This is a genomic window from Vibrio sp. (assembly GCF_984391705.1).
In genome coordinates, this window is the sequence record NZ_CFHWOM010000035.1 from 1 (window position 1) to 45,057 (window position 45,057).

46 protein-coding genes are annotated in these 45,057 nt (G+C 44.8%); 21 read left to right on the top strand and 25 right to left on the bottom strand.

Annotated elements, in window-relative coordinates; all coding sequences use genetic code 11:
- The first annotated feature begins 158 nt into the window (after positions 1-158).
- From AC4MRV_RS15465 to AC4MRV_RS15510, 10 genes are all read left to right on the top strand, one after another.
- Positions 159-1,043: a D-hexose-6-phosphate mutarotase gene (locus AC4MRV_RS15465; RefSeq protein WP_491188224.1), complete on the top strand. Its 885-nt coding sequence runs from the start codon at positions 159-161 to the stop codon at positions 1,041-1,043.
- A 189-nt stretch (positions 1,044-1,232) separates the two neighbouring features.
- Positions 1,233-3,269, top strand: coding sequence for a methyl-accepting chemotaxis protein (locus AC4MRV_RS15470; RefSeq protein ID WP_491188225.1), 2,037 nt, complete (start codon positions 1,233-1,235; stop codon positions 3,267-3,269).
- A 96-nt stretch (positions 3,270-3,365) separates the two neighbouring features.
- Positions 3,366-4,196, top strand: a complete 831-nt coding sequence (gene rlmA / locus AC4MRV_RS15475; RefSeq protein WP_491188226.1) for a 23S rRNA (guanine(745)-N(1))-methyltransferase — start codon at positions 3,366-3,368, stop codon at positions 4,194-4,196.
- A 76-nt stretch (positions 4,197-4,272) separates the two neighbouring features.
- A complete protein-coding gene (locus AC4MRV_RS15480; protein ID WP_491188227.1) occupies positions 4,273-5,202 on the top strand; it encodes a ChaN family lipoprotein in 930 nt (309 codons plus the stop codon).
- Between the two features lie 184 nt (positions 5,203-5,386).
- Entirely contained in the window at positions 5,387-5,740 is a 354-nt protein-coding gene (locus AC4MRV_RS15485) for a hypothetical protein (protein ID WP_491188228.1), read from the top strand.
- 119 nt (positions 5,741-5,859) lie between these two features.
- Entirely contained in the window at positions 5,860-7,749 is a 1,890-nt protein-coding gene (locus tag AC4MRV_RS15490) for a BCCT family transporter (protein WP_491188229.1), read from the top strand.
- 184 nt (positions 7,750-7,933) lie between these two features.
- Complete coding sequence (locus tag AC4MRV_RS15495; RefSeq protein ID WP_491188230.1) at positions 7,934-9,511, top strand: alkaline phosphatase; 1,578 nt, start codon at positions 7,934-7,936, stop codon at positions 9,509-9,511.
- 126 nt (positions 9,512-9,637) lie between these two features.
- Entirely contained in the window at positions 9,638-9,943 is a 306-nt protein-coding gene (locus AC4MRV_RS15500; protein ID WP_491188231.1) for a ribbon-helix-helix domain-containing protein, read from the top strand.
- A gap of 81 nt (positions 9,944-10,024) precedes the next feature.
- Positions 10,025-10,420 (top strand): VOC family protein, encoded by a 396-nt coding sequence (locus tag AC4MRV_RS15505; RefSeq protein ID WP_491188232.1) that lies wholly within the window; start codon positions 10,025-10,027, stop codon positions 10,418-10,420.
- Between the two features lie 11 nt (positions 10,421-10,431).
- Positions 10,432-10,719: a putative quinol monooxygenase gene (locus AC4MRV_RS15510; protein WP_491188233.1), complete on the top strand. Its 288-nt coding sequence runs from the start codon at positions 10,432-10,434 to the stop codon at positions 10,717-10,719.
- Between the two features lie 28 nt (positions 10,720-10,747).
- Here AC4MRV_RS15510 and AC4MRV_RS15515 read toward each other — a convergent pair whose 3' ends face one another.
- On the bottom strand, positions 10,748-12,427 hold the full coding sequence (locus AC4MRV_RS15515) for a mechanosensitive ion channel domain-containing protein (protein WP_491188234.1): 1,680 nt from the start codon (positions 12,425-12,427) through the stop codon (positions 10,748-10,750).
- Between the two features lie 140 nt (positions 12,428-12,567).
- Positions 12,568-13,005 (bottom strand): YcgN family cysteine cluster protein, encoded by a 438-nt coding sequence (locus tag AC4MRV_RS15520; RefSeq protein ID WP_491188235.1) that lies wholly within the window; start codon positions 13,003-13,005, stop codon positions 12,568-12,570.
- 134 nt (positions 13,006-13,139) lie between these two features.
- Between AC4MRV_RS15520 and AC4MRV_RS15525 the strand changes: the two genes are divergently transcribed.
- From AC4MRV_RS15525 to AC4MRV_RS15550, 6 genes are all read left to right on the top strand, one after another.
- Entirely contained in the window at positions 13,140-13,388 is a 249-nt protein-coding gene (locus AC4MRV_RS15525) for a YkgJ family cysteine cluster protein (RefSeq protein WP_491188236.1), read from the top strand.
- A 133-nt stretch (positions 13,389-13,521) separates the two neighbouring features.
- Positions 13,522-14,220, top strand: coding sequence for an aquaporin Z (gene aqpZ, locus AC4MRV_RS15530; protein WP_491188237.1), 699 nt, complete (start codon positions 13,522-13,524; stop codon positions 14,218-14,220).
- A 165-nt stretch (positions 14,221-14,385) separates the two neighbouring features.
- Positions 14,386-15,096, top strand: a complete 711-nt coding sequence (locus AC4MRV_RS15535) for a winged helix-turn-helix domain-containing protein (protein ID WP_491188238.1) — start codon at positions 14,386-14,388, stop codon at positions 15,094-15,096.
- Position 15,097: 1 nt separating this feature from the next.
- Positions 15,098-16,696, top strand: a complete 1,599-nt coding sequence (locus AC4MRV_RS15540) for an ATP-binding protein (RefSeq protein WP_491188239.1) — start codon at positions 15,098-15,100, stop codon at positions 16,694-16,696.
- 116 nt (positions 16,697-16,812) lie between these two features.
- Complete coding sequence (locus AC4MRV_RS15545; RefSeq protein ID WP_491188240.1) at positions 16,813-17,814, top strand: DUF2860 family protein; 1,002 nt, start codon at positions 16,813-16,815, stop codon at positions 17,812-17,814.
- Between the two features lie 15 nt (positions 17,815-17,829).
- The gene (locus AC4MRV_RS15550; RefSeq protein WP_491188241.1) at positions 17,830-18,876 is read left to right on the top strand and encodes a PKD domain-containing protein; all 1,047 of its coding nucleotides are present in this window, start codon (positions 17,830-17,832) and stop codon (positions 18,874-18,876) included.
- A gap of 32 nt (positions 18,877-18,908) precedes the next feature.
- Here AC4MRV_RS15550 and recR read toward each other — a convergent pair whose 3' ends face one another.
- The 7 genes from recR to AC4MRV_RS15585 all read right to left on the bottom strand — a co-directional run bounded on the left by recR (position 18,909) and on the right by AC4MRV_RS15585 (position 24,643).
- Positions 18,909-19,511, bottom strand: coding sequence for a recombination mediator RecR (recR, locus tag AC4MRV_RS15555; RefSeq protein WP_491188242.1), 603 nt, complete (start codon positions 19,509-19,511; stop codon positions 18,909-18,911).
- 16 nt (positions 19,512-19,527) lie between these two features.
- Positions 19,528-19,857, bottom strand: coding sequence for a YbaB/EbfC family nucleoid-associated protein (locus AC4MRV_RS15560; RefSeq protein ID WP_006959389.1), 330 nt, complete (start codon positions 19,855-19,857; stop codon positions 19,528-19,530).
- Between the two features lie 73 nt (positions 19,858-19,930).
- Positions 19,931-22,084 carry a DNA polymerase III subunit gamma/tau gene (dnaX, locus tag AC4MRV_RS15565; RefSeq protein ID WP_491188243.1) on the bottom strand — a complete coding sequence of 718 codons (2,154 nt, stop codon included), beginning with the start codon at positions 22,082-22,084 and terminating at the stop codon, positions 19,931-19,933.
- A 29-nt stretch (positions 22,085-22,113) separates the two neighbouring features.
- Positions 22,114-22,659 (bottom strand): adenine phosphoribosyltransferase, encoded by a 546-nt coding sequence (gene apt, locus AC4MRV_RS15570; protein ID WP_491188244.1) that lies wholly within the window; start codon positions 22,657-22,659, stop codon positions 22,114-22,116.
- A gap of 172 nt (positions 22,660-22,831) precedes the next feature.
- Complete coding sequence (locus AC4MRV_RS15575; RefSeq protein ID WP_491188266.1) at positions 22,832-23,197, bottom strand: YbaN family protein; 366 nt, start codon at positions 23,195-23,197, stop codon at positions 22,832-22,834.
- A 46-nt stretch (positions 23,198-23,243) separates the two neighbouring features.
- A complete protein-coding gene (locus tag AC4MRV_RS15580) occupies positions 23,244-23,375 on the bottom strand; it encodes a hypothetical protein (RefSeq protein ID WP_005452089.1) in 132 nt (43 codons plus the stop codon).
- A 167-nt stretch (positions 23,376-23,542) separates the two neighbouring features.
- Positions 23,543-24,643, bottom strand: a complete 1,101-nt coding sequence (locus AC4MRV_RS15585) for a response regulator (protein WP_491188245.1) — start codon at positions 24,641-24,643, stop codon at positions 23,543-23,545.
- A gap of 240 nt (positions 24,644-24,883) precedes the next feature.
- On the opposite strand from AC4MRV_RS15585, the gene AC4MRV_RS15590 reads away from it, so the two are divergent.
- Complete coding sequence (locus tag AC4MRV_RS15590; protein ID WP_491188246.1) at positions 24,884-25,759, top strand: LysR family transcriptional regulator; 876 nt, start codon at positions 24,884-24,886, stop codon at positions 25,757-25,759.
- 52 nt (positions 25,760-25,811) lie between these two features.
- Here the strand turns inward: AC4MRV_RS15590 and AC4MRV_RS15595 are convergent, their stop codons facing one another.
- From AC4MRV_RS15595 to fadI, 3 genes are all read right to left on the bottom strand, one after another.
- Positions 25,812-26,360 carry an NAD(P)H nitroreductase gene (locus tag AC4MRV_RS15595; RefSeq protein ID WP_491188247.1) on the bottom strand — a complete coding sequence of 183 codons (549 nt, stop codon included), beginning with the start codon at positions 26,358-26,360 and terminating at the stop codon, positions 25,812-25,814.
- Positions 26,361-26,456: 96 nt separating this feature from the next.
- Positions 26,457-28,580 (bottom strand): fatty acid oxidation complex subunit alpha FadJ, encoded by a 2,124-nt coding sequence (gene fadJ, locus AC4MRV_RS15600; protein WP_491188248.1) that lies wholly within the window; start codon positions 28,578-28,580, stop codon positions 26,457-26,459.
- Entirely contained in the window at positions 28,580-29,887 is a 1,308-nt protein-coding gene (gene fadI / locus AC4MRV_RS15605) for an acetyl-CoA C-acyltransferase FadI (RefSeq protein ID WP_491188249.1), read from the bottom strand. Before fadI ends, fadJ begins: the two co-directional genes overlap by 1 nt.
- A gap of 629 nt (positions 29,888-30,516) precedes the next feature.
- Between fadI and AC4MRV_RS15610 the strand changes: the two genes are divergently transcribed.
- The 4 genes from AC4MRV_RS15610 (at position 30,517) to AC4MRV_RS15625 (ending at position 35,023) form a co-directional block, all read left to right on the top strand.
- Positions 30,517-31,080, top strand: coding sequence for a sigma-70 family RNA polymerase sigma factor (locus tag AC4MRV_RS15610; RefSeq protein ID WP_491188250.1), 564 nt, complete (start codon positions 30,517-30,519; stop codon positions 31,078-31,080).
- Entirely contained in the window at positions 31,073-31,804 is a 732-nt protein-coding gene (locus AC4MRV_RS15615) for a DUF3379 domain-containing protein (protein ID WP_491188251.1), read from the top strand. Before AC4MRV_RS15610 ends, AC4MRV_RS15615 begins: the two co-directional genes overlap by 8 nt.
- Before the next feature lie 266 nt (positions 31,805-32,070).
- Positions 32,071-33,381 carry an outer membrane protein transport protein gene (locus AC4MRV_RS15620; RefSeq protein WP_491188252.1) on the top strand — a complete coding sequence of 437 codons (1,311 nt, stop codon included), beginning with the start codon at positions 32,071-32,073 and terminating at the stop codon, positions 33,379-33,381.
- A 325-nt stretch (positions 33,382-33,706) separates the two neighbouring features.
- Positions 33,707-35,023 (top strand): outer membrane protein transport protein, encoded by a 1,317-nt coding sequence (locus AC4MRV_RS15625; RefSeq protein ID WP_491188253.1) that lies wholly within the window; start codon positions 33,707-33,709, stop codon positions 35,021-35,023.
- A gap of 72 nt (positions 35,024-35,095) precedes the next feature.
- Here AC4MRV_RS15625 and AC4MRV_RS15630 read toward each other — a convergent pair whose 3' ends face one another.
- From AC4MRV_RS15630 to AC4MRV_RS15690, 13 genes are all read right to left on the bottom strand, one after another.
- Entirely contained in the window at positions 35,096-35,866 is a 771-nt protein-coding gene (locus AC4MRV_RS15630) for an MlaA family lipoprotein (protein ID WP_491188254.1), read from the bottom strand.
- 64 nt (positions 35,867-35,930) lie between these two features.
- On the bottom strand, positions 35,931-37,148 hold the full coding sequence (gene ccmI, locus AC4MRV_RS15635) for a c-type cytochrome biogenesis protein CcmI (protein ID WP_491188255.1): 1,218 nt from the start codon (positions 37,146-37,148) through the stop codon (positions 35,931-35,933).
- The gene (locus AC4MRV_RS15640) at positions 37,148-37,627 is read right to left on the bottom strand and encodes a cytochrome c-type biogenesis protein (protein WP_491188256.1); all 480 of its coding nucleotides are present in this window, start codon (positions 37,625-37,627) and stop codon (positions 37,148-37,150) included. The genes ccmI and AC4MRV_RS15640 overlap by 1 nt, the downstream gene beginning before the upstream one ends.
- Positions 37,624-38,178 carry a DsbE family thiol:disulfide interchange protein gene (locus AC4MRV_RS15645; protein ID WP_491188257.1) on the bottom strand — a complete coding sequence of 185 codons (555 nt, stop codon included), beginning with the start codon at positions 38,176-38,178 and terminating at the stop codon, positions 37,624-37,626. Before AC4MRV_RS15645 ends, AC4MRV_RS15640 begins: the two co-directional genes overlap by 4 nt.
- Entirely contained in the window at positions 38,178-40,136 is a 1,959-nt protein-coding gene (locus AC4MRV_RS15650) for a heme lyase CcmF/NrfE family subunit (RefSeq protein ID WP_491188258.1), read from the bottom strand. The genes AC4MRV_RS15645 and AC4MRV_RS15650 overlap by 1 nt, the downstream gene beginning before the upstream one ends.
- Positions 40,133-40,618, bottom strand: coding sequence for a cytochrome c maturation protein CcmE (gene ccmE, locus AC4MRV_RS15655; RefSeq protein ID WP_491188259.1), 486 nt, complete (start codon positions 40,616-40,618; stop codon positions 40,133-40,135). The genes AC4MRV_RS15650 and ccmE overlap by 4 nt, the downstream gene beginning before the upstream one ends.
- Entirely contained in the window at positions 40,615-40,821 is a 207-nt protein-coding gene (gene ccmD / locus AC4MRV_RS15660) for a heme exporter protein CcmD (RefSeq protein WP_491188260.1), read from the bottom strand. The genes ccmE and ccmD overlap by 4 nt, the downstream gene beginning before the upstream one ends.
- A 2-nt stretch (positions 40,822-40,823) precedes the next feature.
- Positions 40,824-41,576, bottom strand: coding sequence for a heme ABC transporter permease (locus AC4MRV_RS15665; protein ID WP_491188261.1), 753 nt, complete (start codon positions 41,574-41,576; stop codon positions 40,824-40,826).
- A 110-nt stretch (positions 41,577-41,686) separates the two neighbouring features.
- Positions 41,687-42,355, bottom strand: coding sequence for a heme exporter protein CcmB (gene ccmB, locus AC4MRV_RS15670; protein WP_491188262.1), 669 nt, complete (start codon positions 42,353-42,355; stop codon positions 41,687-41,689).
- Position 42,356: 1 nt separating this feature from the next.
- Positions 42,357-42,977, bottom strand: coding sequence for a cytochrome c biogenesis heme-transporting ATPase CcmA (gene ccmA, locus AC4MRV_RS15675; RefSeq protein ID WP_491188263.1), 621 nt, complete (start codon positions 42,975-42,977; stop codon positions 42,357-42,359).
- Positions 42,978-43,167: 190 nt separating this feature from the next.
- The gene (locus AC4MRV_RS15680) at positions 43,168-43,662 is read right to left on the bottom strand and encodes a DUF2802 domain-containing protein (protein WP_491188264.1); all 495 of its coding nucleotides are present in this window, start codon (positions 43,660-43,662) and stop codon (positions 43,168-43,170) included.
- Positions 43,662-44,156, bottom strand: a complete 495-nt coding sequence (locus AC4MRV_RS15685; RefSeq protein WP_005471655.1) for a chemotaxis protein CheW — start codon at positions 44,154-44,156, stop codon at positions 43,662-43,664. The genes AC4MRV_RS15680 and AC4MRV_RS15685 overlap by 1 nt, the downstream gene beginning before the upstream one ends.
- 37 nt (positions 44,157-44,193) lie before the next feature.
- On the bottom strand, positions 44,194-45,057 hold an 864-nt coding region (locus tag AC4MRV_RS15690; RefSeq protein ID WP_491188265.1), incomplete at its 5' end, for a chemotaxis protein CheW.

Consider the following 45,057-nt stretch of genomic DNA (forward strand, 5'->3'; position numbering starts at 1 on the left):
AATCGGTTACTCAAACAAAGTTCTAGACCTAATCGCACACATCTCTAAGTAATTATTACTTTAAGATAAGCGTTTAGCGCAGAATCTTGTAAAAGGCGGCTCTCGAGTCGCCTTTTTTGTATCTTAATTTTGAGTGAGTCTACGTCTAGGAACTTTATATGGATTTGAAAACCCTCCCTACCCTCACCGCACTTTCAGACAATGTGACCATTGTTGAAATTGACCAAGTTAAAGTGGTTCGTGTCATTCACGAAAAAGCGACAGCTGGTATTGCTCTACATGGTGGACACGTCATTTCATTCAAGCCTGAAGGCCAAGAAGATCTGATTTGGATGAGCAAACAAGCGGTGTTTGATGGTAAAGCTGCCCTTCGTGGTGGTATCCCTATCTGTTGGCCATGGTTTGGTCGTATTGCAGCGCCAGCGCACGGTTTTGCACGCAACAGTGAATGGACATTGCTGGAACACCGTGAAAATGAAAACGGTGTCATTGTCGAACTTGGATTGGTTTCATCCGACTCAACACTTGCGGTTTGGCCTTATCAATTTCAAGCTCACCTGCTGATTGAAATAGGTGATGAGCTAAAAGTAACGCTAGGGGTAACAAACACAGATACTCAAGCTTGGACCTTCTCTGGCGCACTGCACACTTACTTAACTGTTGGTGATATTGAGCAGGCGACAACGACTGGTATGGGACCTGAATACATCGATAGCCTTAAAGACGGAGCAATCTGCCAAGGTAGTAACGAACTAAAACTTACTGACACGATCGACCGTGTTTACACCAAGCCAGCAGATCAAATTACCGTGTCTGACCCAATATTTAATCGTTCAGTCGTTGTTGAAAACCAAGGTCATAATTCTGCGGTATTGTGGAACCCTTGGGCTGAAGGTGCTAAAGGCATGGGGGATATGCAAGATGACGGTTACAAAACCTTCCTTTGTGTAGAGTCTACACTACACGCGCCATCACTAGAGCAAGGTAAAACCTTACAACCTGGCGAACACCACCAGCTAATCACGACAATCAAGTCAATGTAATAAATAGGTCGGATTTCCGGCCTATTGTAATAAATCTCTCCTTCTTCAGGTCTACTCCTAGTTATCCATTGGTTTACTGCATTTTTTTGACAAATTACTTAATAGATATCAATTAAGTCATCCATATAAGTCGATAGCATGCATTTCACAACAACCAATCAGTTTTATAAATACCAGGAAAGACACTACATGTTGCAAAAATATAGAAACCAAAGCGTTGGTTTCCAACTAAAGTTGGTTATCACTTTGTGTCTGCTTGCCACTTTTTCCAGCATTGCTGCACTTGTTTATCAAAACGCTTCAAGCGTGTTACTGGAAAATACCTTGAAGGAGCACCAATCTAAAGTTGAGTCTATGGCCAAAACCATCGCTGGCCAGTTCAACGCCTACCTTCATACTGCAGAAGTCTTAGAGTCTACGTTTCGTAATGGCTATTTAGCAGGCGTATACGTCGAAAGCTATACCGTTGAATTTCAAGGAAACCAAGTACCCAACATCACTCAATATAGTGAAAGCTTGGTCAACGACACTAAATTGGTAGACAGCTTTACACGCGATACAGGTGCGGTCGCGACGATATTTGTCCCTTTAAACGACGATTTCATCCGAGTTGCAACGTCGCTCAAAGATCCACAAGGAAATCGAGCAATAGGTACAACGCTAGGTAAAAACCATCCTGGCTATCAAAAACTGATTAGCGGCCAACCATACTATGCTCAAATAAAGCTTTACGGCCAACGCTACATCACATACTACGCGCCTTTAAAAGATGCTAACGGTACAGTAAAGGGCATTACCTTCATCGGACTTCCGGTAGAGCGAGCTACCCAAAATCTGTTTGATTCACTAGAAACCGTTAACTGGGGTGATACGGGCTACACCATCATTCTCGATAACAAGGAAGATAACTTAGGTCATTACCTACTTCATCCGAAACACAAAGAAACGGATCCACCAATTCAAGAAGTCTCAGATTACAACGGCAACAAACCGTTCTACAAAATATTCGAACAAAAGAGTGGCCTAATTCGCTATCCATATGAATACAATGGCCAAGTTGGGGAAAAGTATCTCGTCTTTACTGAAGTGCCTGGTTGGAACTGGAAACTGTTAGGTGGCACCTTTATTAGTGAAGTCACAAAAGGAAGCCAAGCACTACTAGAGCTTATCGCCATCATCTCAGTTTTGGTCGCTGCAGGAACGTTTGTAATCCTTACCATCGTGCTCAACAGAATGCTGAAACCACTAACTATCCTAGATGGTTACATGGGCCGACTTGCAAAAGGTGAAGTGAGTATTCATATCCCTGCTACGGGACAAGCATCCAAAAACGAGATTGGTAACCTCAGTAATGGTGTTGCCAACATGGCCAATCAATTGGATGAGCTCGTTGGTCAGATCCGGGCAACAAGCGATCAAGTCGAAAGTAACTCAACGTGTGTTGTGAATGATGCGAATCACAACCTCACCCAATCTGATTTACAACAAGAACAGGTGGAGCAAGTCGTCACAGCTATAGAAGAAATGGCATCTTCCGCTCAATCTGTTGCTCAACAAGTTGAAAGTATCGCAGAAAACGTACGTTCAGCGAATACAGATAGTCAGTCTGGTTTAGAGGTAGTGGAAGGCGTTTGCATCGATGTTGCCCAGCTTAATGATCAGTTAGATCAATCAGCGGCGGCAATAGAGCAGGTGAACATAGATAGTGAGAGTATCCAGACTGTCACGAAAATGATTGATGAGATTGCGGAGCAAACTAATCTGCTGGCACTGAATGCCGCTATTGAAGCTGCTCGAGCTGGAGAACAAGGACGAGGCTTTGCTGTCGTCGCCGATGAAGTACGCACACTCGCTCACCGAACTCAGACATCAGTCCAAGACGTCGTCAGTATTATTGAGAAGCTAAAAGGCTCAACCAGCAATGCGGTAAATATGATGACGGAAAGCCAAAACAATGCCAATAAAGTACTAGATAAGGCTCAAGAGGCAGGAAATGCATTGGAAGCGATTGCTAGCCAAGTGCAGTCTATCGCTTCTCAGGCAGATGCGATTGCAGCAACATCAGAAGAGCAAGCGCAAGTCTCGCAGGAAATTGCTGCAAGTGCACACTCGATCAGTGAGCTGAATAGAGAAAGCCGAGACACAAGTGCACAAACTTCTGAAAGCGCTACCCAATTACAAAAGCAAGCGCAGCACTTAAAGCAACAAGTGGATTTTTTCCACTAACCCACTTAAAGAGCCGATAGATTTCGGCTCTTTTTATTTCGCTGACCTCATTCTTTTTGATAGAATTTGCCGCCTCACTTCTGCCTTGAGTATGTCATGAACTATCAGTGCCCTCTTTGCCATCAGCCCTTATCACGTTCCGAACGTAGTTTCCGCTGTGAAAACAACCACGCTTTTGATTTAGCTAAAGAAGGCTACCTCAACTTGATGCCGGTACAACATAAGCGCTCGAAGGATCCTGGCGACAATAAAGAGATGACGCAAGCACGCAGACGCTTCCTAGAAAAAGACTATTATCGTCCCATGAAGCAGAAAGTGGCTGAGCTTTGTGCAGAATATGTCGATGGCGAAAGACCACAACTCCTTGATATTGGTTGCGGCGAAGGTTACTACACCAACGCAATCGCACAACGATTACAAGAGAGATCTGACAGCTCGCAAACCTACGGCTTAGATATATCAAAAGTGGCGATTCGCTACGCAGCGAAGCGTTATACCAACTGTGCATTTAGTGTTGCATCTAGCCACCGGCTGCCTTTTGCAAACCAAAGTCTAAATGCTGTGGTTCGAATCTATGCACCATGCAATGCTGATGAATTAGCTCGAGTGACAACTGATAATGGTATCGTTGTTACAGTTACACCAGCTGCACGTCACCTATATCAATTGCGTGAGGCCATCTATACGGATGTTCGACTGCACAGTGAAGATCCCGAACAAATTACTGGCTTCAGCTTAGAGAAAGAAGAAACGCTTAGCTACGTTATGCCTCTCGCCCAAGGCGATGCCTACGACCTCTTGCAAATGACTCCTTTCGCGTGGAAAGCGTCAGAATCACTACGTGAAGAACTTCAATCCGCTACACTGTTTGAGTGTGAGGCTGACTTTATGATTCGCGTTTATCGCAAGCAACAACAAAACCAATAGATAATAATTCTCATTATTATTGAAACATTTTAAAGCCTCCAGTAGTATGCTCTCACCAATTTCTGGAGGTTTTTTAATGCGTACTGTAATCGCAACTTCTCTTTTCACTCTTTTCCTAACGGCCTGTTCAACAACTTATGATCAGACGCCAACAACATTCTACGACTACAAGCTTCTTTCTCCTCAAGCAAAGCAAATTCAGCTGAGCCAGCTTCCGAAAGAGCTTAGTGAGGCAGACGTTATTTTGGTTGGTGAGTGGCATACACATGCCGGTGTACATCGTTTTCAAACCGATTTATTGCAACAGTTGATCACCAGTAATGAAGCGGTCGCGCTTTCAATGGAACAATTCTCTAGAGACAAACAAGAGGTCCTTGACGAATACCTTAGCGGCACCATCGGTGAACAAGTTCTTATCAGCAACGGGAACGCTTGGCCTAATTACGAAAGTGATTACCGACCTCTCGTAGAGTTGGCAAAAAGAAACAATCTAGACATTATTGCATCCAATGCGCCTAAACCAATTGTGCGTTGTATCGGCCGCCAAGGTCTTGATTATTTAGATAAACTTACAGAGAAAGAGCGATCGTTCTTAGCAAGCAACATCGACACCTCAACGACGCCTTACAAAGAAAAATTTATGGCGTCTATGCATCACGGTAAACCCGAACAAACCGAAAAGCAGTTCGCCGCCCAGATTACTTGGGATGAAACTATGGCAGAAAGCATCGTCAACTATTTAGAGCAAAATAGTGGCTCTCAAGTTGTTCATATCGCTGGAAAATTTCACACGGAGCTAGGGCTTGGTACCAAAGCTGCTATTCTGAAACGCAACCCTTCCCTCAAAGTCGCTGTAATTACACCAGTACCAACGGCTGATTCTGATAGCGGTGATGATTTTCGCCTAGTCGTCGTTGAGCCGCCGGTGCGATATGTACAAATGGAAAATCGAATGAAGGCGTACCAAAAGTTGAAAGGTCGCAATGATGATCTAACTTGTCGTTAAATTATTGATTAAAACCACTGACGAGTATCAAGCATACTCGTCAGTTTTATCTTATTTCCTACCCGTCCGCTACAAACAGGCATACTTTATGCTTGAGTGAATTTCATACAAATTACGCATATTTTGCACAAGTTTTTCACAACACGGTCGATATATTGTCTGAGGACAGTATAAGGAGTTCACTATGACCCCAGTAGGAATGGCGCCGGCACAGCTTTCGCCAACCCAGCAGGTTAAGCCTCAATCAAGCCCTGTGGATAGCTCTCAGGCCTCAACACCATTGAAAGTTGAGCAAAATAAAGTCACTTTATCTGAAGAAGGCAAAGCGCTTTTAGCCGCTTTACAAGAGATTGAAAAAGACTCAGTGGCTGAAAAAGGTGACAAATCCGTCGGCGATAAGGTTGAGTCATTTGCTCATGGTGCACTGGGTATGGATCACCCTGACAAAATTAAAGAGGAAGACGATGGATCTTACTCTGCGGGGCAATACCTTTCCGCTGCGGCAACCGTTGGTGGCATTTTGCTAGCCATACTATAAACCAGCCCCCTCTCAATGGTTGATTAGATTTATTACTCTTGTCGACAAACAATCGAGTTTGTTGGCAGACATTATTGCGTTCCATAATCAGGCAATTTTTGTTTATGGATTAATTGCACGTGAAAAACGCTTTTTCGCTTATTGATAAGCCCACCTTCTTTGGCGCTATCGCCCTTTTGCTGACCGTCATTTTTCCTCTCATTTTATTCCCTCAGCAAGGGGCAGACTGGATTGCCATCGCCAAGAACTTCATGACCGATAAACTCGGTTTCCTTTATTTAGCACTCGGTCTTAGTGCGTTCTTCTTTATGATCTACGTCGTCTTCAGTGACATGGGGCAAATCAAACTAGGTGACCCTGACGAGAAGCCTGAATTTGCCACCTCATCTTGGGCAGCGATGCTGTTCTGCGGAGGCATAGGCGCAAGTATTCTTTACTGGGGCTGTATTGAATGGGCGTACTACTACCAAAACCCACCATTTCAGCTAGAACCAGGCAGTGAAGAAGCCGTGCGCTGGGCTGCGACCTACGGTATCTTCCACTGGGGTCCGATTGCTTGGTCGATTTACCTGATCCCTGCTCTGCCAATCGCATACTTCTTTTATGTTCGTAAGCAACCTGTGTTAAAAGTTTCCAGCGCTCTTATGCCAGTGATTGGCGAAGAACGAACCAATGGCGCAGCGGGTAAAATTGTCGATGTGCTGTTTATTTTCGGCTTGTTAGGCGGTGCTGCGACTACGTTAGGTCTTGCCGCGCCTCTCATCGGTGAAGGCTTAAACTTCCTATTTGGTATTGAACAAAGCACTCTGAGCCAAATCGCGATCTTACTCGTTTGTACAGCGATTTTTGCTTACTCTTCCTATGCGGGCATGGAGAAAGGCATCAAGATCCTCAGCAATATCAACTTCTGGGGCGCGATGGGGCTACTGGCGTTTGTCCTTGCTGTTGGCCCAACCATTTTCATGCTAGAAACCGGCCTCGATTCTATCGGCCGAATGTTATCTAACTTCTTTGTCATGGCGACTTGGGCTGAGCCATTTGGTGGATACGGCACCTTCGACGATACTCATTTCCCACAAGATTGGACCATATTCTACTGGGCTTGGTGGTTAGTATTCGCGCCGAGCATGGGCCTGTTTGTTGCTCGGATTTCACGCGGCCGAACTATCAAACAAATGGTATCTGGCTCTATCTTCTTTGGATCGTTAGGCTGCTTCTTGTTCTTTATGGTCCTGGGTAACTATGGGCTATCGCTACAGCTCTCCGGAGAGCTGGATGTAGTTGGTATTCTGAATACAGAAGGGGCAACCAAAGCCATTTTCTCAATGCTTGATGCTTTGCCAATGGGCACATTAGTGATCGCTGTGTTCACTATTCTATGTGTTATTTTTACCGCAACTACATTCGACTCTATCTCATACATCTTGGCATCTGTTGTTCAGAACAACGTGACTGAAGAGCCAATGCGTTGGAACCGCATGTTCTGGGCATTCGCATTGTCGTTCTTGCCAACGGTGCTCATGTTCTTAGGTGGCTTAAGCACATTACAAACTGCAGCTATTGTTGGCGGCTTACCTCTACTTGGGATCTCTGTGATGTTGATGGTATCCGCCGTTCGAGCCACTTCATTGGATCTACGTCATCAGGAAGACTATGTTGAGCCAACCATCAACATCGAAGAACTACCAGATATGGACCCATGGTCTTTGGAAGGTATGGCTCTCGCACGATTTGAACGCAGCCGCGATGCAGCACAAGAAGCCGCTGAACTAGAACGTGAAGCATTGGCTAACGTAATGAAGGTGAAAAAACACATTCGTGCTTTTGCTTTAGAGCATGATGGCGAAGAAGCATTCTCCGATCACCATTTACCTCAAGAGCTTCAAGACGAGCTTCAATCTGCTCTAGACGCTGTATCAAAGGCGCAAGATGCAAAAGAAGCCGCGTCTGAGCAAGCACAAATGGCAAGAAGCGAGTTTAATCAAGCGGTCGTCAACGCGGCAAGCTAACTCTTTCTTTGGCCATGCCCCTCTCCTTCCTAAGTCAAAGCTCATCATTAGATGAGCTTTTTTTATCTTCTTTCAGACTAAAATCGAATAATTACTCAGTTTTATATTTATGACATAAATACGAAACACATTTGACATAAACCGGTGTTGTAATCAGCTCGCTTTTATAAATAAGGACAATTCGATGAAGCACTTAATCAAACCGGTTATTGCCGCAGTGGCAACGTCTACGCTATCGTTCAATGTACTTTCAGCGGAGATCAAAAACGTTATTTTGATGATTGGTGATGGTATGGGCCCACAGCAAGTCGGCCTACTAGAAACCTACGCAAATCAAGCACCAAACTCAATCTATAAAGGCGATAAAACCGCCCTATATAAGCTGGCTCAAGAGGGCGTTATTGGCTCTTCATTAACTCATCCAGAAGATGCGATTGTAGTTGACTCGGCATGTTCCGCTACCATGCTTGCGACTGGAACATACACGGCTTCAGAAGTAATAGGTATTGATTCACAAGGCCATCACTTAGAAACGGTGTTAGAGAAAGCGAAAAAAGCAGGCAAAGCCACAGGCTTAGTTTCCGATACCCGCCTAACTCACGCGACACCTGCAGCCTTTGCCGCTCACCAACCTCACCGCTCATTAGAAAACGACATTGCTTCAGATATGTTAGCCACAGGTGTCGACGTCATGTTATCTGGCGGGCTGCGTCATTGGATTCCTAAATCCACAAATGATAAAGGCGAGACCTATAAAGAGTTACAAAGCCTAACTCAAGGCGATGTGTATCTAAAATCGAAGCGTAAAGATGATCGTAACCTTCTGACAGAAGCACAAAAAGGCGGCTACCAACTGGCATTTAACCGAGCCATGCTTGACCAAGCGAAAGGTGACAAGCTACTTGGGCTGTTTGCGTATTCAGGCATGGATGATGGCATTGCTTACAGCAACAAGAAGATGACTGGTGAGCGCACCCAACCAAGCCTTAAAGAGATGACGGATAAAGCGCTTGAAGTATTAGCGAAAGACAAAGATGGCTTTTTCTTAATGGTTGAGGGCGGCCAAATTGACTGGGCTGGCCATAGTAACGATGCGGGGACTATGCTGCATGAAATGATCAAGTTTGATGAAGCCGTAGAATCGGTCTACCAATGGGCAAAAGATCGTGATGATACGATTGTTATTGTCACTGCTGACCATGAAACGGGATCATTTGGCTTTAGTTACTCGTCTCAAGATTTACCAAAGCCTCAAAAGCGTTCTGGTGAAGCCTTCGCCAAACGTGACTACGCACCTAACTTCAATTTTGGCTCATTTGATATCTTAGATGGCTTGTACAATCAAAAGCAAAGCTACTACGGCATGATCAGCCAATTCCAAAAACTGGACAAAGCGCAGCAAACTCCTGAGAAGTTGGCTGAAATTGTAAACCAAAATAGCGCCTTCCCTATTACAGCAGAGCAAGCGAAAAACGTGCTAGCCAGCAAGCCAAATCCATACCGTCTCGCTCAGCATAAATACTTATCGGCGGAAAACGTGCCAGCTATTAACGACTTCGATGCCTTCTTCCCATATAACGATCGCGGCAACCTATTAGCTCGTGAGCAAGCGACAGGACAAAACATCGTTTGGGGTACCGGAACTCACACTCATACACCTGTTAATGTCTTTGCTTGGGGACCAGCAGATAAGATATTGCCTGTATCAAAAATCATGCATCACTCAGAGCTAGGTGAATTCATTAAACAGCAAGTGAACTAGTTTTAACTGGAATAAACTCGCACTACTCAGCGCCCTTCGGGGCGTTTTTTTGTTTTCGGTTTCGATGTTGACTCTCGGCATCAGAGAAGATAAAAATGACCGCTGCAATAACCTAGGCTATCCATTATGTGTGAAATATTCTCTCAACAACCGCAAGAAAACTACCAAACTATCGCGCGTTCTATTCGTATAGATGGTCACGCAACCAGCATCAAGCTCGAGGCCAGCTTCTGGCAGATCCTAGAAGAGATTGCGTCGCAACAAGAAATGACATTGCCCCGCTTTATTAGCTCTATCTACAGCGAAGCATTGCAACACAATGGTGAAATCAGCAATTTTACCTCGCTATTACGTTGTGCCTGCTTAATTTATCTTCGCCAGCCTCATGACGTGATGGCTAGTGTAAAAGAGCAACTGATAGAAAACGTATAAAAATCGTCTTGTCGTACTCTAGTACTACCTGACGATATTCAGCTGCCAGTATCCTACCTTCATCAGAAGTAAGAGGCAGTTATGACAAAACTCATTCATTCCATGGTAAGGGTCCGTGACCTTGCCCAATCCATCGTATTCTACCGCCAAGCCCTAGAGCTCGAAATCAAAGATCAGTACATCTTTGATGGCTTTAGCCTCACCTACCTGGCTAATGAAGAAACTGGCTTCGAGTTAGAGTTGACGCACAATCACGACCAAGAAGAGCCGTATAGCCATGGCAGTGGTTACGGTCATCTTGCTGTTAGTGTTGAAGATATTGAACAAGCACATCAGCGGATTACCAATTTGGGTATTGAGGCTTCAGATGTAAAAGCACTTGATCACAATGGCGTACACCTTGCGACTTTCTTTTTTATCACTGACCCTGATGGCTATAAGATTGAGTTTCTTCAGCGTCAAGGCCGTTACCTATAAAGAGAATGACTATGATTAATCTAACCGCTGCGTTCCATGCTAAAGAAGACCTAGAGCAAGAGTTGCACTTGCTATTATCGGCAATGATTGAGCCAACCCGAAAAGAGAAAGGGTGTCTCTCCTATCGTCTATTTAAAAACGCTGATGATGCAGCGCGCTTTACTTTTCAGGAGCAATTTGTTGACCAACAAGCGTTCGACTTCCATTGCCAACAGCCCTATTTTCAAGACCTACTCAAGCAATTAGACGGGGTTTTGCGCGAAGAGCCTGTCATTACCTTCTATGAGGAAGTTGAATAAAAAAAGAGCGCCATGATGGCGCTCTTTTTTAACTGTCTTGCGGCAACTCTTTCACCATGTGAAGGTGAACATCTTGCTGTGGAAACGGAATCGAAATGCCTTCTTTATCAAAACGCAGCTTAACTTCTTTGGTCACATCCCAATAAACATCCCAGTAATCATCCGTTTTAACCCAGGGGCGAACAATAAAATCGACTGACGACGTATTTAAGGTATGAACTTTAATATTCGGTTCTGGTGAACGCAGGACTAGAGGGTGCGAGGTAACAATATCAGTAAGCACCTGCTCCGCTTTCAGTAGGTCATCACTATAGCCAATCCCAAACACCATATCGACACGACGAACACGCTCATGGGTGACGTTCTTAATCACATCCCCCCAAATCTTACTGTTTGGAATGATGATGATTTGGTTATCAAAGGTTTTGATCGTCGTATTCACTAGGCTCATATGACTCACTTTACCGTCTACACCACCAGCAAAAACAAAATCACCGACATCAAACGGACGGTAAATCAGTAACATCATCCCAGCAGCAAAGTTAGACAGCGTGTCTTGAAGCGCGAAACCAATAATGACACCTGCGATACCAAAACCTGTTAGAACCGGAGCAAGGTTTAAGCCTATTTGCGATAACGCAACAAGAATACCAATCACCCAAACGATGTTGCCTGACATTCCGATAAAGAAATCTTGCATCAACTGTGAGAGTTTTAGGTTCTTCGAAATAACGGTTTTACTGATCACCTTTCGGGTTAGCTTCGCCACCATGCTCGTTGCCAACAATATCAGCGCGAACACAAACAATTGGAACAGATGTTGTGGTGCGTTGTTAGCAAACCAATCCCAAATATTTGTCGACCAGTGCGTGACGATCGAGATAAGCACTTTACCATCTAGCAAATCTTGCGTGATGCTTCCTGTTACTTCGAACATCAAACGCTTGTATTCTGAAGTATCAATATCCAGTTGATCACCAATCGAAATCAGTGAGTTCAAACTATCGACCGCAATGCCCATGCGCTGTTTGATAACCAACTGAGTTAATTGCAGTGAGGATTTTTCCGACTCAGGGCTTACAGCTAACTGCTTGCCAACAACCGTGACTTGCTGGTTGAAGTACTCAACAGAGGCTGACATCAGGCGTAAACGCTTACTCACCAGGTCTTTAAACTGTGCTTCCGCTGCGGTCTCATCAACACCAAGTTCTTTCAACCACTCAATGTTCTGCCAATTCGCTTCAATGATGGTGTCTAAATAGTGTTGCAACTCTTGATAGTCATTCAATAGCGTCAGACGTTCTTCATCTTTCGCTTCATTGATCTTTTCGTTAAGTGCTTTAATTTTCTCTTCTAGGTAAACATTTGCGCCTTGAGAGTAATTTTGCTGCATTTCTACTTGGTCAATGAGCTTTTGTTTCGGAATGGATTCACGGCTAATGGCTGTCGCAAGCGCTGCACGAAGATCTTCATTTTTTTGAAACAGTTTTAGCTGCAGCGCATCTTTTTCCTCGCCACTGGTGGTAGCCAACGCGTCTGAAAGCTCTTTCAAATCAAGATTTATTTTATCGAGATTCAGCTCTGCTTTTGATTTGGCTGGAGCACTCGCCTCATCTGATGCGTAAGTCGGTAAGCTGACCATGGTAGTCAGCGCCAGCATCAGAGTAAAAAGGGATAACATCAAGTTACCGCGAGAACAGTGTCTCATGTATACCTCAAACAATAAGTCTTTGTTTCTTTTGTAGATGAAACTAAGTGTACACCACAAAACTAAAAAGAATTGCGGGTAAATCGTCAAAGATAAGCAAATAGAAAAACAGCCGCTAGAAGCGGCTGTTTTAAAAAATCTTAACGATTCGGATGATTCAAAATGTGGTCTTCCCAGTTTACCACCTCAATTTCGTAAACCACCTTATTACGAACGCTTTCACCCGCTGCATGCATAGCAGATTTTGAGCCTGTGATCAGTGGGTGCCACTCAGGTAAGTTCTCGCCTTCTGCTAACAAACGGTACGCACAAGTGTGTGGTAGCCAAGTGAAGTCCTCAATATCATCTTGAGTTAGCTTGGTACACTCTTCATCGTAATTAAATCGGTTCGGATAGTCTTTACAAGAGCAAGTTTTGCTATTGAGTAAACTACACGCCACATTGGTGTAGTAGATCTCATCCGTATCTTCATCCATGAGCTTGTGTAGGCAGCATTTACCACAACCATCGCAAAGAGACTCCCACTCTTGTTCGGTCATCTGCTCTAGTTTTTTACTTTGCCAAAATGGTGTGCTCATCGGTGTTACTTCATTATCAGACTGGGGGGCGATTTATACCGTTTAGACCTTAAAAGTTCAAGGGCAAAGTTTGAGCTGATCGATCTACACTTTTTTGCTACCATCGCGCACTTCTAAATTTCGAGGTTAATTTGATGGATTGTCGTCTCGGCTGCGGCGCTTGCTGTATCGCCCCAAGCATATCTTCTTTTATTCCAGGCATGCCAAAAGGCAAACCTGCTGGGGTTCGCTGTATCCAATTGAATGAAGATAATCTTTGCAAGTTATTTGGTAAGCCAGAAAGACCAAAAGTCTGTCACGAATTCAAACCTTGCCCTGTCGTCTGTGGAAAAAGTAATCAACAGGCGTTAGACAACATCACCGAGTTGGAAAATCTGACATAATAGATGTACCACTTATAAGACAAGATGCTATCCGCGACTCTATTGTTAGAATTCGCCAATTTCACTCACACCGCGCTGACATTTCTCTACTATCTTTCTCGGGTCTTCCACATATAACAAATTTAGGAAACCCATGAATAAATACATTGCAGAATCTTTTGGTACGTTTTGGCTAGTACTGGGGGGCTGTGGTAGTGCGGTATTAGCTGCTGGCTTCCCTGACGTAGGCATCGGCTTGCTAGGTGTTTCACTTGCATTTGGTTTGACGGTTCTGACTATGGCGTACGCTATTGGCCACATCTCTGGTTGTCATTTGAATCCTGCCGTTACCATAGGTCTTTGGGCCGGTGGTCGTTTTGAAGCGAAACATGTCCTACCTTACATCCTTGCTCAAGTAGTTGGTGGCTTGATAGCCGGTGGCGTTTTATATCTTATAGCGTCAGGTCAAGCTGGCTTTGATGTAACCGCTTCAGGCTTTGCTGCTAATGGATACGGCGCACATTCGCCTGGCCAATACTCTATGTTTGCAGGCTTACTGGCTGAAGTCGTTATGACCATGATGTTTCTAATCATTATCCTGGGTGCGACCGATGAGCGCGCTCCCCAAGGATTTGCTCCAATTGCTATCGGGCTGGGTTTGACGCTGATTCACTTAATCAGCATTCCTGTAACCAATACCTCTGTAAACCCTGCACGCAGTACTGCAGTGGCATTGTATGTTGGTGACTGGGCAATATCGCAATTATGGCTGTTCTGGGTTGCTCCAATTATTGGTGCGCTACTTGGGGCTATTTGCTACAAAACCATTGCTGGCAAACCATCAGAAAGTTAATAACTCTAGCCGCATTAACTGTGCGGCTAACTCCCTTCAATTCAAAGCGCTTACAGTAATTTTATAAATTACATCACAAGTTTATCTTTCGGTCACAATCGGTCACACAGGTCGCTATTCATTCAGGTTATAGTTCTAGCACCCTTCATCCATCGCCGAGATGTTATGACAACTCCAATTTCTCGAATCATTCTGGTAGAAGATGACAATGAGCTCGCTGAGCTAATTCGTGATTTCTTACACAACTACGAATTCTCTGTCACTATAGTCAGTGATGGCCTTCTTGCCGTGGACACTATACTTAGCCAACAGCCAGATTTAGTCATTCTTGACGTCATGCTACCGGGTCAAAGTGGGATGGAAGTATGTCGAGCAATTCGAGCCCATTATGCCGGAATGATCCTGATGCAAACGGCATTAGATGACGACATCGATCAAGTCATGGGCTTAGAATTGGGTGCGGACGATTACATAGTTAAGCAAGTTAAACCAAGGCTTCTTCTCTCTCGTATCAGAGCATTACTTCGCCGACACGAACGCAATGTGGCTAGCAGCTCTAAGCATGAGCTTCGAATTGGCGATTTAGTGATTAATCTCCAACATCGCAGTGTTGAGCTAAACCAGCAAGCCATAAAGCTGACAACTTCCGAATTTGAGCTCCTACTATTGCTGGCTAAAAATGTTGGCCAAGTGGTGTCTAGAGATGACATAGCTCAGCAGATCAGAGGGTTTGAATATGACGGTTTGGATCGCTCTATCGACCGCCGTATCTCACGTTTACGACGAACACTCAATGATGATCCAAACCAGCCAGAACTCATCAAAACCGTTCGTGGAGTCGGCTATCAACTGTGCATGACATCACTAGAGGTTTGATATGATCCGAGCATTCTCCATTTTATGGCTCGCCGTATTTGTACCGATTATCGTTCTAATCATTCCAACGAAAATCAATCCAATTCAGCGATTAAACGAAGCATTCTCAGAAGATTTCTTCCAGCAAATCTATTCGGTCAATTTTGATATTTTGTCTGACAAACTGCTCCGCCAACCTCAACACCAATGGCAGCAAACAATTCAGCACTACGCGACTGAGTTTGCTTACCCACTAAAACTGGAATCACTCGCCAATTATGAATTCGACCCATCACTACACCAATCGCTCATTGAGGGAAAGATTTCCTTTTTATATGGGGACCCTATGGCTCTAATCCAGCGGGTGGGAGAAAGCGATCAAGTTATCTATTTTGCTCTCAATGAATCCACCGAGCTTGCTGTACTCAACCAAGCTAGGGGGACACTATTTCTCGCTGCTGAACACTTGCGCTCCTTACCCAAGGAGGAATGGAATGCCGATCTAGCCAGGCAGAATCAATCTATTCCATTCTCGATTAGCTTTAAAACGGAGGGGCAACTGTCCGATGCTGCTAAACTCGCCCTTGAACAAACGAGCAGTGGCGCCGTTAGCTATATCAACGATATGGGCCAAGTTGAACTTCTGGCTCCTGTAGAACCTGGTCTGTGGCTGCATGTTCATGATGACCTATCCCAAGCAACCCAACTTAAATTGACATCGGCAATTGGCGTACTGTTTTTCTTGCTCATATCCCTTGCCTTGATCATTTGGATCTACCCGTTATGGCGAGATCTAAAACGCCTTGTCGTAACGGCAAATGAGTTTGGCCATGGCAAGCTCTCTCAACGAGCAACAGCAAGTAAAATGTCCGTCGTTTCTCAATTGAGCGTGTCATTCAACAAGATGGCTGACAACATTGAAAGCTTAATCGCAGGTCAGAGGGAGCTCACCAATGCGGTCGCCCACGACTTACGTACACCTTTGTATCGACTGCGCTTCGCACTTGAAATGTTGGATGATGAAGAAACATCCGCAAGCCAAAGAGAGAAGTATCGACGCACAATTGATTCAAGCATCGAAGATCTCGACCACCTCATCAATCAAAATCTGGTACTAGCCCGATACAATCGCATCGCTGATATCAACCAATTTTCAGACACTTGCTTTGCTAAAAACCTTGCTCAGGAAATTGAGCACTTCTCTCTTGAGCATCCTCAACTAGAGATTGATCTTAATGTTTCCCCAGATCTTGAGAATGCCGTGCTATTTATCGACCAAAACGGGCTGATGAGAGCAGTAAAAAACCTGCTAGGTAATGCTAGCCGATATGCTCGCCAACGTATCCAGCTCTCCTTTAACTGCGAAGAGAGCAACTATTCAATTTGTATCGAAGATGATGGTGAAGGGATATCGGCAAGCGACATTGAACGCATTTTTGAACCCTTTGCTCAACTTGAAAACCAAGAGCGTGGCAGTGGCAAAGGACATGGTCTGGGCTTAGCTATTGTAAAACAGATTTTGCACTGGCATAGCGGCACTGTTTCTGTTGGCGACTCTCCGCTTGGAGGTGCAAAGTTCACCATTCAGTGGCCTCAATCACTCGCTTCCAAAAAACTGTAGAAAAAACAATGTGACCAAAATGGACACAAACTGTCCATTATTCACCAACGACCCATAGGCATCGTGAATGGTATTTTTGATTGGCATTACATTATTGCCATCCAAAAGGAGGTTACATGACTTATCGCTCAAACACCCTCAGTTGTGCCAACGGCATCTTGTTAGCCCTTTTAGCGGCTAACTGCCAAGCGCAAGCGGACGCATTCTCCCCTGGCCTAAGCGGCACAATCAGTATCAATGCAGGCTGGAGCCAACACCAGTCGCAGTCAAACACCCATGATGATAACGCGCTCACCTCCAGTCTTAACGATAATGGAAAACAAATCAAGCAAGCGGCTCCCTTCATTCTAGGTCGCCTACAGTACAGCTTTGGTAATACGCTGATTTATTTAGGTAATAGTGAAGACCAAATCACACAAGCTCAATTCCAAGCCGAGCTAGGCGTATCGCAGAAGGTTGGCAAGAGCCTGATCGTAACCGGAGCATTATTTGGCAACTTACCGGGTATGGATGAGGTCTGGCGAGATCCTTACTTAACGAACCAAGAAAGAGACACAACCGACCAACGCGTGTCAGGCGGTCGCATCGCGTTAGACATCAGTTCGCCTTTCCCCGCTTCCCTCAAGTATGCATTCGCCAACAGCGAAGTCGACCAAGATGAAATTGGATTTTCGCAAAACCTTTCACTAGCACAACGCTCTCAGCTCTCTAGAGACAGTCAATACCACCGCTTCGGCACTGAGTTAAGCTTTCCTCTTCACCCTAACCTTATTTTAGCTCCAGCACTTTACTACACACTGAGAGATGCAGAAGGCGATGCCCATGATTTCCAGCAACTAAGTGCTCAATTATCTGTAATCCTTAATGCGCAACAGCACAGTTTCGTCACAACAATACGTAACAACAGTGCAGCCTTCGATGAAGAGAACCCGGTATTTAATCAAAAGCAAGATCAACAAAGCGTAGGGATATTCTCGGTATATAGCTACCAACAACTTTTTGGTTGGCAAGGGGCGGCGTTACACGTCATGGCTGGTTACCAACAACAAGACTCAGACATCGACTTCTATGATAGCGAAGACACCTTTCTCTCAACTGGCATTAGCTACAGCTTTTAACTCAGGGGTAATCTCATGAACTACTTAAAAACAATGCTCATTATGTTTACTTTGGTTTTGTTCGGCTGTGTGGATGATGCAACGGACGCGGAAAAATACACAAAACCAACCGTCAACGCTGGAGCGGATCAACTTCATACACTGCCCAAAAACAGTTTAACTTTGAAAGGATCGGCAAAAACCTATCCGAAGCATTTATATAAGATAAAAACCACGCGCTGGAAACAAGTCTCTGGGCCGCAGCAACTTGCCATACTAAACTCGGATAGCTTAACCGCAACTTTGATTAATCCAACAGTTGCTGGCACCTATGAGTTTGAGTTGTATGCTAAAGACAGCATCGGTAGAACAAATACCGATCGCATCAAAATCATTCTTCGAGAGCAAGAAGCACTGGCAACGGCTAGATCAACTCCGGACTACCTCGACGATTACGAGCTAATGTGGAATTTCGTCGCTCAAGGAGCCGCTGTTCAGCATCAAATTGAGCAGAAGTGGTATCAGATCTACCAGCCCTATTTGCTCAAAGCATTGGAAATTCGTAGTGATGATGAATGGCAACAACTACTGGTTGAGTTAAACGATGAACTGTCGTCTTCGCTGCAAAAAGAAAATCCATTGAAAGTGGGGGCTGATTATCAATCATTTGAGTTAGATTGGTCGTTGGAAAACGGCGTTGTAACCTTGACAATCTCTGAGCCGAATCTGATTTCGCCAGCACAACTTGTCGAGAAACTTAACCATGTATTGCAACAACTAGATAGCGCGACAGAGATAGAACTTGACCTAATACACAAAGAGCCTGTGAGACAGCAGACTTTATTGGCGCTAATGGCCAGCTTCACACCAAGAGCGATAGATGTCTGTCTTCCTAATTTTGCGAGTTCAATTGATTGTCATCAAATTCACGGGAACATTCAATTAGAAGGCAAGCGAGTTACGCTAATGAACACTGAACCAGAGAGTGAGCTCACCAATTACCTGATCGCACTCGAAAGTGGAGAGGACGTTTTTGTTCTTGAGCCTAGCTTAGAGCAAGTAACGCAGATGTTTAGCCACTAGACAAAAAAGCGATGCTCTAGGGCATCGCTTTACTAACTCAGTTTTTGTCTACCTAGCAACGAATGGGATAACGTGGTGCCGTCAACCAATTCAAGCTCTCCGCCAACAGGCACACCGTGGGCAATCCTACTAGCTGACACTTGGCTCTCTTTGCATAACTCCGCGATGTAGTGAGCGGTTGCTTCACCTTCGACTGTTGGGTTAGTCGCTAAGATTACTTCACTCACGTCACCACGACGCAAGCGATAATCCAATACATCTAAGCCAATATCGCTTGGCCCAATACCATCTAATGGAGACAAGTGCCCCATCAAGACAAAATAGCGACCAGAATACTGCCCCGTAGCTTCAACAGCTGCGATGTCAGCAGGACTTTCAACCACACATAGCTGGCCATTTTCTTGCCGCTTAGGGTTAGTACAAATATGACACACTTCCTCTTCTGTGAAAGTACGACACTCGCTGCAGTGGCCAATTTCGGTCATCGACTGACTAAGAGCATCAGCCAGTTGTAAGCCACCTTTTCTATCTCGCTGTAGCAAATGAAAGGCCATACGTTGAGCCGACTTGGGGCCAACCCCAGGCAGACAACGTAAGGCCTCCATCAATTGTTCCAGCATATGACTGGTACGCATTAACTAACCTTGTCGATTAGAAAGGCATCTTCATACCTGGTGGTAATTGCATACCGCCAGTTACGCCAGCCATTTTCTCTTTTTGAGTTTCTTCTACGCGACGAGCAGCATCATTGAATGCAGCAGCGATAAGATCTTCAAGCATTTCTTTGTCGTCTTCCATCAAGCTTTCATCGATTTCAACACGACGCACGCTGTGACTACCAGTAATAGTCACTTTAACTAGGCCAGCACCAGACTCACCGGTTACTTCCATATTTGCGATTTCTTCTTGAAGCTTTTGCATACGCTCTTGCATTTGCTGGGCTTGCTTCATTAGATTGCCCATACCGCCTTTACCAAACATGTTTATCTCTCTGGTTAGTTAGCTTGTTTCGTTATTAGATGGGGCTGAACTCTATTGCTTTCAACCCCGAATATTAAATTGGTCGAACACTGTCTTTATCTAGTTCTGCCGCAAAACGCATTTCAATAAATCTTACGTGCTCGTCACTTTCAAGGCTAGTAAATGCTTGCTGCAACTTACCTTGATAGAGTTTATCTCTTAATTCTAGTGGTGTTTCGCCACTCGCGCCGACTTCAACACTCAGATGACACTCTTCACCTAAGGTAGTGTTCAGTGCCTGAAGCAACTCGCTTTGTGCACGGTCAGTATTCAAATGTGCTTGTTCAGGGCGCAATGTTAACGAGATAGAGGAACCACTACGCTCAAAATGAGAATTGAGAGCGAGTTGCTCAGTTAACTTGGCCGTATTAAGCTGACTAATCAATTTCGCCCAGTCGCTTTGTTCTAAACTCTCGACGACAAGCTTTTGTACCATTTCAGGTGTCTTCTCATGCTCGAGGGCTTTCTTTAGCTGCGTAGGTTTCAACTCAGTTTTCTTCTGCTCTTTCTGCGGAAGAATCGGTTTCCAACGATAGGGTTCGTTGGCATCGTTTTCAGGTGCTGCAACAGACTGCTGATTTGACAAAGGCGACACCTGCGAGGCTCCACCGTGTTTTTGAGCTACACGGTCAAGCACTGATTCTGGTTTAGCAGATGTCGCTTTAGTCTTTTTTGGCGCATTCCCCGGCTGGTCTGAATTAGGTGCTAACCCTTTACGCTGAGAGCGCAATTGATGACGTAAACCGCTTAGCGGCGATGAGCCACGGTTCGAAGCAGCTTGTTCAGGTGCAGCCGCCGGGCGTTGTTCAGGCATTGATTGAGAAGGCATATTGCCTTGCGTCGGAGGAGCCACGTCATACATTGGAGGCGCATCATATTGCGGCGGCTCCTGCATGTATGCCGGAGACGGAGCGTCATAACCTCTGTCCATTGACGCTACAGGTTGAGCCTGTGGCGCTGGTGCTGATTGCTCTGGTGCACTAGTACTAGGTGCTGGAGCCATCACTGGCGCTTGCTGAGGCTGGACAGTAGCTGTCGGTGCACTCGGAACAGGATTCGCCGTAGACTCAACAGCAGTAGAGATCGTATTCGCTTGAGGCTGAGAAGCAGGCCTAAACGCCATCATGCGAAGAACAACCATCTCCAGTCCAATTCGTTCTGAAGGCGCCAAAGGAAGGTCTTGGCGACCTTTCAACGCAATTTGATAATACAACTGCACATCTTGTGGCGACAACGTACGGCTAATGAGTTCTATTTTCTCGGCATCAGGCTGCGCTTTGTCCAATGTTGACGGTAACGCTTGATACATTGCCATACGATGTAACTGAGTCGCGAGCTGTTGCAATAACCCATCCCACTCTACGCCATTTTGAGCAAGTTGAGACAACCTATCCATAGCTTGCTGAGGCTGCTTGGAGCTGATCGCTTCAAGTAAATGCAGAGCTTGGTCGGTATCTAACGTGCCTAGCATATGCGAGACGCTTTCCGTCAGGACATTACCGTTACCTAGTGCAATCGCTTGGTCAGTCAAACTAAGCGCATCTCGCAGACTGCCATCTGCGGCATGAGAGATCATACCAAGAGCTCGTGGCTCACTGGTAACTTGCTCTTTCGCTAAAATATGGTCTAGTTGTTCATGAATGGTATCCACACCTATCGGCTTTAGATGGAATTGTAAACAACGAGACAAAATCGTCACTGGCAACTTTTGCGGATCGGTTGTTGCCAATAAGAATTTCACATACTCAGGCGGCTCCTCAAGCGTTTTCAATAGCGCATTGAAGCTGTGACGCGAGAGCATGTGAACTTCATCGATCAGGTAAACTTTAAATCGACCGCGTGCTGGCTTGTATTGAACATTATCCAGCAACTCACGAGTATCTTCGACCTTAGTGCGCGATGCAGCATCGATCTCCAAAAGATCAACAAAACGCCCTTCGTCGATCTCTTTACAGGTGGCGCACTCTCCACAAGGCGTCGCCGTGATACCTGTTTCACAATTCAACCCTTTAGCAAACAAACGACCGATCGTCGTTTTGCCCACCCCACGAGTACCGCTAAACAGATACGCATGGTGAAGTCGGTTCTGCGCTAAGGCATTTTCCAACGCTGTTAATACGTGGCTTTGACCGATAACTTCATTGAATTTAGTCGGACGCCATTTTCGCGCTAAGGCAAGATAACTCATTAAACGATACCTATTAATAACCTACCTGATTAGTGACCTTCGAATTCGCAAATGCTGTAAACGTTAAGGCCTAAGCCTTCAAGACGCTTGTCACCGCCAATTTCAGGAAGATTAATCACAAATGCCGCGTGCTCTACAACCCCGCCAAGTTGACGGATCAACTTTGTCGTTGCTTCGATAGTACCGCCTGTCGCAAGCAGATCATCAACAACCAACACTTTGTCGCCTTCTTTAATTGCATCTGTGTGGATTTCTAGTGTATCTGTGCCGTACTCAAGTTCGTAGGATTGAGCCACAGTTTCACGCGGTAGTTTGCCAGGTTTACGAACTGGAACAAAACCGACACCAAGTTCTAGCGCTAAAGGAGCACCAAACAGGAAACCACGTGCTTCTGTACCAACGACCTTAGTGAAACCCATAGATTGGTATTTTTCTACTAGCAGCTTGATAGTCGCTTGATACGCTGCTGGGTCTTCCATAAGGCTAGTAACATCACGAAATAGGATGCCTGGCTTCGGATAATCTTGAATGCTTTTAATACTAGATTTGATCAGTGAGAGTGTTTCAGTTGTCATAATTCATTACTTAGATTGGCTAGGCTTGGCGGTTTATATAATTAGTATTCTTCAAGCAATAGCGTGGGTTCTCTGCACAATGCATTGCTGAATCTATTCAACATGCTGACTAAAAAGGTTTGTGCCTAAAAAACAAACGCCCACTCGAAGGTGGGCACGCTTCCTTGCAATCTTAGTGATTTTCTTGCTTGTCAGCAAGGCGCTCCATCACAGGCAATCGAATAAACCAAGCGAGAAGCGCCACCAGCATTACCACTAGCATGATTTTTAACCAGAAATGAGGCACAAACCATATTGAAAAGCTAAAGCTGAGAAGGATATAAATGGCTCCGCGAGTTTTGACCTTAGACGTCACCGCTTTATGGTTATGCCAATTGTCTAATATAGGGCCAAATGTTTTGTGTTGATGTAACCATCGGTGGAACTTGGGGCTGCTGCGCATAAAACACGCACTAGAAAGCAGAATAAAAGGAGTCGTTGGTAGAAGAGGAAGAAAGATGCCCAGAATGCCCAGGCACAAACTCAAGATACCAACAATATTTAAGCTAAGTCTGCGAATACTGATGGTATGCTCCGGTCTTTTGTTAGAAGCCCGCGTATCCGTTTAGTACACGAATCCAAGTTAATGTCGCTGGAAGTGTCGGGATAAGAAGGACTGCGATGAAACCTAAAAAGTAAAAGATATTATAAGGTTCTTTAAAATCTTTGTCTGCCATGAAATTACTTCTCTAGATGTAGGTGACTTTTTATTTAAGCCAGAGTTAATTGAGCGTTAACACTATGGGCTTTTTTTGTTTCGGCGGACTATACCCTATTCTATGCTCCATAAACACCGAGCAATATAAGGGTTATTAAGATTTTATGACCTACCGCAGGGCAGCGACTAAGCGCTACCTCCACGGTATATATCGAGAGTAAAACTACTAGAGCCCAGGCAACTCAGGGCAATTTGACATGCAGACTGGATCGGTAACTCATCAGTAATAAAGTTCTTTATGCAATTATCACCTAATGAAACACCTGCTTGTATATGCTGAGATATATAACCATTTGACCACTGGCAATCCAAACCCGCTGGCAACAAGGATAAGGTTCCTTCAGACAAGTCCGCGACACCAAACAACGCTTTGACTGGCGTTGAGCATTGTGAGCACTTGATGCCTTTCTCAAGCAAATAGGCTATGTCTTTAAGGTCTGCATTAAAGCACTTGAGGTTTCGTAAATAGTCATGAAATAAGGCGCGAATCAATAGTGTAGTTGCAGCCCCATGCTCTCCTTCACTGGCCGAATCGACAATGTAAAACGCGAACTGACCGTTCATTAACCACGCATAATCAAATACGATTGGCATCACTTCCGTAGACTGCAGAATTCGGTAGCTACACTTCCAGTCACCTTGAGAAGTATCTCGGTCCGGCAGCAAGGCATGAAGCAAATCTTTGGCCGCGCTGCGATTCTCTTGCAAGAACTCAAGATGCCAATGCAGCTCTTGCTCTTCGGGTACATCACCACTGTCTACACGGAACCATTGACTTGCAAAGTCCCGCTGGTCACTAAGGTGGTTATCTGAGTCGTCTAATGTATTTTCAATCGCACAGACAAGATGTTCATAATTACCAATCGGCTTGGGTAAGAAATCCTTGATTCCATAGCGCAAAGCTTTAGCGACATCCGACATATCATCGGTTGCGGAAACCACGATGAGTGGCAAAGATGGATACTCTAAGCTCACTTCTTCGACAAACTCAATTCCATCTAACACTGGCATAGCCAAATCGCACATAATGATATCTGGCTCAGCGCTTCTCAACTTTCTGAGACCATCAAGACCATTCTCTGCTTCAACGACTTTGTATCCTTGAGATAAAAGAAAGCCTGAGGTAATTCGGCGGAATATTGGATCATCATCAACCAACATAACGAGTTTTTCACCCGGGGCGATAGTGGGCACATCGCTCGGTGCAACTTCTATTGTTTTATGCATAAACCTTTGCCTCACACAACCTTAAAGTACAACCTGATTTGTTATTGTTATTGATAAATTCAAACACTCTTTAAAAAGTAGTCATGAAAGGCTGTTTATACAAATCTTCCACTTTTGCTCTAGGTTGCATACTATATGTATGGAATCTCAAATATCGATAAAGATGTTGATATGTCTCAACCTTTGACATTTGATATAGATATAAATTAACCAAATTCGTAAAAAAATGTGTCTGATAAAATGAAATTAGATGATCTCAACTTGTTTAGGCTTGTGGTCGAAAATGGGAGCTATACAGCGACTTCCCGTAAGACAATGATCCCTGTTGCAACCATTACTCGACGTATACAGGCTTTAGAGGATTCTCTAAATCTACGTCTCCTGAATAGACACGCGCGTAAACTTTCGCTGACAGAAGCGGGAGAACGTTTTTATAGCGAATGCTCACCGTTACTCGATAGATTGACTCTAACAGCAGAAGGTATATCGGATGAGTGTCGTGGCGCTGCGGGTAAAATTCGAATTACGGCTCCATCAAACCTGACCAAACGTATGATGATGCCCATGTTCAACGACTTTATGAAAGAGTACCCAGATATTAACCTGGAGCTGACGACAAGTAACCATTCGGAACAACTTGACCCTACAGAGTGGGATGTAATCTTCCGTGTAGGGCCTCAGCGTGATTCGAGCTTAATTGCTCGTAAAATCAACTCGGTGGAAGACATTTTAGTCGCCAGTCCTGCATACCTCAAAGCGAATCCAGCACCAAAGCATGCTGAAGATTTGCATAACCACAGTTTGCTGAAAGGTGCGCCGCTCCTTAAGTGGCAATTGTCCAACCAAAATGGTGAAACCGTCATCAATAATGACAAAGGCCGTTTCCAAGCCAATGCGCTGAATGTTGTGCGTAGCGCTTGTAGTGACGGCTTAGGCATCACCCTGATGCCTGACGTAATGTTAAAAGAGTTCATTGATGACGGCAGCTTAGTTCGAGTCCTAGAAGACTGGAGCGCAAACCCTCGCGACATCTATATGCTCTACAATCACAAAGACCACTTACCCGAAAAAGTGCGTTTGTTTATCGATTTTGTCATCGCTTATAACATCCACTGATTCGCATACAAAAAAGAGCTTGGTGTAACCAAGCTCTTTTTAATTGTGCGTATTACATGTACTCAACAAATTTGCTCAAATCGCGCTCTGGCACTTTCATTGGCGTACAACCTGGCGTACCAAGATAGAGGAAACCCACAATTTCATCTTCACCTTCTAGGCCAAACGCTTGGTGAACTTGTTCGTGGAACATCCACTTCCCAGAACGCCAGAATGCTTGAAACCCTTGCGCAACGGCTGCCATTTGCATCGCTTGCACAGCACAGCCAGCTGACAAATATTGCTCTAGAGCCGGCACTTTCTCATGCTCTGTGACTTTGGCAATCACCGTAATTACCATAGGTGCACGAAACGGCGCATTTTTCACTTTCTCTACTACAGCTTCATCACTGTTATCAGCTTGTGCCGCATTGACCAAGATGTCAGATAGTTTATTTAGCCCTTCACCTTGTGAAATCACAAAGCGCCATGGCGTTAACCCAGCATGGTCAGGTGCTCGAAGGCCTGCACGAATAATATTTTCCAGCGCTTGCCCTTCTGGTGCGGGGGCTGAAAGCTTGGCGATTGAACGACGGTTGAGCAATAGATCTAAAGCGTCCATTTGAAATCCTTAAGGTTTACTTCTTGTTTTTCTTGATAATAACTCTCAAATAGAAAAAAGGCGAACCTATTGGTTCGCCTTTATTAATCACAAGGACTATTCGTAGAAAGCTTGCTCTAGCCCTGCTCGGGTCAACAAGCCATCGCATGGAGCAAAACGGTCACCATATTTCTCGGCGTGTTGATTCATGATTTCAACCAACTTCTTGATGCCGATTTGATCCATATAACGGAAAGGACCACCTAAGAATGGCGGGAAGCCGATACCAAAGATCGCGCCGATGTCACCGTCACGAGGGCTGCGGATGATGCCTTCATCTAAACAACGGACTGCTTCATTTAACATAGGGAGCACGCAGCGCATTGCCATATCATTTTGAGCCATCTTAGATTCAGGGCTTAAGCCAAGCAACTTGTAGACTGACTTATCAACCTCTTTCTTCTTACCTTTATAGGTGTAGAAGCCTTTACCGCTTTTACGACCTTTACGGCCATCATTAAGCAGGGTATCGAACACATCTGGACCTTTAAAGCGGTCACCCAGCTCATTGACTAAGATCGGCATAATCTTCGCGCCGATATCCACGCCGACTTCATCAAGCAGTGTGATTGGTCCGACTGGGAAACCAAAGTTCAGCAACGCTTTATCTAGGTGACCAATTGGTTCACCAGACATCAACACTTGAGCCGCTTCATTCATGTATGGCGCTAAAATACGGTTTACATAGAAGCCCGCGCAATCTTTTACCACGATTGGCGTTTTACCTTGTTTACGAGCAAATTCCACAACGGTAGAGACAGCTTCATCAGAAGTTCCCTCGTGAGGAATAACTTCTACGAGTGGCATTTTTTCAACCGGACTGAAGTAATGTAGACCGACCACATTTTCTGGACGCTGCGCTTTTTCTGCAATCTGAGCGATTGGCAATGAAGATGTATTCGTAGCGAAAACGGTGCTATCTTTCGCGTTCTCTTCAATATCTGCAACCATTTTCTGCTTTAGATCGAGATCTTCGAACACGGCTTCAACTACAATGTCTGTATGATTGAAGCTAGTGAAGTCCGTACCACCAGAAAGTTGGAGCATCTTAGATTGAAGCTGCGCTTTAGTGATAATGCGGCGCTTTCTCTGCGTTTCAAACAACTTGTAGTTGTACTTCAGCGCGTTTAACACACCATCTTCGGAAACGTCTTTAATTCGTACCGGTACTTTAGCTTTTGCCACACTAACGTGGCTAATACCAGCCCCCATCAAACCACCGCCTAACACAGCCGCTCGCTTAACAGGTAAAGGCTCCGCGTCACTGCCGTTTTCTTTCTTCATCTCAGTAGTAGCAAAGAATATAGAACGTAATGCTTTAGATTCAGAAGTCATCACAAGCTCAGCAAAGCGCTCTGCTTCTTTCTTCTGACCTTGCTCGAAGCCTTTCTCAAGGCCGTAGCGGATCACTTCTAAAATCGCATCAGCTGCAGGATAATTACCACGGGTTTTCTCAAGAGTCTTTTTCGCCGCTTGTTCGAAAATCACCTTACGACCTAGACCCGTGTTAGAGATAAGCTTCTCTTTGGTTGACACTTTGCGCTTACCTTTACTCTTTGCGGAATTCTTTTCAACAAAGCTTTTTGCTACGTCAAGCAAGATAGTGTCAGGGACGACGGCATCAACAACTCCCAGCTTCTTCGCTTTTTTCGCGCGAAGCTGTTTGCCTGTTAGGATAAGATCAAGTGAAGGCAGCAATCCGATCAAGCGAGGCAGACGCTGGGTGCCACCAGAACCTGGTAATAAGCCCAATTGCACTTCTGGAAGACCTAAACGGGTTTTATCTGAATCAGTACATACGCGATAATCACACGCTAGCGCCAATTCTAGGCCACCACCAAGGCACGGACCATGGATTGCAGCTACAACGGGATAAGGCAAATCCGATAGATGTTGGAACATCTGTTGGCCTTTTTCAGCCAAAGCTTGTGCTTCTGCCGCTGTCGTGCATGCATCTAACATTCGAACATCGGCACCAGCGACGAAGTTATCCGGCTTTAAAGAGTGAACAATTAACCCTTTGATGGACGACTTTTTCTCTTCTAACTGATTGAACACCTCTTCCATTTCTGCCGCGAATGCAGCCTGAAGGGTATTCATTTTCTCACCTGGAACGTCTATGGACAGCCAAGCGATTTCATTTTCATCAATGTTTAGCTTAAATGCTTTTTGCTCGCTCATTACTCAACCTCCAAAATCATAGCTGCACCAAGACCACCAGCGGCACACGCAGTGTTGAGCGCTAAGCCACCACCACGACGTTGTAGCTCACGCAGTGTTTGAGTGATCATACGAGCACCTGTCGCTGCAAATGGGTGGCCGTATGCGATTGAACCGCCAAGAACATTGAACTTGTCCATATCGATCTCACCAATCGCTTTAGAGCGGCCCAAGTGTTGTTGAGCAAAACGGTCACTCGCGAACATTTTTACGTTTGATAGGGCTTGAGCGGCGAAGGCTTCATGCATATCAATAAGGGTTAGATCGGACAACTCAATACCAGCACGCTCTAATGCCATTGGTGTTGCGAATGAAGGTCCCATCAGCATGTCTTTTTCTACACCAATTGCAGAAAACGCATATGAGCGGATGTAACCCATGATGTCTAAACCAAGCTCTTTCGCTCTGCCTTCACGCATTAGCATGATGGCTGCGGCGCCGTCTGTCAGAGGCGTACTATTCGCAGCCGTCACACTACCATATTGACGATCAAACGCGGGGCGTAGCTTTGCATAACCCTCTAGCGTTGAGTCATAACGAATATTGTTATCTTGTGAGATCCACTTTTTGTAAGGTTCAGGGAAAGCAGTCATCACCTCCCCTTCGATTTTTCCGTCTTTCCACGCTTCAGCTGCAAGAGTATGAGAACGGTGAGCAAGCGCATCCTGCTCTTGGCGCGTAATACCATGAGACTTAGCCATTTGCTCTGCCGTTTGTCCCATCGACAAACCGGTTGAATACTCTGCTACCGCGGGAGGTACTGGCATGAGATCTTTAAGCGACAGGTTCTTTAAAATTTTTAGTTTTTGACCCACGGTTTTGGTTTTGCTTAAAGCCAGTAGATTGGCAGCCAACTTTTTAGAGACACCAATTGGCAATACTGAGGATGAATCTGCACCGCCAGCAATACCAACATCGATAGTGCCTGACATGATGCTTTCAGCAACATTGACCGCTGATTGGAAACTCGTCGCACACGCTCTAGTCACGCTATAAGCATCAGTATTGATGTCCATTCCCGTGCCTAACACGATTTCACGCGCAATATTGGGTGCTTCTGGCATTTGGACGACTTGACCAAATACCACCTGGTCGATCAACTTCGGATCAATCTCTGTACGAGCCATCATCTCGCTTACCACCATTTTGCCTAAGTCAACGGCTGGCACTTTACTAAACTCAGTGCTTTGACGCGCAAAAGGGGTACGCAAACCAGCGACAATTGCAACGCGCTCACCAGAGCGGGTTTTCACTTCCTGCTTGCCCATTGTTTCTCCTTGGATAATAAGAGGTCTGACCACATCATTGTAACGAGATTGTTAAAGCAATCAAACAATCGTTTGAATAAACGTGATTTAGAATAGAAAAGTGTTCGCATACGATTTCATATCACCTGCGATAACTATGATTTTTATATGATGATTATCAATATGTTGACAGACATTAGTTGCCCTTAAGTCAATTCAATGCAACTTTAACGTTTGACTTTCTTCAGGCAAAAAAAAAACCACACAAAACTGTGTGGTCGGAATGTATAAAGCAATTAACTTACGCCAATTGAAATAATCAGTTTCCTGATTAGGAGAAAGTAAAGTCAGCCTTCAAAAGGAAGTGTCATCTTGCTCAACATGTCAGTGAAACACTGACTAGATGACAGGTGTTACTATAACCGCTGTGAGACGATGAATTTTGAAATAGATCAATTTTAAGTGAGTTTCTAAAGCAGAATAGCATTTATATACCATTCCAATAACCATTATGCTTGTATATAGCTATTCACTGGCTAAATAGTACCCGTTGATTTTTTGCTTGCTGGCCTTTAGCCAACAAATATTGTTTTAACCTGTTGTTAATCGGCTAAAACACAACCATCCACAGAGCAGTTAGGGAGGCTCTTGTGTCGATACTTAATTTTTTTGGAAAGAAAAAGTCTTCCTCTCCGGTCAACTCGGATATGGACAGACAAAGAAAATATGAAGCGCTCGTCAGAGCCTACCATCGCGACCTCTATCGCTACGCTTACTGGTTGTGCAAAGATCCAACAATTTCTGAGGATTTAGTACAAGAAACTTGTTTGCGTGCCTGGAAGTCTCTGGATAGCTTACAAGACGAGAAGGCCGCCAAATCTTGGCTTATTACGATATTACGTAGAGAAAACGCTCGCCGCTTTGAGCGCAAGCAGTTTGACCTGGTTGATATCGATGACCACGGTAATGATGCTAAAGTCAGTGATGATCCGCATCATCAAACCGAATGGATTCAGGCACAAATTATGAAACTCGACGTCGATTATCGAGAGCCTTTATTCCTCCAAGTGGTTGGAGGATTTAGTGGCGAGGAAATCAGCGAGATTCTAAATCTCAATAAGAATACCGTTATGACGCGCTTATTTAGAGCTCGCAATCAGCTTAAAGAGATGATCGACCCAGAGAGTAACCAAAGAGGACAGCACAATGGATGATTTAGAATTTCGTCGCCGCATCATGTCCGATCCAAAGTTTAGAGACAACGACCTCAATGACGCTATTAAAAGCAGCGAATCCAACGCTAAGTTTGCCGATGAGATTTTAGATCTGGATGCTCAAATCGCCAAAGCAATGAATGTCGATGTACCGGAAGATTTGGCAGATAGAATTTTGTTCAACCAGACATCTAATGCGCAAGAGAGCAATGTCATTCGTCCAAACTTCGCTCGACGCGCCATGGCTATGGCAGCCTCAATCGCGTTTGTTGCTGGTTTGCTCGTAGGTCAAGTTAACTGGGGAAATATTGTCGTAACTCCGGCTCAAGCAAGTTTGGCGTCTACGGCAATGAAACATGTTGTCGCTGAAAAACCATTTGTAAGTGACTTGGATGAGCAAGTTAAGTCATCCCAGATTAACGCGAAGATGGCACCATTTTCTCACGCGTTAAGTGCTCACTTCCCATATCATGTCTACTACCTAAATCACTGTGGGTTTGGTCAATCAAATGCTTTGCATATGGTGTTCCAGGGAGAGAAAGGTAAAGTGACCCTATTCTTAACGGGTATTGCTTCTGATAAAGCATCTGACTTTGCGGAAGATGGCATGGTTGGGATAGTTGAGCCTATTGGTAATACCAGTATGATTCTTGTCGGAGATGAAGGTGAAGATGTCGCTAAAATCGCCGAAAGTATTGCAGATATTATAAAACCCACCAGTTAACAAAATGGCAACATTTTGTGACGCAGCTCAAGGCCTGAATATTCTATTCGGGCCTTATTTTTCACTTTAATTTAGAGCCTTAACTCTAAAAAGACGTTTTTTGCAGCATTTTCCTGCTAGATAACCATCATTTCAGCAATTTTACCCCCAAAATAGGCAATGGTCGGATTTCTATATTCTATACTAGGGTCTAGTATCAGCCACCACTGAGCTTTTGCTCAAATATATCGCCCAGCTAGAGGCGAATCAAAAAGGAAAAAGCAAAAATGAACAAGACGCGTCTGTTTAAAAAATCACTATTAGCAGTGACAATTACCACAGCAACTCTCGCTTCGCAGCAAGCTCTAGCTGCTGGCTTCCAACTTAACGCCCAATCAGCAACTGGTATTGGCCGTGCATTCGCAGGTGACGCAGTAATCGCAGATAACGCATCTGTTATGGCTCGTAACCCTGCTGCAATGGCACTATTTGACAAAACCGAGCTCTCTCTAGGTTTTGAAAGCATTACGTCGATGATTGAAGTGAAGGATGCTAAATACACCCATATGGATGGCATTGATTTCACTCAACTTCCAAATTTAGTCCCTGCTTACACCACAACTGAAGCAAACTACGACGATGCTGGTGATACTTCAATCGCACCAAACATCCATTTAATCGTTCCAGTAAACGAGACATTTGCTTGGGGTATCAACGCATACTCTAACTTCGGCACTAAAACAGAGTTTAGCGATGACTATGTAGCTAGTGAGTATGGCGGCTTGACTGACGTTAAAAGCATGAACGTAGGGATTGCGGGGTCTCTACGCATTAATGAGCAATGGAGCGTTGGTGCAGGATTAGACCTTGTTTATGGTCAAGGTAAACTTGAGCGTAGTTTAAGTAGCGACCTAAACGTACCCGGCCAACCGCAACTAACAGGAGCTAAAGCTCTGGATGCGGATGCATCTGGCTTCGCTGTTGGATTTAACGTTGGTACAGTATACGAGCTCAACGAAAACAACCGCTTTGGTTTTTCTTACCGTTACAGCCCAACTTTGGCGGCTAAAGGCGACATCTACTACGATGGTGTAGAGCAAAGTGACACGCTTTACATGCCGCTACCAGATATGGCTGAGTTCTCTGGCTACCATCGTATCGAAGACACTAAGTTTGCTGTTCACTATAGCGTTCAATACATTGGCTGGGGCGTATTTGACAAACTAGAAGCAGATAAAGCTGGTGAGTTGAATAATTATGAATGGCAAACAGGCATGCACTACGCACTTGGTGGCACCTACTACCTAAACCAAGATTGGACACTACGTGCTGGTTACATGTATGACACCAGTGCCCAGGATGAAGTGACCTCTATCTCTGTACCTGATTCGGATCGTCAATGGTTCTCAGCTGGCTTTACTTACCACCTAGACTCGAAGTCTAACATCGACTTTGGCTTCACTTACCTAATGGGTAAAGATGTAAAAGTTGAAGAAGCACAGTACGATGATGCAACTGGCGCTCTCGTTTCTTCTATCGAAGCAACTACACACGCAGACGCAATCCTATTGGGTCTACAGTACAGCCGCAGCTTCTAAGCAAAGCGAAATTCATATCCAAAGGCCAGTGTTCACTGGCCTTTTTCATATCTATCGACCACTAATCCACTGTTCTTGCTCACTTCCTTACTACGAACAACGTTAATCTAGCTTACACGTGTATCGATAAATACCATTCCAATGCTACAAGTGTACGCTGAAATCATAAAACACATCATTAACATTTGGTTTTTTAAGCTACTAAATAAAGCTTATGACAAATTAAATTCCAAATAGGTGTGGTACAGTGTTTTTTATTTTTAAAGTAATAACTCTAACCGTATCATCGCCCGACTGATTACTTTTAATCTCAGCGAACATTACAATGAAAACAAACAAGACTCTCCTATCACTAGCAGTGGCATGTAGCCTAGTGACGACTTCTGCAACAGTGAATGCAGCAGGCTTCCAGTTGGCAGAATACTCAGCAACGGGCCTAGGCCGTGCGTACGCTGGCGAAGCAGCAATGGCCGACAACGCAAGTGCGCAATGGCGTAACCCTGCAATGCTGACTCAGCTTGAAGGTACTCAAGTATCTGTTGGCGCTATCTATGTAAACCCAAATGTTGATGTCAAAGGCGAAGTGGATGGTGGAAAGTCTCTAAATCCAACCCTGCCTAAAACAGAAGCATCATCATCTGACTTTGCACACGACGCAATCATTCCAAACCTTTATATCTCTCACCGTTACTCTGAAGAGCTTGCTATCGGCTTTGCTGTGGGTACCAACTACGGTATGGAAACAGACCTAGGTAATGACTTTGCAGCGTCTCACTTCGGTAACGAAGCGAGCATCATTACCAAGGAAGCTAATCTAAACCTTGCTTACCAAGTTAACCAAGCTGTAAGCATTGGTGGTGGCATCCGCTACGTGATCGGTGAAGGTAGCTTTGGAGCGACAGCTCCTGAGAACAACGCCCTTGCAGGCCTTGGACTGGAAAAAGGCACACCTTTGAAATATATGGAAGGTGAAGATACTGCGTGGGGCTGGCAATTCGGTACGGCTTGGCAGATTAACGAGCAGCACCGTATTGGCTTTACTTACAAGTCAGCCGTTGACCTTAAACTAGAAGGCGACGCTAAAATCATGCAACTTGCTCCTGGAACCCCTGTTGCAAATGACACTGGTTCAATGGATCTAACACTACCTCAAACTGCAGAGCTAGCAAGCTTCCACCAACTGACTGACAAGCTAGCTATGCATGCAAGCATTAACTGGACTGACTGGAGCAGCTTTAAAGAACTGTATGCTGACCTAGATACTTTAGAATCTCAAACAGTTAAAGTTGAAAACTGGAAAGACAACTACCGTTTTGCAGTAGGCGCAACGTACCAAGTAGACCCTAAATTGGCACTTCGTACTGGTATTGCATACGACACTTCTGCTGTAAGCGACAAAAACCGTACCATCACAATTCCAGAAACTGATCGTACTTGGTTAAGCCTGGGCGCTAGCTATGAGTTTACAAAACAATTCTCGCTAGACGGTGGCTTTACTTACATCTTCGCGAAAGATGCACCAATCACAGAATCTCGTGGCTACGAGTCTGACGATAAAGCTCAAGCAATCGGTGGCGAGTTTGTCGGTGAGACGACAGGTAACGTTTGGCTGATCGGCGTGCAAGCAAACTACACGTTCTAATTGGTAAACAGTTAAAACAAATGAAAAAGGCTTGGTCATCGACCAAGCCTTTATTGTATCTAAGAGACTGAACTAAAAATCATCCAAATACTCATCTAAATACGCTTCTTCTTCTTCATCGTATTGCTGTGTTTCAATTTCAGCCTTGAAGTCTTGACGCTGTAAATATGCATCACGCGTGAGTGCGTACGGATCTGGTGAGTTATGTAGCATCGCTTCTTGTGGTACTAATGCAGCTCGACTTTCCATACCTTCTAAAGCCCATTTACCTAGCCCAGCCCAAAAGTTTAAGTAAGAAAGTGGAACATACATACCATCTACGACATCAGTCGCTTCTCGGACTGTCCAAGGGCCATAACCTGGTACCATAACGTAAGGGCCATTTCCGACACCATAGTGACCAGCAGCATCACTGAATGCCTTATCATCGTGATCAGAGATCCCTGCAGAAGAGGCAATATCAATGAGGCCTAACAGGCCAAAGGTCGAGTTAATCCAAAAACGGTTAAAATGGTCGACGGCTTTTTCGCCATTCCCCATCACGATGTTGTTTATCATGCTTGATGGTTCATCAAGGTTACTTAAGAAATTGGCCACGCCTTTTCGTACAGGAACAGGGACATAATCCACATAGGCAAGTGAAACTGGGCGAACCAAGTATGGGTCGAGATAGTCGTAGTTTATGGACCACATAGCGCGGTTAAAACCTTCCATCGGATCGTTAACACCCGATTCAATTGACGTTGACTCAGATTCTTCTGCTACTTGCGGAGCACTTGCACAACCAGCAAGAAACACGCTCGCCAAAAGTGCTAACCACATCTGAGACTTAAAGCTTTTCATTATTATAGTTCCATAAAAAAGGCCGGTGTATCACCGGCCTCTAATCAATGATAATCCGTTGTTATTAATAACGCTTATCAATCATAACTTCAACAGGTTCGCCGATTTTAACGGCTTCACTTTCCCCAAACCAGTCCCCTTCTTTGGTCGCTACATTGCCATCACTGTCAATTCGAGCACGAACCATTAAGGTTTCAAGAGATGACAGCTTACGTTCGGCGATCATACTATTCCCATCATCCAGAACTACCGTACGCGGCAAGCTGCCGACTGGGTAACGTGCAGCCGCTACCGGCATTGGAGAACCGTCTGCGGTATGAACCGAGACAATCAGCGCTGCATTTGGATCAGCAACAACTTCATTCGCGATATTAATCGTCACTGCAACTGATTTACCTGAACCAACCTGCTGGCCCATTTGCTTCTGAGCATTTTCGATGCTGCGACTTAGCATTTCGTATCGGCCATCTTCCGGGCCAATCATCTGCTGCATAATACTCCAGTAGCGGACCGCAGCTGGATAGTCTTGACGCTCAAAAGCATCAAATGCAAGCAAAGAGAAGACTCGAAGATCAACGTAATCATTTTGCACCAAGCGGCCGAGAATACCGCGAGCATTCTCTTGGTCAACATCGTCTTGAGACAACATTAGCGCCTGTGCGTAACCAAGCATAATGTCATTGCTTTCTGGCTCAAGCTTGTACGCTTTTTTCATCGAACCAATCGCAGTATCGACATCGCGATTTGCCAATGCGATACGACCTAGCAGTAACCAGCCGGTTGAATCTTCTGGCTCATAATGCAAGCGAGTACGCAATGCTAATGTGAGATCACGCATTTCATCATCACTAAGCTGCGCACCTTCTGGAGACATCAACTTTTTCGACAACGCCGGTAAGTTAGATGTCACTTCTTGCCATTCTAATACTTCCTGTTGAGCACCAAACTTGTAGTACATACCATAGGATAAAACCACTACTAGAATCACGGAAGGAATCAAAACCGCCATTGGCGATACCTTGCTTTCTTGCGCGTGTTTTTCATCGTTAGGAATATCATCGAGAAGCGACTGTTTTAGATCATCAATCAAATCTTGCTGATTCTCTACGAGACCTTCTTCTGCTTCTTCTTCTAGTTCACTTAAACGATCTTTATAAAAAGCTTTGTTTAACTCATCACGTAGCGCTTCGTCGTTATTCGCTTTCTGTTTGATGATCGGCAAAGCAATCAGCACACAGCTGAATACGATAAGAATGACTGAAGCTACCCAAAATAGTGTCATTACTGCTTATCTCCATCATTCTTTTCATCAAGTAACGCTTTCAAACGCGCTTCTTTGTCTTGGTCCCAATCTTCGTTTTGTTCTGGCGTCACTTTTTTAGTGCGACTTCTTAGTACAATAAAGCCAAAACCGACCAGTAGAACGCCAATAGGACCTACCCAAAGGATGGCGGTCGCAACTGTAAATGGAGGATTGTAGGTAACGAAATTACCGTAACGAGCGATCATGTAATCAATGATCTCTTGTTTTGATTTACCCGCTTTGGTCATTTCATACACTTTTTCACGCAGATCGACAGCAAGTTCTGCATTTGAGTCAGCAATCGTATTGTTTTGACATTTAGGGCAACGTAGCGTGTTACCCAACTCTTTAAACTGCTGTTCTTGCTCTAATGTATCAAACTCGTGCACTTCAATAGCGGCATGAGCTGCTATTGAAAACGCCAAAGCAGCGAACAGTGAAAGCATTAGCTTCTTCATTGCTTAGCCTCCGCTAGCAGGCCTTCATACATTGGCTTCAACTTCTCGTTCCAGTTGCGATCATTAACATCACCAACATGGCGATAGCGAATAACACCGTTAGCATCAATCAAGAAAGTTTCTGGAGCTCCGTATACACCAAGGTCCAGTCCTAACATGCCATTACCATCGAATAAACTAATTAGATAAGGGTTGCCTAAATCTGTCAGCCAACCGATCGCTTTGGTGCGATCATCTTTATAGTTCATACCGATGATCTTCACACCTTCGCTGGAAAGCTGATTGAGGTATTGGTGCTCAGCATAACAAGTCGGGCACCAAGTCGCCCAAACGTTGAGAAGAAGAGGTTCACCTTTGAAAATCGCTTGATCGTAAAGTTTGCCTGGCTCAGCTAAATCTTCGAGACGAAATTCAGGCACAGGCTTACCTACAAGCACTGACTCAAGCTTAGTCGGGTCATCGCCTTGTGAGTTTTTCACTAGCTGGGTGGCAAACACCGCGACCAACCCTAGAAATGCAACCAGCGGAATAAATAGTAATTTCTTATTCATTATGCCTCCTGCTTCTTCGCGCTTTTTCTGAAACGGTAACGCTTGTCACTAATTGCTATCACACCGCCAAGTGCCATTAGCAAAGAGCCAGCCCAAATCCAACGAACAAACGGTTTATGATAAATACGTACAGCCCAAGACTTATTGTCATCCAAGCGTTCACCCATCGCGATGTACAGATCACGTGTGATACCGCGGTCAATTGCCGCTTCGGTCATCATTGAACGAGCTGTGCGGTAGAAACGTTTCTCTGCATGCAAAGTGTTAACATATTTACCATCAAGTGTGATTTCGAAGTCTGCGATATAACCATCATAGTTGGGGCCGTCTTTATCTCGTAGCCCTTTGAAATAGAAATCGTAGCCTTGAATCTGATAATGCTCGCCAGGTGCCAATCGGACATCGCGCTCGATGCTGTAGTTCTGAACCATGGCAATACCGATAATGGAAACTGCTAGACCGATATGACCAAACATCATCGCCCAGTGACTACGTTGAAGCTTCTTAACACCTTCCATAAAGCTATGACGGTGCGTCGCACGCTGATGTAACTCAAAGCCATGCATAAAGATGATCCACAACGCCATCAACCAGCCGAGGTACGCCATCGGCAAGAAGTAATCAGAGAAAACGACCGTAAATACGCCAGCTAAAACAATCGATGCTATACCAGAGATCAGCATCGGTTTTTTCAACGATGACAGATCATCACGTTTCCAACGAACTAGAGGACCAATACCTAGAAGGAATGAGAACGGAATCATAAGCCACGCAAATAGCATGTCGAAGAACGGCGCACCAATCGATACAGAGCCCAAACCAATTTGTTTATGAACAAGTGGCAGTAACGTCCCCACCAAAACAACAACCAATGCAGCAATGAGCAATACGTTGTTTGCAAGTAATGCGTTCTCACGTGATACCAAGTCAAAATTACCGCGAACTCGTACCGATGCACCTTTTAGTGCGAACAGTAACAATGAGCCACCAATAACAAAGACTAAGAAGCCTAAAATGAACATACCGCGTGACGGGTCAGACGCAAATGCGTGAACCGAAACCAGGATACCTGAACGAACTAGGAACGTACCTAGCAGGCTTAACGAGAACGCTGAAATTGCGAGTAGTACTGTCCATGCTTTGAACGTACCACGCTTTTCCGTTACCGCTAATGAATGCATGAGAGCCGTACCAGCTAGCCAAGGCATAAATGACGCGTTTTCGACTGGATCCCAGAACCACCAGCCACCCCAACCGAGTTCGTAGTATGCCCACCATGAACCCAGTGCAATACCTAGGGTTAGGAACAACCACGCCGCCGTCGTCCAAGGACGTGACCAACGAGCCCAAGCGGTATCCAAACGACCGGTCATCAGAGATGCAATAGCAAACGAGAATGCTACTGAGAAACCAACATAACCCATGTAAAGCATAGGTGGGTGAATAATCAAACCTGGATCCTGCAGAAGCGGATTCAAGTCTCGACCATCAACAGGGAAAAATGGCAATGTACGCAAGAACGGGTTTGAAGTAACAATAATGAAAAGTAGGAAACCTACCGTGATCATCCCCATCACCGCTAACACACGCGCTACTGACTCTTGTGGCATTCCTCGACTGAAGCTTGCAACTGCCACTGTCCAACCAGCTTGGATCAACACCCATAGCAATAGCGAACCTTCGTGAGCACCCCAAACGGCTGTTAGACGATAATACCAAGGGAGTTGGCTATTGGAGTTTGTTGCAACATAGTTGAGCGTAAAGTCGTTAGTATAAAATGCCCAGAGAAGCACAACGAATGAAACGAAAAGTAATAGGAACATCCCCCAAGACAGTGGTCTTGCGGTGTTCATTAACATAGTGTTATTTCTTGAAGCTCCCACTAATGGCAGGATACTTAGCAGTACAGCCATTGCGAGAGAAATAATTAAGGCGAAATGACCAATTTCAGCAATCATTGACCGCTTCCTTGTTTTTGTTGTTCAGTGTATTGAAGCGGCTCATGAGTTTTCTTCATCGCTTCTGCCACTTCTGGCGGCATATATTCTTCGTCATGCTTAGCTAATACTTCAAACGCTTCGATAGTCGTTGCATCTTTAAGTACACCTTGCGCGACAATACCCTGCCCTTCACGGAATAGATCCGGCAAGATTCCGTTATAAAGAATGGTCACTTTAGGGCCTACATCATGCAGATCAAATGACACTTGAAGTGAACTCGGGTCACGTTTCACCGAGCCTTCTACTACCATGCCACCAATTCGTAAGCGTTGGCCAACCTCAGGCTTAGTCCCATCAGGTTTACCCATCACCAATTCCGTCGGCGTATAGAACAAATCCATGTTTTGATTTAACGCATACAACATTAGGCCAATGGTCGAGCCGATACCAATGAAGATGGCAAGAACAATGCCGAGCCTCTTTTTACGTCTTGGGTTCATAGTGTGTTCTCCAAATTCTTAGCTGCATCAATTCGTGCTTGTCGATCTATCTTAGACTGCACTTCTTTAAGCAATGCGTCGCCACGACGAACACTCACCCAAAGAATAATAAACATTGATAGAAACGTAATACCAAAGGCACTCCATACATAACCGGCGTAACCGCCCATCGCGAAAAAGTCGCTCAAAGATTCAAAATGCATCGTTAATTACCTCCTTGAGACTTGGCTGCCGCAAGCTTTGCCACCCATGGGCGGTGACTTTCGTTTTTAATGATTTCGTTACGGAAACGCACCATAGTTACAGAGCCGAAGAAGAATGCAAAACCGAAGATGTTCAACAATAGTGGCCAAAGCATATTGCTAGAAATTGACGGCTTTTCGAATTTAGTAATCGTTGCGCCTTGATGGAGCGTGTTCCACCACTCTACTGAGAAATGGATAATTGGTAAGTTAACGACACCGACAATGGCCAAAATACCGGCTGCTTTGGATGCCGTTTTTTGATCATCAAACGCGTGGTAAAGGGCCATGACACCAAGGTAAAGGAATAGCAAAATAAGCTCGGAGGTTAGACGAGCGTCCCATACCCACCAAGTTCCCCACATTGGTTTTCCCCAAATCGCGCCAGTAAGGAGGGCTATAAAGGTATACACTGCACCGATCGGAGCCATTGCAGAAGCCGCTAAATCAGACAAACGAATTTGCCACACTAAACCTATGAAAGCGGCGATCGCCATAGACATGTACACACCCATCGACCAAATTGCAGATGGAACGTGAATGTAGATAATTCTAAAACTGTCACCTTGTTGGTAATCAGAAGGAGCAAATGCCAGTCCCCATACCGTACCTGCTGATAAACACAACAAGGCTAGTATGGAAAACCAAGGTAATAGCTTACCGCTTAAGCGATAGGCTGATTCAGGCTTGGCGTAGGGATGGAGCCATTTCCACATGTTTAGTTCTCACTCTTACTTCAGTATGTCTTTCACCATTTTCACGGTGTTAACAATTATTAGTTTTGTAATTTATAGAAAGGGAAATTTTCGTGCTTGATCGAAAACAATTAATTGACGCTTACTCGCAATGCCGCGCTAATCGCAAATGGTGTCAGGGTCAATGCTCCCATAAACATTGCACCTAAAATCGCCAGTTGTCCGTTATACGCAACGCCAAGAGAAGCAGCATCAATGGCCGACGTAGCAAAAATCAAAATTGGTATGTACAGAGGCAGTACTAAAAGGCTAAGCAATACCCCGCCCTTCTGTAATCCGACCGTTAATGCCACACCGATAGCACCAATGAAACTTAGTGTTGGCGTGCCGACTAATAGGGTCAGCACCACCGCTAACCAAGTATTAAAATCAAGAGATAGCAAAATCGCCAACAAAGGGCTTATCAAGATCAGAGGCAAGCCCGTTAGTATCCAATGCGCGATAACTTTTGATATCACGACAACTGGTAATGGGACAGGCATTAGCATCATTTGTTCCAGTGAGCCATCTTGAAAATCGTCTCTAAATAGTCTTTCCAATGACAATAAAGCCGAAAGCAATGCAGCGACCCAAACGATACCAGCGGCAATACGCGCCAATAGGTTCGGCTCAGGGCCAATACTTAAAGGAAACAGAGTAATGACAATAATGAAAAACCATAGCGGGTTTAATACGTCAGCTTGACGGCGAAAAGCGATAAGAAGCTCGCGACGCACGATGCTATTCATTGTTCCCAACATGTTACTCGCCCAGTTTAATTTTTCTAAGTTTCGGGTTATCAGTGAACATATCCTGGTGTGTTGTAAGCACTACAATACCCCCTTGTTCAGCATGATTAAGAAATAGTGATTCCAATACCTTTACACCTTGCTTATCGATCGCAGTCAGAGGCTCATCAAGAATCCAAAGTTTATGTTGGCTCAACCATAGTCTCGCCAAAGCAACGCGCCTTTGTTGACCCGCAGATAGTTGTGCGACAGGTACGTCTTCTCGGCCCGCTAAACCTACTTTTGTCAGCGCACTATAAATTGTTTCTTTGTCTACGGGCGTTTTCGCATGAACCGAGAGGTAAAAGCGTAGATTTTCGTATGCCGTTAGATCTCGCTTTACTCCCGTCGAGTGGCCTAAAAACAGCAAATCTTCATGGAAAGCGTCTCGGTTCGATTCTATGTTTTCGCCATTCCAGAATATCTCGCCATTATCACGATCTCCAAGCCCAGTTACGATACGTAGTAACGTCGTTTTACCTGTGCCATTACGGCCTTCGATTTGGACTAGTTCACCGGAATCTATTGTAAAAGAGAGGGATTCAAAGAGAATTCTTTCATCTCGAATGGCAGTCAGCTGAGATACTTCTAACATGGTCGGTCACTACTTATATTTTGAAGGGTTATACTACCACACCAAGAAGTGCACAACACAGCATTAGACCTATACGAATCACGAAACTAAGTAAGAATCTGTTAACAATTAAATATATCGTGACTCATATACCACTAACTGGTTACATCAGCTCATAAAAAAAGGTGCCTTAAGGCACCTTTTTATCTTTCTATCTTCTAGCACGTCGTTGATGGGACTGTACTTTTTGTCTTTCAGGGCTACTTTCCAAAGGCGGTACTTTCTCTTTGCCCGCGATCTTTTTCTGTAAAGACATCATAAGTTCAGCTTCAGCTTTCGGTAACTCACACTCTTCAATAAGCTCGTTAAGATCAGCGCCCAATTGCACCATCTTACTAGCTCGAGAGTAAAGGCGGCCATCACTATCTTCTTGCTCTAGTTCTGTGATGCGCTCATTCAAATGCTGAATGATATCGTGCTGTTCACTAACACGTTGCCCCAGCCCAACAACCACCGAACGAACTTCAAGTAACTGTTTATTTGACTTTTGAAGCTCTTTGTCTAAATGGCGATTCTGCTGACGTAGCTGATCCGATACCTTCGTTAGCCCAGATTTAAGACGAACAAGGGCTAGAACAAATAACAGAATGACTAAAGCCACTACACCTGCAATCACAGGCATACTGGCTAACATACTCTCATCCATTATAGGTGAGCCATCTCATCCCATTCTTCATCAGTCAAAAGCTTGTTCAGATCAACAAGGATTAGAAGCTTACCGTCGCGGTTACTTACACCTTGGATGAACTTAGCACTTTCATCTGTACCAACACTTGGTGTGGTATCAATTTCTGAAGAACGCAGGTAAACAACTTCTGCCACGCTATCGACTAAGATACCAATGACTTGGTGCTCTGACTCGATTACGATGATGCGCGTGTTGTCTGTGATTTCACCTTCAATCAGACCGAAACGTGAGCGAGTATCGATAACCGTTACAACATTACCACGTAGGTTGATGATACCTAGTACGTAATCTGGAGCCCCTGGTACTGGCGCGATTTCAGTGTAACGAAGAACTTCGCGAACTTGCATTACGTTGATGCCGTAAGTTTCTTCCTCTAACTGGAACGTCACCCACTGAAGCACTTCGTCGTTGGACTGATCCTTTCTTACTTCTACTTCACTAGTTTGAGACATACCTATTCCTCTCTACGCCTAAATTGGCACTCATGTTCTATTTGTCTAACGCTTTTACATCAAGTCCTGCATTAAGCATAGCTATCAATGCTTCAACATGAATCAATGCACACATTTTTTCTTTAACCATACCCGCGAGCCACGGTCGTTTGCCTGCCGTTTCTCGCCAGCGTACCATGCTTGGGTCCAATGCTTCAGTGCCCTTAAGCTCTGTAGAGGCCAGGCCCCACATGCTTTCCCCAAGCATAACAATGTATTGATAAGCCTCTTTATGCGACTCATCTTTTAACTTCTCAGGCATTACCCATTTAGCTGTGTCGACAACATCCAATTGGGACTCTCTGCTTGTCTGTAGGCCTAGATACCATACAGGCCTACCGATTAAATGGTTGAGTTCAGCGATTCTATGAATCCCACCAAGCTCATCCAATGGAACAGCAAAAGTCACGCCATTAACATCAAAGTAAAGCACCTGAAACAGCGTATCTCTCGCAGTTGACTGCCAGTTATCGAGTCCACTTCCCCCAGTTTTGGTCTGCGGTTCCAACTCGACTGCTACGTCTGCCTCGGGAACCTCTTGTGGTTCCACAACCTCGTCAATGACAATAGGTTCAGGCTCTTCAATAGCGATGTCTTCTACCGTCTCTACGACTGGTTCTTCAATCGTCCAATCTTGAATTTCTTCCGGCTCAGCCTGCGCTTGGGCAATCTCTAAAGTGTTTTGTTCGAGAATTTCTTCAAGATCTAACTCAGCAACTGGGTTCGTCGACTCCAACTGCTTTAGCAGCCTTTCTACGTCATCGAGATTCGGGACTTCAACCTCTTCCTCTGGTAGACGGTAGTAGCTTTTCTCTTCTACCGATTGCAGCATTGGCTGGAGCGAGTAGTCCTCGAGCTCTGG

What these genes read in the sequence shown, in the direction of transcription:
- fadI (WP_491188249.1), bottom strand. Translation starts at nt 29,887, where the DNA reads ATGGGCAAGCAGGAAGTGAAAACCCGCTCTGGTGAGCGCGTTGCAATT.
- AC4MRV_RS15680 (WP_491188264.1), bottom strand. Translation starts at nt 43,662, where the DNA reads ATGGATGAGAGTATGTTAGCCAGTATGCCTGTGATTGCAGGTGTAGTG.
- AC4MRV_RS15595 (WP_491188247.1), bottom strand. Translation starts at nt 26,360, where the DNA reads ATGGACGCTTTAGATCTATTGCTCAACCGTCGTTCAATCGCCAAGCTT.
- ccmB (WP_491188262.1), bottom strand. Translation starts at nt 42,355, where the DNA reads ATGTTGGGAACAATGAATAGCATCGTGCGTCGCGAGCTTCTTATCGCT.
- ccmA (WP_491188263.1), bottom strand. Translation starts at nt 42,977, where the DNA reads ATGTTAGAAGTATCTCAGCTGACTGCCATTCGAGATGAAAGAATTCTC.
- AC4MRV_RS15645 (WP_491188257.1), bottom strand. Translation starts at nt 38,178, where the DNA reads ATGAATAAGAAATTACTATTTATTCCGCTGGTTGCATTTCTAGGGTTG.
- aqpZ (WP_491188237.1), top strand. Translation starts at nt 13,522, where the DNA reads ATGAATAAATACATTGCAGAATCTTTTGGTACGTTTTGGCTAGTACTG.
- AC4MRV_RS15615 (WP_491188251.1), top strand. Translation starts at nt 31,073, where the DNA reads ATGGATGATTTAGAATTTCGTCGCCGCATCATGTCCGATCCAAAGTTT.
- AC4MRV_RS15585 (WP_491188245.1), bottom strand. Translation starts at nt 24,643, where the DNA reads ATGCATAAAACAATAGAAGTTGCACCGAGCGATGTGCCCACTATCGCC.
- AC4MRV_RS15535 (WP_491188238.1), top strand. Translation starts at nt 14,386, where the DNA reads ATGACAACTCCAATTTCTCGAATCATTCTGGTAGAAGATGACAATGAG.
- AC4MRV_RS15465 (WP_491188224.1), top strand. Translation starts at nt 159, where the DNA reads ATGGATTTGAAAACCCTCCCTACCCTCACCGCACTTTCAGACAATGTG.
- AC4MRV_RS15640 (WP_491188256.1), bottom strand. Translation starts at nt 37,627, where the DNA reads ATGAAGAAGCTAATGCTTTCACTGTTCGCTGCTTTGGCGTTTTCAATA.
- AC4MRV_RS15580 (WP_005452089.1), bottom strand. Translation starts at nt 23,375, where the DNA reads ATGGCAGACAAAGATTTTAAAGAACCTTATAATATCTTTTACTTTTTA.
- AC4MRV_RS15500 (WP_491188231.1), top strand. Translation starts at nt 9,638, where the DNA reads ATGTGTGAAATATTCTCTCAACAACCGCAAGAAAACTACCAAACTATC.
- apt (WP_491188244.1), bottom strand. Translation starts at nt 22,659, where the DNA reads ATGACAACTGAAACACTCTCACTGATCAAATCTAGTATTAAAAGCATT.
- AC4MRV_RS15525 (WP_491188236.1), top strand. Translation starts at nt 13,140, where the DNA reads ATGGATTGTCGTCTCGGCTGCGGCGCTTGCTGTATCGCCCCAAGCATA.
- ccmI (WP_491188255.1), bottom strand. Translation starts at nt 37,148, where the DNA reads ATGACACTATTTTGGGTAGCTTCAGTCATTCTTATCGTATTCAGCTGT.
- AC4MRV_RS15685 (WP_005471655.1), bottom strand. Translation starts at nt 44,156, where the DNA reads ATGTCTCAAACTAGTGAAGTAGAAGTAAGAAAGGATCAGTCCAACGAC.
- dnaX (WP_491188243.1), bottom strand. Translation starts at nt 22,084, where the DNA reads ATGAGTTATCTTGCCTTAGCGCGAAAATGGCGTCCGACTAAATTCAAT.
- AC4MRV_RS15650 (WP_491188258.1), bottom strand. Translation starts at nt 40,136, where the DNA reads ATGATTGCTGAAATTGGTCATTTCGCCTTAATTATTTCTCTCGCAATG.
- ccmE (WP_491188259.1), bottom strand. Translation starts at nt 40,618, where the DNA reads ATGAACCCAAGACGTAAAAAGAGGCTCGGCATTGTTCTTGCCATCTTC.
- AC4MRV_RS15630 (WP_491188254.1), bottom strand. Translation starts at nt 35,866, where the DNA reads ATGAAAAGCTTTAAGTCTCAGATGTGGTTAGCACTTTTGGCGAGCGTG.
- AC4MRV_RS15545 (WP_491188240.1), top strand. Translation starts at nt 16,813, where the DNA reads ATGACTTATCGCTCAAACACCCTCAGTTGTGCCAACGGCATCTTGTTA.
- AC4MRV_RS15540 (WP_491188239.1), top strand. Translation starts at nt 15,098, where the DNA reads ATGATCCGAGCATTCTCCATTTTATGGCTCGCCGTATTTGTACCGATT.
- AC4MRV_RS15515 (WP_491188234.1), bottom strand. Translation starts at nt 12,427, where the DNA reads ATGAGACACTGTTCTCGCGGTAACTTGATGTTATCCCTTTTTACTCTG.
- AC4MRV_RS15620 (WP_491188252.1), top strand. Translation starts at nt 32,071, where the DNA reads ATGAACAAGACGCGTCTGTTTAAAAAATCACTATTAGCAGTGACAATT.
- AC4MRV_RS15590 (WP_491188246.1), top strand. Translation starts at nt 24,884, where the DNA reads ATGAAATTAGATGATCTCAACTTGTTTAGGCTTGTGGTCGAAAATGGG.
- AC4MRV_RS15550 (WP_491188241.1), top strand. Translation starts at nt 17,830, where the DNA reads ATGAACTACTTAAAAACAATGCTCATTATGTTTACTTTGGTTTTGTTC.
- AC4MRV_RS15480 (WP_491188227.1), top strand. Translation starts at nt 4,273, where the DNA reads ATGCGTACTGTAATCGCAACTTCTCTTTTCACTCTTTTCCTAACGGCC.
- AC4MRV_RS15485 (WP_491188228.1), top strand. Translation starts at nt 5,387, where the DNA reads ATGACCCCAGTAGGAATGGCGCCGGCACAGCTTTCGCCAACCCAGCAG.
- AC4MRV_RS15625 (WP_491188253.1), top strand. Translation starts at nt 33,707, where the DNA reads ATGAAAACAAACAAGACTCTCCTATCACTAGCAGTGGCATGTAGCCTA.
- AC4MRV_RS15505 (WP_491188232.1), top strand. Translation starts at nt 10,025, where the DNA reads ATGACAAAACTCATTCATTCCATGGTAAGGGTCCGTGACCTTGCCCAA.
- AC4MRV_RS15665 (WP_491188261.1), bottom strand. Translation starts at nt 41,576, where the DNA reads ATGTGGAAATGGCTCCATCCCTACGCCAAGCCTGAATCAGCCTATCGC.
- AC4MRV_RS15510 (WP_491188233.1), top strand. Translation starts at nt 10,432, where the DNA reads ATGATTAATCTAACCGCTGCGTTCCATGCTAAAGAAGACCTAGAGCAA.
- AC4MRV_RS15470 (WP_491188225.1), top strand. Translation starts at nt 1,233, where the DNA reads ATGTTGCAAAAATATAGAAACCAAAGCGTTGGTTTCCAACTAAAGTTG.
- ccmD (WP_491188260.1), bottom strand. Translation starts at nt 40,821, where the DNA reads ATGCATTTTGAATCTTTGAGCGACTTTTTCGCGATGGGCGGTTACGCC.
- AC4MRV_RS15520 (WP_491188235.1), bottom strand. Translation starts at nt 13,005, where the DNA reads ATGAGCACACCATTTTGGCAAAGTAAAAAACTAGAGCAGATGACCGAA.
- fadJ (WP_491188248.1), bottom strand. Translation starts at nt 28,580, where the DNA reads ATGAGCGAGCAAAAAGCATTTAAGCTAAACATTGATGAAAATGAAATC.
- rlmA (WP_491188226.1), top strand. Translation starts at nt 3,366, where the DNA reads ATGAACTATCAGTGCCCTCTTTGCCATCAGCCCTTATCACGTTCCGAA.
- recR (WP_491188242.1), bottom strand. Translation starts at nt 19,511, where the DNA reads ATGCGTACCAGTCATATGCTGGAACAATTGATGGAGGCCTTACGTTGT.
- AC4MRV_RS15560 (WP_006959389.1), bottom strand. Translation starts at nt 19,857, where the DNA reads ATGTTTGGTAAAGGCGGTATGGGCAATCTAATGAAGCAAGCCCAGCAA.
- AC4MRV_RS15495 (WP_491188230.1), top strand. Translation starts at nt 7,934, where the DNA reads ATGAAGCACTTAATCAAACCGGTTATTGCCGCAGTGGCAACGTCTACG.